This window comes from Bacteroides togonis (assembly GCF_900130135.1).
Taxonomy (GTDB): domain Bacteria; phylum Bacteroidota; class Bacteroidia; order Bacteroidales; family Bacteroidaceae; genus Bacteroides; species Bacteroides pullorum.
Genome location: NZ_LT670820.1, coordinates 2036540 through 2094210 on the forward strand (window position 1 = coordinate 2036540; position 57671 = coordinate 2094210).

Sequence of the window (57671 nt, forward strand, 5' to 3'; positions counted from 1 at the left end):
CGAAGGCAAAGTCTGTGTCTACGTCTTCATCCCCAACCCCTCGAAGCAAGTCTACGACTACGAGAACATGGACGAAGAAGCATTGCGCTGCCTGGCCGCCCTGAAGGACATCCGCCTGACGTGGACGGACACCACACTGGTGGACGAGGCACGCCAACGACTGGCCGCCGTGACCGAAAATGACAAGCAGGTGAAAAAGCCCGCCCGCGACTTCGAATTCATCGTCAACGACGACCATACCTATTACCAGACCACAGACTTCCGCTCGCCTCAGGCCAAAGCCCTGTTCGACCAATACCGCCAGCTGGAGCAGAGCTTCCGCCAGCAACGGGAGCAGCTGGACAAGGCACGCCAAGCCTATGCCGACGCCGACCGCACGGAGCAGGCACGCATGGCACCCGCCATCCTCGACCTGGAGAAGCATGTACAGAAACTGGCCAGAGAAGCAGAGCAGGCCGCCAAAGCCGTCCGCAAAGCCGAACTGGAAGCCATCGGAATCCACTAACCCTTTATACGCTAAGCATATGGACATTGCCATCATCGCCGTGCTGCTCATAGCGGCCATCATCCTGTTTCTGGTAGAACTCTTTGTCATCCCCGGCATCAGCATTGCGGGCATTCTGGCAGGAGGTTGCTACCTCTTTGCCAACTACTACGCCTTCACCCGACTGGGCATGACGGGCGGCTTCGTCACGCTGGGCATCTCGGCCGTGGCGTGTGTGGGGTCGCTCATATGGTTCATGCGCTCCAAGACGCTGGACAGCATTTCGCTCAAAACCGACATCCCTGGCTCGGTAGATCGCTCGGCCGAACAGAGTGTGCAGGTGGGTGATACTGGCATCACACAGACCCGCCTGGCCCTCGTAGGTCAAGCCAACATCGCCGGCCATCTGGTAGAAGTGACATCGGCCGACGGCTTTCTGGACGAAAAGACACCTGTCGTAGTAGTACGCATCACAGGCGGCACCATCTTTGTCAGCCGAAACGCGTAATTGTGATTTGTGATTTGTGATATTCGAAACTCAATTTGTCAACCTCTAAATAAGACTGAAAATGGACACAAGCTCTTTGTACCTGACCGCCTTCCTCGTCGTGGGAGGCATCATCTTTCTGATTCTGTTTTTCCATTATGTGCCCTTCTTCCTCTGGCTCTCGGCCAAGGTGTCGGGCGTCAACATCTCGCTGGTGCAACTCTTCCTGATGCGCATCCGTAACGTGCCTCCCTACGTCATCGTGCCAGGGCTCATCGAAGCCCACAAGGCAGGCCTGAGCAACATCACACGCGACGGCCTCGAAGCCCACTATCTGGCAGGCGGACACGTCGAAAAGGTGGTACACGCCCTCGTGTCGGCCGCCAAGGCAAACATCGACCTGCCCTTCCAGATGGCCACCGCCATCGACCTGGCAGGGCGCGACGTCTTCGAAGCCGTACAGATGTCGGTCAACCCCAAGGTCATCGACACTCCGCCCGTGACCGCCGTAGCCAAGGACGGCATCCAGCTCATCGCCAAGGCGCGCGTGACGGTTCGTGCCAACATCCGCCAGCTGGTGGGTGGTGCAGGCGAAGACACGGTGCTGGCTCGTGTAGGCGAAGGCATCGTTTCGTCCATCGGCTCGAGCGAAAGCCACAAGTCCGTGCTCGAAAACCCCGACTCCATCTCGAAGCTCGTGCTCCGCAAGGGGCTTGACGCAGGTACGGCCTTCGAAATTCTCTCCATCGACATCGCCGACATCGACATAGGCAAGAACATCGGTGCTGCCCTCCAGATGGATCAGGCCAATGCCGACAAGAACATCGCCCAAGCCAAGGCCGAAGAGCGTCGTGCCATGGCCGTGGCCAGCGAGCAGGAAATGAAGGCCAAAGCACAAGAAGCCCGCGCCAAGGTTATCGAAGCCGAAGCCGAAGTGCCCAAAGCCATGGCCGAAGCCTTCCGCAACGGCAACCTGGGCATCATGGATTACTATCGCATGAAGAACATCCAAGCCGATACGGACATGCGCGAAACCATTGCCCGCCCCACTACGGGTGGAAGCAATACGCCGCTGAACAAATGAGATAAAAATAACAAGTAACCCATTTTTAAACCCATTCCGAATATGAAAAAATACTTTCCTTCTTCCGAACTGATCATCAACGAAGACGGCTCCGTCTTCCACCTGCATGTGAAACCCGAATGGCTGGCCGACAAAGTGATCCTCGTGGGCGACCCCGGTCGTGTGGCCCTCGTGGCATCCCACTTCGAGAGCCGCGAGTGCGAGGTAGAGAGCCGTGAGTTCCGCACCATTACAGGTACCTACCAGGGCAAGCGCATCACGGTGGTGTCAACAGGCATCGGATGCGACAACATCGACATCGTGATGAACGAGCTCGACGCCCTGGCCAACATAGACTTCCAGACGCGCGAAGTGAAGCCCCAGCTCCGCCAGCTCCAGGTGGTGCGCATCGGCACGTGCGGCGGCCTCCAGCCCAACACACCCGTAGGCACCTTCATCTGCTCGGCCAAGTCCATCGGCTTCGACGGCCTGCTCAACTTCTACGCAGGGCGAAACGCCGTGTGCGACCTCGCCATGGAACGCGCCTTCCTGAACCACATGGGATGGACGGGCAACCTCTGCGCCCCCGCCCCCTACGTCATCGATGCCGATGCCGAACTCGTCGAACGCATCGCCCGCCAAGACATGGTGCGTGGCGTCACCATCGCCGCAGGAGGTTTCTTCGGTCCTCAAGGACGCGAACTCCGCATCCCCTTGGCCGACCCGCGACAGAACGAGAAGATTGAGCAATTCGAATACCAGGGCATGCACATCACCAACTTCGAGATGGAGAGCTCGGCCCTCGCCGGTCTGTCACGATTGCTGGGACACAAGGCCACAACCGTCTGCATGGTCATCGCCAACCGCCTCATCAAAGAGGCCAACACGGGTTACAAAAACACCATCGACACGCTCATCCAGACGGTGCTCGACCGCATCTGAGAACAGAATACATCGTCAACAAAGAGAAAATGAACCAAGATACCATCTGCGCCATCGCCACCGCCCCAGGCGGAGCCATCGGCATCATCCGCGTGTCGGGCCCCGACGCCATAGCCATCACCGACCGCCTCTTCACACCTGCCTCGGGCAACCCCCTGGCAGAACGGGCCGCCTACACCCTGACCTTCGGCCAAATCCTCTCGCCCGCAGGCGAAGTGGTGGACGAAGTACTGGTCAGCCTCTTCCGCGCGCCCCATTCGTACACGGGCGAGGACTCGGTGGAAATTTCCTGCCACGGCTCGGCCTACATCCTCCAGCAGGTGATGCAACTGCTCATCGGCCAGGGGTGCCGTGCCGCAGGGCCAGGCGAATACACCCAGCGCGCCTTCCTCAACGGCAAGATGGACTTGAGCCAGGCCGAAGCCGTGGCCGACCTCATCGCCTCGACCTCGGCCGCCACTCATCGCATGGCCATGAACCAGATGCGCGGAGGCTTTAGCCGCGAGCTGGCCCTGCTTCGCGACCAGCTCCTGCATCTTACCTCGCTCATGGAGCTGGAACTGGACTTCAGCGACCACGAAGACCTGGAGTTTGCCGACCGCTCGGAGCTCGAGGCCATCGCCGCCCGTGTGGAGCAGGTCATCGCCCGCCTGGCCGACACATTCAGCGTGGGCAACGCCCTGAAGAACGGCGTCCCCGTGGCCATCGTGGGCGAGACGAACGCGGGCAAGTCCACCCTGCTCAACGCCCTGCTGAACGAAGAACGCGCCATCGTGAGCGACATCCACGGCACCACACGCGACGTCATCGAAGACACCTTGAGCCTGGGCGGCATCACCTTCCGCTTCATCGACACGGCCGGCATCCGCCAGACCACCGACACCATCGAGAGCCTGGGCATCGAGCGGAGCTTCCAGAAACTGGAGCAGGCGGACATCGTCCTGTGGGTCATCGACGCCACCCGCGCCCACGAGCAATACCGCCAGCTGCGTGCCGACATCCTGCCCCGATGCGAGGGCAAGCACCTCGTGCTGGTGCTCAACAAGGCCGACCTCCTGCCCTCGACCGACGCCCCTACGCCTGCGTTCGACGACCTGCCCGACAACGCCTTCGTCATGTCCCTCTCCGCCAAGCAGAAAGACGGGCTGGCCGACCTCCAAAAGCGGCTGGTGGACTTCGCCTCCCTGCCGGACCTGTCGCAAACGGACGTGGTGGTGAGCAACGTGCGCCACTACGAAGCGCTGACCCACGCCCTCACGGCCATCCACCGCGTACAGGACGGGCTGGCTTCGGGCCTCTCGGGCGACTTCGTGAGCCAAGACTTGCGTGAGTGCCTCCACCACCTGGGCGAGATTGTGGGCGGCACCATCGAGACGGACGAGGTGCTGGGAAACATCTTCAAGCACTTTTGCATCGGCAAATAACTATCTGATTATCAATGAGTTAAATTGATTATAATCGATTGATATGGCGCTCTTTACGGGGCGCCTTTTTTGTTGCTCAAGTATCGTTGATAATCGTTGCTAAGCCTTTTTACGCCATTTTTTGTACCTCCTGTGTACCTCACAAGCCAAAAACAAGGTTTACTGCTTGCCAGATAGTGGATAACCTGGAACGCCTTGGAACGCTGTGGTACGCAATGAAACAGATTTGGCGAACTAAAAAGATAATTAGAATGGCTAGTAACATTGAAATTCAAAAGAAATGCGAGTGGTGTGGCACTATTTTTACCGCCCACAAGATCACTACCGCATACTGTTCACACAGGTGCGCAAACCTCGCATACAAAGATCGAGTTAGAAAAAAACGGATTCAAGAATTCCACTTGAAACACGATGCAGAATTAAAACCTAATTCTGAAAAAGAGTTCTTAACCCCTACTGAAGTTGCCGCATTTTTAGGTGTAGGCCGTACCTCAGTTTATCGGTATATCAAAAATGCGAAAATCAAAGCGGTCAGATTTGATGGGAAAACTCTTGTACGGCGTTCGGATATTGATAAGATGTTCGACTACATTACTGCTTCCAATAATGAGAATAAGCCCAAAGAGAAAACTCCAATATCAGATTTCTACACCACAGCTGAAGTCAAGGAAAAGTATGGCGTAAAGGATTCCTGGATATTTCATATCGCTAAGGAACATAATATTCCACGAACCTTTCACCGTGGAAAAACCTATTGGAGCAAAAAGCATATTGATGATTACTTTGCAAAGAAAGCTCCCGATCCTGAAATCAAGGAATGGTACAGCACACAAGACATGCAGGAGAAGTTCGGCATGACACTAACGGCCATCTATTCTTTTGTATCAAAGAATGCCATTCCCAAAAAGAAAGTCGGCATCATGGTGTACTACTCCAAGAAGCATGTGGACATTGCCAAAGGTCTCATAGCTCCCGAAGAGCCCAAATACTACACCATTGCCGAAGCAATGGAGCGATTCAATCTGACACGGGACCAACTCTACCATTATGTGAAATACCATAATATTCCCCGTATCAAGGTCGGTAAATATACCAAGATCCTGCGGGCAGAGCTGGACAAGTTCTTTGAGCCTCCAAAGATAGAATGAGCCGAAAGTTATTTTCCGGTGATAAATACCACCATTAGAACACCTATTTTATTTGCAACAAAAACAAGTATTAATCAAAAAACAATATAGCTATGACACTTACATGCACCAACGTAACTTTGAGACAAAAGCCATTGCGTAACGACCGCATATCTCTTTATCTGGATTATTATCCGGCAATCCGCAATCCTTATACGATGAAGATGAGTCGCCGGGAATTCCTCGGTATCTACATCTATGCCAAGCCTAAGAACGAGCAGCAAAGAATGTTCAATCAGGATATGCTGAACAAGGCAGAGGCAATCCGCTGTATCCGTGTCCAGTCGCTTATCAATGAAGAATTCGGGTTCTTGGACAAGAACAAGCAAAAGGTAGATTTCCTCGCCTACTTCCGGACAAAGGCACGGGAAAAATATGAGAAATGGGATTGCGTTTACAACCACTTTGAGAAATTTGTCGGCGGTAAATGCACATTCGGAGACGTTACCGTAGAACTTTGCGAGAAGTTCAGGGATTACCTGCTCAAATGCAAACAAATCAATCATCCCAATGCTTATATCTCACGCAATTCGGCAGCCGGCTATTATTCGACTTTCCGTGCCTTATTGAAAATAGCCTATAAAGAGAAGATGTTGCGCGAGAACTTGAACGACTTTCTGGAAAAGATAGAATGGAAAGAGGTCAAGAAAGAGTATCTGACACTTGATGAAGTCAAGAAACTGGCAGCTACACCCTGCAAGATTCCTGTCTTAAAACAGGCCTCCCTGTTTGCCTGCATGACCGGTCTCCGTATCAGTGATATTCTGAAACTGGACTGGCGTGATTTTGAAGTCGGTCCGGATCAAGGCTATTACATCCGTATCTGCACCGAAAAGACAGAAACCGAGGCCACCCTCCCTATCAGTCAGGAAGCACTGGAGTTGTGCGGTGAATGGGGCACTGGAAAAGTATTCAAAGGCTTAACCCGCTCCATGACCCATCATCCCCTGAAACAATGGATTTCCGAAGCCGGAATCAGAAAGCACATAACCTTCCACTGCTTTAGGCAGCGCATCTTTTCTTATTCATTGAAAATAAGAAACTTACAAGCTCTATTTTTTAGACAGGTAACGATTTAGAAACGAGTAGACTTCTTCAAGTTGCCAGATTTTGCATAAATGAAAGAACGTTTACTTTAGGTTTCAAAGATATGAAATTTCTCAATCATAAAAAATAGTATGAAGAGAAAAATTTCATGAAGGAATAATGCAATCTCCATTTTATTTGCGTTATTCTATTGTTATAAAAATATTTGAAGTTGTATTTTGTATTCAAATTACGTAATTTTACTACGAAAATACGTACTATAATTTCATATATTGATTTTTATTTCTATCTTTGCATCATATGACAGATAAATTCAACGAATATGATAGCAGAATTCACCATTGAAAATTTTTTCTCGATAAAGTCTCCACAAAAGATAAGCTTTGAACCTTCATCAGATAACTTTATGTCTGACGAATATTCGTATGAAGTTAAGGATGGGGTAAGATTGTTGAAATTGGGCATCATCTATGGTGCAAATGCTTCCGGAAAAACCAATATCTTGAATGCTGTGGAATTTTTCAGAATGCTTGTTCTTAGGATGCCCAAAGACCGAAATGAGAAAACCGGGGTCGTTCCTTTTATGCTGGATGACACATCAAGGAATGAAAGGACGAAGATGTCTATGGTATTCTATATTAATAAGTCGAAGTATATCCTTACTTTTGAATTGGACGCAAAATATATCTATTCTGAGACATTGGTTGTTTACGATTCCATCCGTCCTACCAAATTGTACAGTCGTAGTTATGATGCAACTACAGATTCCACAACAATAGATTTCGGCGTAAATCTGAAAATGCCACGGAAGAGTCAGGATGTGATTTCCGGCAACACGATCAATAATTGCAGTGTACTTGCCGCATTTGGCAAAAGTAATGTGGAGCGTACCAGGTTGAACGATGTGTACGATTACTTTGCCAAACAGGTAAAAGATGTTTTGGCTCCCGGTATGCTGCTTTCGGGATATGTAAAATCACGATTGGATAAAGATGAAACAGGCGATTTGAAGAAGTTCATTTTAAATTTCTTGAAAGCATCTGATTTTAACATAGAAGATGTCGTATTGCATGAAGAGGAAGAATTGATTACCCCTGAATTGGAGCAATTGATTCAAAATGCCCCTATTGATAATGAGGCAAAAGCTGAAATGCTTAGAAAAGGAAAAATCACAAATGCAGAATTGACATTCAAGCATAAGGTTGGCGACAAACTATACGATTTGTCTGAAGAATATGAATCCAATGGTACGATGAGATTTTTGGGGATGGCAGTAATTCTGAATTTCTTGTTGAAGACCAACCGGTTTGTGCTTATTGACGAAGTCGAGACAAGCATCCACTATGAACTGCTGGCTTATTTTATAAAAGTATTTTTAGCGAACAGTGAAGGAACATCCCAAATGTTGTTGACAACACACGACATCAATCTTCTCAACGAAGAATTCATTCGCCGTGACACAATATGGTTTACGGATAAAGACGAATATGGAGAGACTAAAATAGTTCGTCTTTCATCTTTAGGCTTACACAAGAATCTTTCCCCGTATAATGCTTACAAACAGGGTAAATTAGTTAAGCTTCCGTTCCTTGGCAGTCAATACATTAACCTAAATGACTAATGATATGGGGCGGACAGTAACAAAAAGCATCGCCATCATAGGCGAGGGAGAAACCGAGTGGTTCTATTTTGATTCATTGAGGGTGGCATGTCGTTATCCTTTCAAGGTCGCTCCGGATTTTCCGCAGCATAGCGACATCAATCATATTCTAAAATTGGTAGAATCCTACTTGAACAAGCAATATGACTTTATCGTATGCCTTTTTGATATGGACAGGCTGTATCAATATCCTTCTGAAATGCAATTGTATCAACGAGCAAAGAAAAAGTATAGCGCAAAGAAATACGCTGGCAAAGTGATGTTTGTAGAAACGAATCCATGTACGGAATTTTGGTTCTTGCTCCACTTTCTACCCAATGTAGTTTGTCGGCGATATGAAAGTTACGACCAACTGCTTCCTGAATTGCAGAAATACATGCCGGGATATGAAAAGACAAAGCGATATTTCATACGTACCAACCTCTATAAATACCTGACAGAGAATGGAGATTTGGAACGCGCGATGTTAAATTCGGAAAAATTATGTCAATTGTGTAAAGAATCACCGGAAGATTTGAAGGCATACTCGGAAGTGCATAAGGTGATAAGATTACTCAATGATATAGAGTTATACATTTAATATAAGCAACACATGAAAATACAATCAGTTCATATTAGGAATTACCGAAAATTGAAAAATTGTCACATAGATTTTGGGGAAAAGGAAACAGTTTTAGTTGGTGCTAATAATAGTGGCAAGACTTCAGCTATTAGTGCTATTGTTGGATTTCTAAAGAATACAGATAGATTCACTCTAAAAGAGTTCACTGCAACAAATTGGGCATTAATTAATGAAATTGGTGAGAAATGGCTGGAAAATGATTCTGTAGATGAAGCATTATTGAGCTCTCATCAATGGGATACCATTGTGCCATCTATGGATGTTTGGATAAATGTGGAAGATGGAGAACAATATCGAGTGAATCACTTGATACCGTCACTTAGTACATGGGATGGTAAAAAGGTGGGTGTCCGTGGACAATATGGCCCCAAGGATGTAAAAAAACTTTATACTGCTTACAAGGAAGCCAAGACAAAGGCAAACATTTTAGAAAGTACTGAAGAATGGAAGAAGGCTGGCTCTCCTGAATTATATCCCAAAAATTTATGCGATTTTTTAGGTAAAGGGTTAAACCTTAAAGAGTATTTCAACGTGAAATATTACATCATAGATCCAGCTCTTGATCCTATCGAAGAAGACAAAGTGCAGGAGACTCCTGATCACGAACTTGATAGCAATCCTTTTGAAAGTCTGATCAGAGTAGATACGATATTGGCATCAAGAGACTTTTCTGATCCAGGAGGGCAATCCGATAGTGATATAGATACATTGTCAAAACAATTTCAACAGTACTATAAGAGTTGTGGACTAGAAGATGAAGAATTAACTTCAGAAGGTTTGAATCTCCTTGGAGGTATCGCAATAGCCAATAAAACATATGATGAAAAATTAAGAAAGACTTTTGAGATGCCTGTAGGCGAATTGAAGAATATTAATTATCCTGGATTCCAAAATCCAGAGATAAAAATACGAAGTAAAATTCAGATTGAAGAAGCTATAAAACATGACTCAGCAGTTCAGTTCGCTATTCAGGGCATGGAGCAACTAATGCTTCCGGAGAAATATAACGGTCTTGGTTATCGAAATCTTATCTCCATTTATATGAAGCTGATAGACTTTAGAGAAAAATGGCTGAGGACATTTAGTGATGGAGAAAATATTGAACCTATTCATATAGTATTTGTAGAAGAACCTGAAGCGCACCTACATGCTCAGGCACAACAAGTGTTTGTAAGGAAAGCATTTGAGGCTCTGTGCAACAATGAGCTGATAAAGGAACATCCTTGGCTAAATACACAACTTGTACTAAGTACACATTCAAATCATATTGTAAACGAACTTGATTTAAACTGTATGCGTTATTTCAGGCGAGTAATAGGTGATAGTAAAATACCCATCTCAAAAGTCGTGAACTTATCAAGTACATTTGGAAAAGATGAAGAAGAAACAAAACAGTTTGTGACGAGATATATACGTTTGACTCACTGCGATATATTTTTTTCGGATGCTGTTATTTTGGTTGAAGGTCCTGCGGAAAAGATACTTGTTCCTAACTTTCTCACAAAAGCAGGATTAGATTCTTACTATATTTCTGTTATAGAGATAAATGGGCGCCATGCACATAGTTTTCGTAAACTTATTGAAAAAATTGGAATAGCCACTTTGATTATAACGGATATAGATGCAGCTGAGACTAAAATAGGAAAAGATGGGAAAAAACATCTTTCGTCCGTGATAACATCTAAAGGAAAGGGTTATAAGACAAGTAATCCTTCTATTAAAAACTGGCTTCCTGAGAAAGAAAAAATAGATGATTTGTTGGTATTGGATGAAAAAGAAAAGATAATTGGTAATGTAAAAATCGCATTCCAAACTTCAATAAACGTCAAGTGGGATAAGGATACAAAGGATTTGGTGGAAATATGTCCCTATACTTTTGAGGATGCGTTAATATTTACAAATCTCGAATTATTCAGACAAGATGGACTCAAGAAAATGGGCGGCATTACCACGATATTGAATCTGTTGAGGAAAAGTGATTCAGCTAATGAATTACAACGATGTATATTTGAAAAGCTGGAAAGCAAAAGTGATTTTAAAAAGGCTGATTTTGCAGTTTCTTTGCTTTATAAAAATGATTTTATCGACTTAGAAGCTCCCGCATATATTAAGGAAGGACTAAACTGGATGAAGTTATATTTAGACTCTAATGGAAACAAGGATGAAAAATAATATAGATAGTCAAGTAGATGAAACACTAGAGAAGTGTATTCTTTCAACACCACGTAAAAGTTTTTTTCTTTTTGCTGGAGCTGGTTCAGGTAAAACTCATTCTTTGGTTCTTCTTTTGAAAAAAATTCGCAATAGTATCGGTAAAGACCTATTATTGCAAGGAAAAAATGTAGCCGTTATTACTTTTACAAATGCAGCTACAGATGAAATAATCAATCGTTTGGATTATAGTCCTATTTTTCACATATCAACGATTCATAGCTTTGTATGGGATATTATCAGATACTATCAAACAGATATAAAGAGACTATATTGTCAGTATATTATTGAAGATGCGGAAGTGTTGGAAAAAAAGTTAGATGCAACACAAAACAAGGCTACAAAAACTTATTTTTCCAATGTAGAAAAGCTTGAATATCTAAAAGAGCGATTAATAAAAGCACAGACGATAGATAAGTTTGTATACAATCCCAATGGCAGTAATCCTGAGCATAATGCATTGAAACATGCTGAGGTTATTAAAATCGCAGCACGAATGATTATTGAAAACAAAGTATTGCAGCAAATCATAGCGCAGCGGTATCCGATACTCTTGATTGATGAGAGCCAAGACACAAAGAAAGAATTGATTGACGCCTTCTTTGAAATACAAAGAAACTTTGCTGATATTTTTACTTTAGGTTTGCTTGGCGATCAGAAGCAGCGAATTTATGCAGATGGGAAAGAGAATATTGAAAGCATTATACCTGCCGAGTGGGAGAAGCCAATAAAGAGGATGAACTATCGTTGTGCTAAACGAATAATCCAATTAGCTAATACTATTGGTAAGGCTATAGATATTCATGCAGAACAAAGTCCGCGTGAAGATGCTAATGATGGTTTTGTTAGACTTTTCGTGATAAGACAACATGATGGCATAAATAAAGATGAAGTTGAGCAAACCGTAATGAAGATAATGAGTGAGTATACCCGAGACAAAAAATGGATGGGAGTAGATGCTGATGTGAAAATCCTGACACTTGAACATATGATGGCTGCACGGAGATTAGGATTTGATAGTTTTTTTGCTCCATTTAGTAAAGTTTCAAAATATCAAATGACATTCCTTCAAGGAACTGTATCAGAAATTGAATTTTTTACAAAAGAAGTGCTTCCCATTGCAGAATCAATGAAAGGGAATGGACGGGTCGCACTAGAAATTTTGAAAGAAAATTCGCCATTATTAAGTAAACAAAATAAAGAAAAGCCGTATGAATTATATTTGAAATGCAGAGACGAAGCTATGAAAATTGCTCACATTATAAATAAAAACGGGACTATTCGTGTTATCGTAGAGGAAATCCTAAAATCTCAACTATTGACAGTTCCGGATATTATACGGCAAGCGTATTCTTTTAAGCCATCGGATGTAGAAGATTCCATAGAAGAAGAACTGCGTGCTTGGATAGAAGTTATGGATTTGCCGATTGATATGATAAACAGTTATGATAACTATGTTAATCACCGTTCACGATTTGATACACATCAAGGGGTTAAGGGGCTTGAATTTGAGCGTGTGATGGTTATTATAGATGATTCTGAGGCGAAAGGATTTCTATTTAGTTATGACAAGCTATTCGGTATAAAAGGCTTATCAGACACTGATAAGAAAAACTTAAGCGAAGGCAAGGAAACTTCTATAGAACGAACTCAAAGATTATTTTATGTTACATGTACAAGAGCAAAGAGTTCGTTAGCAGTTGTAATGTATGCAAATAATCCAGAAGGAGTAAAAACTGAAGCTATCAAAAAAAGATGGTTTGAAGAAGATGAAATTATTATAATGTAATTTATTGATATTTAGATAATACAAATCAGGAGGTCATGTTGTAGAAACGATGACCTCCATTTCTGTAAATTACTCTTTTGAGGCAAGTATCTCACGAATGTACTGTTGGTTCTTATAGTCAATGCAAAACAACCTATAAATTTGAATATTTAAGTCGCCATCGTAATCAATAATACCATTATTATCAGAATAATCCAATAAATCAGGAACTTTTTTTGCCAAAGAAGTCAAAGATTCGTCTGTAAGCAAAAATGCAAAGCGAATAATTTCACTCGTAGCATATCTGAAAAAATTTTGAGCTTCTTTTTCTGTCTCGAAAGTTTTTAATGCCGTTGATGTAGGTTTCCACCATATACTCAAAGATGTTGTCCACCTCGTAAAATCTGCATTGCTGCGCTGCTGTCCTGCTGTATCGTCTTGCCATATCCTTATTTGTTAGATTGTTAATAACCAAATGAAAAAGCCAATTGCCGCCATTACTGAAAATAGGGAGATTAGGATGCCGAACATGATGCTCAACATGCCGAATAGGATTTCTCCTATGATACCTACTACCAAACTGCCAGCACAAAAGGCTATGTTTGATGTTGTCGTTACTACTGCGGATAATGCTTTCCACAATACCTTTCCGATGTCACTCAATATCATTCTCATATTTTCCGATTTTAGATTGTTGATTACCTTGTTCGGATTTGGAGTGGGCGGTTTCTTTTTCTTTTCGCCTCTCTGTATGTCCGATGTTTTCTTGTGACGTCTTCCGACCGCATTGGTCGTTTTCGTTTCGGGGGCTTCTCAAAGGTTAGGGAGTAGGATTAGCAAATTTTTTAGACAAAATACTACCCCTGAAAGGGCGTGGAGATTTTTCGACAAAAAATTTGAGTTCCTAATCCCGTCTTTACCTTTGCCCCATGCAACGAAAATGACACCTGATGCCGTCCTGGATGGCGGCATGGAAACAGAGGCATACGCATAGAGAGGCGGAAAGGAAAAGGGACAGATATATTGGCGTGCAGCGCCATGTGGATAGATTAAGGGCGGTGCTACAAATAAGGGGAAAGTTGGCTTTCCGACCGCCGTGTGGAAGTCCTGTAACCGTCATTGTCATGCGTGCATGGCTTGCGGTTACTGGTGTTCCTCCGGTGGTACATTGTCGTAAAACGGGATTGTCTGCCGTTGCTTTGTCTGCAATGGAAGGCAAACTGGTTTTACGACACGGGGCTTTGTAGCCGAAAATGGTCACAAGAACAGATCCACGCTTGGCGTGTCCTGTAGAAGTGGCATTTTCGGCTACTTGTATATGGATGAAATAATGACTATAAGAACGGTTTTACCGTTTTAGTACAAGCATATAAAAGAAGTGCCCACGGCGATGGCAGTGTCATTTATGACATTGTGGTCGCTGTGGGCTTTTCTTTTGCTTGTACTGTTTCTGAAATCGGCTTTTGCGCATCAGGCAGAAGTGGTTTTCAGAAGGGATTATAGAACGATGTAAAAAACATAAAAAGGAGACTACAATTTGGAATTATAAACAGGAAAATGTACCTTTGTAATGTAATGATAAAGCTTAGACAAGCGAAAGTCTATGAGTGACACAAAAAGACAGTTTTCAGTTACTAAATCGTTACACTTGAAAAATTGAACTGAATTAAAATGTTGATTCATAAGGATTTTGGAGAGAAAGGTTCATAATCCTCTCTCTCCGCAAACTATTAAAAATCAAACATTTACAAGAACGTCCGATTATAATATATAGTCGGACGTTTTTCATTTTCATTCAGTATTCTACATCATTCCATCCTTCCATACTTCATTTCTTCTCCATTTTTATCATACTGCTTACGCTTACCAGTAGGAAGGCCAGTCAGCGTTATGCGAACCACAGCTGTACGATGAATACTTCTCTTGACTGCATCGTCGAAAGCCTCCATGTGCTTGGGCAGAAAACGCTGACTTATCAGCTTGAGAGCATGTATCTTTTCATCGTCATCTGTCACAAGTTCCGCTTTCCCAAAGGCTATTGCAGAACGATACTGAAGCGTAAAAGTACCATCTTTAGGCCCAACCGTAGGTTGGCATTTCGTGACAGCCGAAAGGCATACCTCTGGATGTACAGCCAGTGCATCGAGCTTGTCACCTTCAGGCGCACAATGAAAATACCACACATTGTCGCTAGCACAAGCCAGCGAGAGCGGCACACCATAGGCCGTGCCATCCGCCCTTGTAAAACTTACAGTAATGTACGGAGCCTTGCGCATTATTTCCAACGCCCAATCGCTACTCATTTCTCTGCTTACTTTTCTCATATTCTTTTTAGTATTTAGAAAATCATCCTTTCATTCCACTTTTACGGCTTACAAAAATACAACCGACACGCCAATAAACATATAAAAAAGATGTCCATTTCCACGAGTAATGCGGATAACCTCACAAAGCAATGCTTTCCTATCCCCAAAACAGTGCTTTCGCCCATCGATAACAATGCTTTTCTCCCAAAGAGGCACTTGGCACATAATTAAATTATCTTCATGCAAAAAATCTGCATAGTTAATATTTAACTTTGTATCAAAAACAAATCTAGTCTAGAATTCTAAATTGATTAAGTGTATGAAAGAGTTAAAATGCCCCAATTGCGGAAGTGTATTTTCAGTAGATGAAGCAGACTATGCCTCCATTGTTAACCAAGTGAAAACACTGGAATTTGATGCTGAAGTTGAATCTCGCCTCAAAGAGATAATGAAACAAAACAAAATCCAGCAAGAAGCAGATTCGATGAAAATCAGTCAGAAATATCAGGAACAATTAAATTCAAAAGAAATCGAATTATCGAAAAAAGAGAACGAGATCGTTAAACTTCAAGCTCGCTTAGACAGCTTCAACCAAGCTAAGCAACTGGAATTGGAAACAGAGCGTGCAAAAACCAATGAGGAAATTGTACGATTGAAATCGATTATTAAACAAAATGAAAGCAACATACAGGTTGCTATTCTTGAAGAGCGCAATAAAGTAAAAGACCTCATTCAAACAAAAGAAAATTCTTTAATTGAGTTGAGGAGTCAATTTGATTTAAAACAAAAGGAAGCTACCATCCGGGAAGCCAGCATTAAAGAAGATTACGAGCGGCAACTCAAGCAAAAACAGGAACTCGTAGATTACTATAAAGACCTGAAAGCGAAACTATCGACAAAGATGATAGGCGAATCACTTGAAGTTCATTGCAGTAATGAATTCAATCGTGTGCGTACAAGTATGTACCCCAATGCATACTTTGATAAGGACAACGATGCCAGCCATGGAAGCAAAGGAGATTTTATTTTCCGCGATTATATAGATAATATTGAATATATCTCAATGATGTTTGAAATGAAGAATGAGATGGACGAAACAGCTACCAAGCACAAGAACGAGGATTTTTTTGCCAAACTGGATAAAGACCGGAGAGATAAAGGCTGCGAATACGCCATTCTTGTTTCACTGTTGGAACCCGACAATGATTTGTACAATGAAGGTATTGTAGACGTATCCTATCGCTATCCTAAAATGTTTGTCATCCGTCCACAATTCTTTATGCCGATTATATCCTTACTTACCCAAGCTTCCAGAAAGAGTATAGAATACCAAAAGGAACTTATCATCGCTCGCCAACAGTCTGTAGATGTGACAAATTTCGAAAACAAGCTGAATGACTTCAGAGACAAATTCGGCTACCACTACCAACATGCAAGCGCAAAGTTCAACAAAGCGATTGAAGATATTGACAAAGCGATCATATCTCTTCAAAAAATGAAAGAAGATCTTATGAGCTCTGCAAATTATCTCAGACTTGCCAACAATGACACTGAAGCCCTTTCGATCAAAAGACTTACACGCGGCAATCCAACGATGAAAAAAATGTTTGATGATGCAAGAACGGTTGGAAGTGACAACCCATCCGACGATAACTAAATTAAGGTTAGTTACTCAAGTTTCGCAAATGCGAAACTTGAGCCTTAAGCACACTTCTTAATTTATTAATAAAATAGTCAACAACTTATTTGCATATACTGAAAAAAATTACGATTATTGCATGTACATTTTGTATATAATATCAATTTATTATAAAAGAAGATCTAATATATTAAATATCAATAATATACAAAACGTCAAGCATTTATTTTTTTCTTTGAGTACCTCAATAAAGTTATTTTTAAATTAAGAATTATGCCTATCAATAAGCATTTATATAAAAGATATAAAATTATAGACTGTTGTCTTCGCGATGTAAACAGAGAATATACGTACGAGACTTTACTTGAAACAGTAAATGCCCGTTTGAGAGATATTGACTGTGACACCATACAGCTTAGACAATTAAAAGCTGATTTGGCTGAATTTAACAGCAAAGAAGATTTTGTTAATATCAAACTGGGAAGAAGAAAGATTTTGAGATATGAAAATGTCCTTTGTCCCTTTCCGTTCGATTATTTTAATGATTGGATAATGACTTCTATTGACAATATATTGAAATTACTTTCTGAACCGGAATTTTCAGAAAAACCTATTTTTAAGTCTATGCGTATGCTCATATCGCATATTCCTGTATTTCTATCATCTAAAATAGATTCCAATTTCTTGGAGTTTGAAGATAATCCATTTTTAAAAGGGGTAGAACACTTTGATCAAATTCTGTATTCTATTTTAAATAAAGTTGTTTTAAATATAGAATATGAACCCTACGGTAAATCTTCCATTCAGTTTGTCGCTCATCCTTATTCTATCAAGCAATTTAACAACAGATGGTTTTTGATATGCAGCACGGATTCTTTTCCCAACAACCTTACTAATTTGGCAATTGATAGAATAAAGTCTCTACAAATAAACGAGAGCATCCAGTTTCGCGATAGTCCTGTTAATATAGATGAATACTTTGAAGACATTGTCGGCGTAACAGTGAGCCATAATGAGATTGTAAAGATCAAGCTTAAAGTATCGGAGAAAAGATACCCATATATTGAATCCAAACCTATCCATTCTTCACAAACTGAGCTGAAGTCTGAAAGAACAGATGGATATAGAATCATTACCATTAAAGTCAAACCCAATAAAGAGCTAACGAACTTATTGCTTTCATACGCTGATGACATTGAAATCCTCGAACCTGAATACCTCAGAGAAGAAATGAGGAAGAAGGTCGAAAATATGTATATGAAGTACACGCAAAAATAGCACCGTTAATCTTTTATACTCATTTCACATTGTATTATGAATGACACTATTACCATAAAAGCAACCAAAAAATCTCTTAGCACCGCAATAAAGGCATTATTTGCAGGATATAAGAAACATGCAAAGTACTCGGACGCTTACAAACTATCTTTAAGCGTCGCAACTCCGGGTCTTGTCACAGCGAGAGTCCTTGGAGGAGAATACTCGTTTGAAGCCGAAACAGAGGGTACTGGCAGTTTCTCCGTTTCCTACAGGTGGTTCAGATTGTTTGTAAAGGACTGCAAAATGAAGCAAATCTGTATGGCGGTCAATGGCGGATCCTTATGTTTGAACAATACCGCTACCATTAAAGTAGAATATACAACCGCCGACATAAATGTCCCCTTGTCACTGTTCTATACACCAGGCGAGATAACGAGGATTGACTGGCCTAACATCAACGAACAGATTATAGATTATTGGGGACTTAAACCTCAAATTGAAGAAGCGGAAAATCGCATTAAGGATGTGATCAATACCGTATATATCAAGTTGGCCGACTACTTACCGCCAAATTCAACAGAAAGCAAAATAAAAGAGAAGATTCGGGAAATTATAGCAGGAAAATCGATGTGTTAACCAAATAGCGAATGATGATAACGAAAGAAGATTTATACAGTATAGCCGGCGTTTCAAGTACAATGCTTGACAATGGTATGGAGTGTGTTACCCTGAATGGTGATGTTACAGATAGTTTGCCATCTCAACTCAAAGTATATGGACTGACTTTAAAAGGTTGCTTTTCACTTAAATCATTACCTGAGGATCTGGACATCAAATATCTTTCCATACAGCAATGCCCCAACATAGTCCATTTGCCGGAATCGCTTCAACTGGAGCAATTATATCTATTCCAGTCGGAAATAGACACTTTACCCGTTCATTCATCTTGCTGGAAAGAATTAGTATTGATAGATTGTCCCAATATAAAGAAAATTCCAGATGCCTGTACGGTCTTTGCAGGAGATTTATTCCTGGAGGGCTGTAAGAATCTTGAATCACTTCCCGACATTAAGTCCGTTTATGGCAATCTGAATATAGCAAAGACAGCCATACGTCAATTGCCGGAAAACATCATCATAGGAAATGATTTGGAAGCATATTGCAGCTACATAGAAACGTTGCCGAAAAATATCCGCATTGGCGGAAATATATATTTATCCAATTGTAAGAATCTGAAATCTTTGCCTGATGGTCTGGTCGTCAATGGAGATCTGGACTTGAGTGAGTCGGGCCTGACAGAACTTCCTGACAGATTGATCGTTGGCGGAAATATAGATATCAGGTCCACCCCTATTCAAGAACTTCCCGACAACTTGATTGTAGGAGGAAAGATAATGATGGATGAAAATCAGGCAAACGCTTCGAATATAAGAACAGAGCTTCCGGCCGACCTGCACCATCTAATTTGGAAGGACAGCGGATACATGTATGTCAAGGACAATTTGTATAAAGTGATTGAGCAGCACGACGATTATTGGATTGTTATTGCCCCCATCCTCGACGTGTATCGGGAGATAACTGACTCTGATAGCATAGATAGTGAATACCGATTTTATGTAGTGAAAAAAGGTACTCATTATGGCATTGGAAATAGTTTGAAAGAGGCACAAGAAGATTTGAGTTATTCTTTGTAGAATCTGTAGCGTTAAAACAGTGAACTTCCAATAATAAGAGTAATATTGATTAAATAATATCATGCTAATTTATTATTAAAAAAGACTGATAGATATTATAACTGTTTTGTAATTCTTGATTAGTCACAAAATAAATACAATATGATAAATATCCACATTAAGAGTTTTGCTAAAGATACTACCCTTCTTTCACAAGAGGATGAAGCCGCAAACCAATTGAAGAACAAACTCCAAGAGGATTTAGCTCAATATCCTAATGCGAAGGGTACAATATATATCATGACAAGCATACGTATTTTCGGCCAGAAACGGAATGACATAGATATACTTGTTATGGGATTTATAGAAAATCTAACCCTAAAGAACATCAATACCAAGAATTATAGCGTAGTAAAGGAGTTGGACATTAAAAGTTTCATTTGTAACATAGAACTTAAATCGCACTCTGCAAATTGCGTAAAACGTGAAGGCACAGATTATATAGTCTATTATTCCGGTATTCCTCATAATGCCTCCCAACAATGTTGTGAAGCGAAGTTTTCATTGTTCAACCATCTAAATGACCAATTGAATATCAAACCGTTTATTTGCGATGTACTTTGGTTCAATGGATTGTCAAAGACAGATTTGTCATACATGAGAGGCTGCACAATTGACAACGCATTGCACAGAGGATTCAAATTCAGAGATCTTGTTAACGTAATTCTCCAACAAGCCAATGTTATCAAAACCGAGATGTCAAGATACTGTTTGGATAGCTTTAATGATGGTGCAAAGGAGTATAAGTCTATTGTTGACCTGTTTACAGTAGAGAGAAAGCCACAAGGTCTGACCAAACAAAAATTCGAATTGTTAAGTCAAAAAAATACAGAAGTTGAAAAGCTTTTGTCAGACGTTGGCAATAAACTTACTATTGTCACTGGAAGAGCAGGGACAGGGAAAACTGTTCAGTTACTGCAATTAGCATTTCTTCTTGCGAATGAAAATTATGCAAAACGTTGCTTGATTCTTACTTACAACAACGCCTTGGTGAGTGACATCAAACGTTTGATAGACTATACCCCAATGCCATCGAAAGTTGACGGACGTACAGTATCAATCAAGACTATACATTCTTTCTTCCAAACATTGATGAAAGAGATTGGCGTTGATGTCAATCATCTGAACCCACTGAAAATAACCTATGATAATGACTATAATCTTGCATTAGAACAACTTTATGATTTTGTAGTAAAAACATGCAAGAAAGAAGATATTGATGCTCTGAAGGATATGGCAGAAAACACAGTCGATTGGGACTATATCCTGATAGACGAAGCGCAAGACTTCTCGGATTTAGAGAAAAAAATTCTTTTCAAGATTTATGGCGCAAACAGATTGGTGGTTGCTGATGGCGTGGATCAATTTATGAGAACAGGCAACCGTCAAAATTGGGAGAAAGGAGTTGATAAGTCTCTTGTACATAAACCTAAAGCCATGGAATTGGAGCGAAGACAGAAAGCCAATCTTGTATCATTTGTTAATGCTTTTGCTCGTTTAGCCACTCTTGATTGGAAAGTCAAACCGAATGATGAATTGCCAGGTGGCGAGATTAAAATCTACTCAAAATTCATGAAATCAACATACGACATGCTCAAAGCTAATTGCGAGAGGAATAACTGTGAGAGCTACGACATACTTATCCTTGAACCTCCAACTTTGGTTAAAACAGATGATAAAGGTAATAAATCCTTTTCTAAAGCAGAAACATACACCCTGGCCGGCATACCTATATTTGATGGCATTAACAACAAGAATAGAACTACCTACCCGACAAAAGATCAATGCCGTGTGTTTCAATATGATTCATGCAGAGGGCTTGAGGGATGGTGTGTTGTATGTGCCAACTTTGATGAACTCATTCAATATAAATTAAATACATACAAGCCTACTGAAGATGAATTATGTTTTGATCCGGAGGTGGCTAAGAAACGAAAAGTACTGTTATGGGCGCTTATGCCATTGACACGACCGATAGACACATTGGTAATAACATTGTCTGATACGAATTCGGAGATTGGAAAAATGCTTAAGCAACTTGCTGATACATATCCAGACTTCATTGAATGGAATATTATTTAAATTAAATCAGATATGGACAGATTCTTTTATAAGTATTATTATGAGTACTTTCTTTGGAATAATGGTCTGATTGAGCACTTCTTTAAGAAAGGAAAGAGCGAGATTTTACTCCACATAGACAAACAACTCTTGGAAGAAATTGGTAAAAGCAAAGGTATTGAGGCAGATGACTATCAGAACGAATTTATTTCAAGTGTAAAGAATTTCTGTGCTTATTACAATAGATTTATTTGCAGGAAATATACTTTAGACCTCCAAAAAGGCTGTAAATTTTCTGATGATAGCAAAAAATGCTCCGATATTTTTTGTCAGAAGAATTATAAGGATTGTAATGTATTGGAAGTTGCCAACCATATTTATTCTAACGAAATAAAATATTACGATAAATATGAAGATAAAAATGGTAATAGAACGATTCGTTTCTCAGAAAATGAAAAGCCATTAGTCCATGATATGCCATTTTTTGCCATAGTAATCTATGTTATCTTGAAATTCGATAATGGCAAAACGCAAGAATGGGACAATGTCGGGAAAGACATTTCTCCTAAATCGAGAGCTTTCATTCCTATATTGTGGAAAGCGATAAATGATTTTGATAGAAGATTCGACAAAGATGCCAGCAAATATAATCGTGATAATCCGGATTATGGAGACTATGCTGGAAGAATCTTATATCATCTACCGCTTTCTGCATCTACACGTAACAAGATACAGGATGCCATATATAAGTCGAGTATCTGGAAATTAGTTGACTCAAAATCATTCGTTGATATCATTGGCCTTATAATAAATTCTCTAAAAGATATTAAAGCTAATGAGGAACTAAAAAATATCTTGTTAAGTTGTTACTCGTCAAACGATTATAAAGGAATATCAGCCCGTAAGATTCAGTCCGTAATAGACGATTTTGATATTGATGTTTATGAAAGCAATTTAGCTCAACGGAAGGAGACGAAAGATTACAAAGAAACTATAGTAAACGGTGAGTTTGCATTGGGTGTATATATTCCAGATGATGAAGAACAAACGAACTCAATCGTCTTACTCACTACTGTACAGCAATATGTGAATGAAGGTGGTTTCTGCATAAATGAAGGGAAATCAGGAACACTGGCTGGTTATAATACATCATTTGTAAAATTGCAAAACCAATCAGAAGAAATAGAACTGAAGGATTATGCTTTAAAGAAAAACTGTTATCATATCACACCATTGCCTACTGAAAATGTAATCTTTTTTTATGAGTATGATGATAGCTTATTTATTCAAACTAGAACGATTAAACCTGCAAAATCTTATATCATAGCTGTCCGTAATGGTTCTGAGTCTGTTTTTAACCAATGGTGTATAGATAATAGGAACACGCTGGTGCAATGGCCCAATGAAGATACAAGAGATTTGTTTGGAGAGAACTGGACTATCTTCTATACAGAGAATAAGTTGAATGGCCAATACTATCAAAACGTAGCTACTAACTCAGAACGGCAAGAGTCATCAACCATAATTATGAAGGGAGGCATTAAGAAGAGCAATGGCTGCTATTTCATTAATGCACTTCCTTACTTTGAAATTCCAACTATTTATAATCCTGAAGACATAAAAGTCTTTATGAATCTTAATGGGGGCGATAGGGAAGACATATTTACTTATAAAGTGATAGATAATAGAATTATTTTGGATATCAAGGAAATGCCTATCGGAAGTTCTGAAATTGCTTACATGGATATCCGTCTTGAGCACAATGGTAACACAAATTATTGTTACAGTATAGATGTCTGCGGTCAAAGTATAATTTACGATCCGTCATATGCATACAGATTTGACCAATTCGGCACTAAGACAGAAAATGACCATACTTACTATGGCAATCATGTTGATATCAAATATCAATCAGCGAATGTCAGAGGCTTGTTTCAAATCAACAAAGAAGATTTCAACTCTATTTCGGATGACCTATATTTCACAAATTTGCTCGCCGCATGTTGTTACGATTCAAAGTACTCTGAAATAGCACATGCAAAGTTCAGAAAGTGTATTAGCTATGCAGCAACCCGTTTGAACATTAATATACAACAAAAAGAATTCATAAGTAATACACCTTAATTCCGCAACACTATTATAAATATAACTTTTTAAGTACCTGAGCAACAAAAAGTTGCCCAGGATTTTGCCGTGTCAGATTTTTCACTTATCTTAGTGTTGCAATTAGAAAACAAGCGAAAATCGTAACAAGGCATGGCAAAGGTACAAATAAAATCTGAGAAACTCACACCTTTTGGAGGAATTTTTTCAATCATGGAGAAATTTGACTCCATGCTTTCACCCGTTATCGACTCAACACTGGGTCAGAGATGCCGCAGTATCATCGGATATCAGTTCAGCGAGATAGTCCGTTCGCTGATGAGCGTTTATTTCTGTGGCGGCTCATGCGTGGAAGACGTAACGTCACAACTGATGCGCCATCTCTCGTATCATCCTACCCTTCGTACATGCAGCTCTGATACCATCCTCAGAGCCATCAAGGAACTGACACAGGAAAACATCTCCTATACTTCCGACCAAGGCAAGACCTATGATTTCAATACTGCAGACAAACTCAACACATTGCTTATAAACGCTTTGGTTTCTACAGGCGAGTTGAAGGAAATTGAGGAATACGATGTTGACTTTGACCATCAGTTTCTTGAAACGGAGAAGTATGATGCAAAACCGACCTACAAAAAGTTCCTCGGCTACAGGCCTGGCGTATATGTTATCGGTGACAAGATAGTCTATATCGAGAACAGCGATGGCAACACGAATGTGCGTTTTCATCAGGCAGACACCCATAAGAGATTCTTCGCTCTTCTGGAATCCCAGAACATCCGTGTAAATCGCTTCAGGGCAGACTGCGGTTCCTGCTCGAAGGAAATCGTCAGTGAGATAGAGAAGCATTGCAAACATTTCTACATCCGTGCCAACCGATGCAGTTCGCTCTACAATGACATCTTTGCTCTGAGAGGATGGAAGACGGAGGAGATTAACGGCATCCAGTTCGAACTCAATTCCATTCTCGTTGAGAAATGGGAAGGCAAGTGCTATCGTCTTGTCATCCAGAGACAAAGACGCAACAGTGGCGACCTTGACCTATGGGAAGGCGAATACACTTACCGTTGTATTCTGACCAACGATTACAAGTCATCGACAAGGGACATTGTTGAATTCTACAATCTGCGTGGCGGCAAGGAACGTATCTTTGACGACATGAACAACGGATTCGGTTGGAGCAGGCTCCCCAAGTCATTCATGGCGGAGAATACTGTCTTTCTTCTGCTTACTGCATTGATACACAATTTCTACAAGACCATCATGAGCAGGCTTGACACCAAGGCTTTTGGGCTCAAGAAAACGAGTCGCATAAAGGCTTTTGTCTTCAGATTCATCTCCGTACCTGCCAAGTGGATCATGACTGCAAGGCAATACGTGCTGAATATCTACACAGAGAACCGCGCTTATGCAAAACCCTTCAAAACAGAATTCGGATAAGAATCCTTTCTTTCCGGTTAGAATCTGCGTATTTCCTCAAGTCGCATCGTGGGGTAAGGGGATGTTGGCTACATATTGATGTTGTGCTGTTGCTTTTTACTGAAAGCTACTACTAACGACTCATAAATCTACCCTTAATCGTGTATTGGATGATAGTTGCGGATTTTAGGATACAAAGAGAATTCTCAGTAAGGCAGGTTTGTTACACATTGACTATTCTACCGGCAAATGTCAAGCTATAGTACCTTCATTTATGCGAGTGCCATTTTCACTGTATCAGACCCAAGGATCTCAATTACTGATGTTGGGAGGTTGTTACACACGGGCATTTGTTGCAGATCTAATTAAGTATTGTGACGGCCATCAGGTAAACATGTTTTGTATCAAGAATAAGAGCCAAAAAGATGAAGAAAAACTGTTGCCACCAATTATACTTCTTGGCCCCAATTTCTCTCCAAGTGAGTTTAGCAAAGAGTCTGGACAGCAGTGTGATGTGCTTGATAACCACGATTTTGCTTTGTCGTTACTCAATATAATACCTTCATATTCATATAACGATATCTACTCTAAATTCCAATTTAACGTTGGTTCGTCCAATTTTATTTCTCAACTCGAACCAGCCACAACTGTTGCTATACCAAGAATAAGGTCAATGAGAAGCACTGGCACACATAAAACCTGGTACATTGAAAAAGCAAATAATAAGTTTGCCAAAATTGAGCAAGGTATGTTACCGTGGGCATCAATCATTTGCCACCATGAGATGAATGCACCTATGGTAATTAAACAAAAAGATTATTCTGTCTATCTTCCAGCTACATTGTTGCTGCCTAGTTATGTTGAAAGAGCTTTATATTTAATGAATTTAGGGTTGCCTGAAATAAAAAAAGTTTTTGTATGTGGAAATTCAAGTAATACATATTACACATTAATGAACCAATATAAACTTCATAATGAAACAAGATGTGATGTGTTTGCCTCAAAAATATCCGGAAGCGATAATAAAAGTAATCTTGTAAGAGATGTTGTCAGAACTACCCACAGAATGGAGTTCTATAAATCCAATTTCAATGGAAGCAAATATCGGGATATGTATATGATATTAAAAGATTGCAATGGCTCCGATGATATTTTGGCTGTAGCCCATAAACATAAAATATACTTAAATCGTCAAGGGAAATTTTACAGATTAGATACAAGAACCGTTAACGAGGCGATGTCATTCCTCATCCAAAACAAAAACAGATGGAAGTTTGAACCAAAAGGGGCATCGATTGGATATACAAAAAATGGCGGACTAACGTTTGAATCCGTTTTCACTTTGACCGATGAAGTAATTGAAGTGCCAAACTTATCACAATTTCATAAAGAAGATATTCAAATTATATAAGTTACTATGAAGAAATTTGAACATTTATTCTCACAAGATCCAATTGGAGCTTTTGAAAAGATAGAAGAAGACTATAGACGTTATTTCAAAGCAGCGTATAAAATCAGCAATGAAAGGCTGGATGAAGAACGAATGGAAGCATTAGGCAACAACCTCAGCAAGGAACCTTATTTAGAAGTACTTCCTGAATATGCCCCTGCTACAAAGTTATCTACAATGGATGACCTGATAAATCGCTTCTCCGACTTTTTAGGCGGGAGAGAACACGCTAAAGAATTCTTCGAAGACTTCATCTCAAAAGGATTGATGCAAGGCCTGATGGATAGGTATATCCCTTACGGCCATCAGATAGGAATGCTGGAGAAAGCATTTGCTGGAATAGACGAAAATGGCAAAACACTTAAATACAAAAACACAGTCATCACTTCAGGCACAGGTTCAGGAAAGACAGAATCATTCCTGCTACCGCTGTTAGCAGATATATACAAAGAGTATATTAACAACAATTGGGGACAAGCCACTTCACACACCAATTGGTATGAAGGTGTTGTAGAAGGGCGAACCAATATAAGACGATATACACCTAATCAACGGTCAGGCGATCCGCGACGTGCAGCCATCAGAGCCCTTGTGCTCTATCCGATGAATGCCTTGGTCGAGGATCAGATGGCACGTCTTAGGGAAGCACTCGACAGTGATGATGTACGTAATTTTATGCAAGAAAATATGAATGGAAACCGCATCTATTTCGGCAGGTACAACGGTGCGACTATTGCTCCGAAAAGTTATGATTTACTCGAAGATCCTGATCACCTGAATACTTTTAACAGAAAGAGACAAGAAGTAGCAGAACAGTTGAAAGAGATTCATGATAATTTTGAATTTATCAATAATTACGTAAACAATCATCCGGATAAAAGAGATGCTCTGTACATTGAACCGAGACTTGGAGGAGATTTGACTACCAGCGAGATGATAACCCGTTGGGATATGCAGTATTGGGTACCTGATATTATGATTACCAATACTTCGATGCTCAGCATTATGCTTATGCGACGGGCAGAAAGCCAAATGTTTGAAGATACCAGACGTTGGCTGGCAGCAGAAGACCTTCCTAAAGAACAGCGCGAAGAAGCTAAAAAGAATAGAGTTTTTCACATCATTGTCGATGAACTCCACCTGTACCGGGGAACTGCGGGTAGCGAGGTGGCTTGTCTGTTGCGTATGTTGTATAATGCCATTGGTCTTGAACCTGTAGTAGATGATGGTCATGGAAACAAAATTCCGAATCCCCAGATCAAAATACTTGCTTCATCCGCTTCTTTAGGGGACGAGACTACAACACAAAAATTCATGGAAGAATTCTTTGGTATATACAGTACCATTGAAGGAGAAACGGTATTCAATGTTCAGGCTGGTTCCAATTACACAGGAAGCGAACAAAATATTACTATTGATTATACACTGTTTTCTGAGTTTAATCATGAAAACTTCATTGCGATTGAACTCGAAACAAATAATGCAGGTAATGTAGAAGATATACGCACGAATAAAGTAAAACGATTTATAAAGGAAAAATTCAATTGTGATTCCATAGCAGAATTCTGTGAAAAGTATGAAGAGCAGATCTTTAATGACTTTTTCAATTGCCTGCCTTCAAATAAAGATAGATCAAAAAGACCGATTGCCCAATCTGAACTAATTAAATCTTTATTTAAAGGTAATAAGGAAGCTTATCGCGGATTCCTTATCTTTAGAGGTTATATAGATACTCTTTACAGAAATCATAAATTGCCAAGATTCCGTTTTCATAAGTTCTTTAAGTATATCGAAGGGCTATGGGGTGAATTGAACCCTTCTTTATCTGATGAAGTTCCACCTGTAAAGAATCTCAGCTACAATGCAAAGGAAGTAGGAGCAAGAAAGGTACTTGAACTGCTCCGTTGTGAAAATTGTGGTCAACTGTTTATAGGGGGGAATAGAAAAATGGAAGATAACGGTAGCATTTCACTTACATTAAACTTCCCTAATCTGGAGCAAATACCTAATTTCAATCCGACACCGATGGTTCAGAATAAGAACTATCTGGAGTATGCGATTTTCTGGCCAAAAGATTTGGATACACAAATCCAATTGACTAATGGAAATGCTCAAGCAGGGGCAAATAATCATGTAGTGGAAATTTCATCCGGTAACAATATTTATGATTTAGGCAAAGCTCAATGGGTTCCAGGTTACTTGGATTCCTTAACAGGGAGGTTTATCCCAAAAGATAGATCCATTTCGCCTGAGACAGGAGAACTCTACCCCACTATTCAAGAAAACGGCATTCAAGGATTCCTTTATCAAGTTGTGAATAACAATGATCAAGAGATTGATAGTACAAGAGCTTCCAGAATTTATGCAGCTCCATGTACTTGTCCGCATTGTTTACAGGATTATACTTTACGCAAATATACACATTCACCTATTCGTAGTTTCCGAACTGGTATCGATCGTAGTAATCAGATCCTCAGCAAGGAATTATTGTATCAATTAGATGATAAATCCGCAAAGCTTATTGGTTTTTCCGACAGCAGAGAAGATGCCGCCAAACAGGCACTGGGTATTGAGAAGGAACAATATCGAGACATGATTCGTATGCTATTTGTTGAGTGTGTCAATGAAGTTGGCATTGATGATATTGTTGATTTTGTTAGACAGAGACTAGCAGCTGGTGAACAATGGGACACAATCAATGAAGAAGTTATGGCTAGATGGTTGCGTCCAGACATTCTTGCAATAATGTATGCTATCATGATTGCAGTTACGACTAACAATTACACAGGTTTAGCCAGATTCTCTCCAAATAATATTCCTTTATCCGACCTCATCAGCAGACATGCTAATAGTTTTGATGGAACTTTAGTAAGAAAATTACTGCAAAGAGGTATTAATCCGGCAGGAGAGGCTTACAAGTTTCAGTGGTACAGAAGAGATAATGCACCAGGTTTGTACCATTGGAGCACAGCTTACGACTTCAATACTTTTTCATTAGTAAGCAATCCTCACTTTTTTGATAGCGCATACACCCGACAAATCAGGAATCAACTTGAAAATGCAGTATTTGCCAACTCGTTTGGCAAATACATGGGTGTAAGCGTATTAGATGCAGGTATTGGTTATATCAGTGGACCACAGTCAGCTGATATTGAAAGATCACAAGAGTATCAAGCGTTAAGAAATCTATTGCCAGCAAATATCAATGTTTATGAATTCGTTGACGCATTCATCCGTGTAATGGGTGACAACTATCTCTATCCAAGCGTAGAAGGTGGAAATTCTTATACAGATTACGCAAATCTTAAAGCCTCTGTAAAACGCCCTATTGGAAAATTCTGTACTGAAAATAATATCGATGAAAACCAATTGGGCAATGCTCTTGTTGCTTACTTGAAAATAAATTGTACTGACAATGAAATTCTTTCTCTTGAACTTGAAAAATTGTATTTCACCAAAATGACAAAGGACAGGTATCTGAAATGTCCTAGATGTGGTCGAGTGCATCCCAATATGGGATTCGGTTTCTGCACCAATACATGCTGCATGACAACATTAGATCCTCGTATTACAATTGATACCGATTCTTTGCACAATCATTATATCTCATTTGACATTTTAAAAGAGAAAAAAGCACCAAGAAGGCTTCATACAGAAGAATTATCAGGACAGACTGATGATATCCAAGCACGTTTACGGGAATTCAAGGATCTAATCCTGATAAATGACGATGACCCAACAAAACGTGGTAAAGAAATGACAATGCCTATTGATATGCTTTGTGTTACTACTACCATGGAGGTCGGTGTTGATATTGGTAGCTTGCAAGCCATATTCCAAGGTAACATGCCACCGACACGTTACAATTACCAACAGCGTGTCGGTCGTGGTGGTCGTCGTGGTCAAGCGTATTCTACCGCATTCACGTTCTGCCGCGGAAGGAGTCATGATGTGTACTATTATGAAAAAGCTACCGACGAAATGGTAGGTGGAATACCCGCAACTCCGACATTGTCTTTGGCTCCATATCGAGACTCTGATGGCCAAATGCGAATGAAAAAAGCTATAATGAAACGTGTTGTCGTGAAAGAAATACTCCATCAGGCTTTCATAGGACTTCGCTATCAATATGACCTTCAAGATACGGCAGGTGAATTTGGACGAATAAGTGAATGGAATAATACCAATAAGGCAACATTACAAAACTGGCTTACAAATAACGAGGTAGCTGTTAATGCGATAGTACATCGATACTTTGATCAATTCAACACAAATGGTCAAATTCAAAATGATATAAAGGATATTATAAACTGGATATCGAATGATATGATTAGCCAGATTGATAATGCCGTTCACAAAGCAACTAATCCTGACATGGGATTGGCTGCTTATTTGTCTGAAGCCGGATTCCTGCCTATGTATGGAATGCCTTCTGATGTGCGCAACTTTTACCATGGCTATGATAATGTATTTAATAGGATAAAGAGTATTGACCGTTCCAGTGAGATTGCAATTACTGAGTTTGCACCTGGATCAGAAAAGACGAAGGACAAGGGTAAGTATAGAGTTGAGGGAGTAACAATTCCAATCATGGAAGAAGCTAATAACGGACGAATCAATTTCTACAATCCTAATGGAGATGCGTTGTCTGATAGATATATACTATCGTACATCAAAAACATAGGTGAGAATGATAATAACATAATAGAGATCACAGAGGCTCCACATAATACTCCATCCAATCAAATAAACTTGACTGACAATCAACGTCTTATTGTGATTCCTCAAGCCTATCGCTCTTTAGATATAGTAGGAAATACTGGTACTCCCGTAGAAAACAATGACAAAGGAAGTAGTTTTACTCAAAGCCAGATCTTTGCGCGAGACAATAGCTCTATACAAACAGGATCTAACAAGAAAACGGTCTGCAATGTGGACATTTCGATGTATGAAATGGGATTAAATGAAGATCCTACCGTATGGCATGTGAATAGCAATAATAACAGATTCTATACAGGTGCTTATTCTGCAAACCTACTGGGACAGCCTAATGACAATACTGCGAACTTTATGTTCTATGACAAAATTAATGTAAATGGCAAAGAAGAGATAGTAAGAAAAGGACAAGGTCAAAATACAATCGACATTGCATTGGGATCGAAGAAAGTCACAGAAATGATTAAATTGGAACTGAAATCATATCCTGCTGTCCTTGATTTGTCATTAGAAACTGGTAATAAATCTGCTATCAGAGCCGCATTCTATTCAGCCGCTTTCTTATTGCAACGAGCGTTGGCAGACAAACTTGATGTCCAACCCGATGAAATAGAAATATGCGAAAAAATTAATGAGAATTTTGCATATCCTACGCTATATCTGAGTGATGCGTTACCTAATGGTGCTGGCATTGTAAGCTACTTATATCAAGACGGAAAATTAGAAGAACTGATTAGGCGTATCATCGATTTCGATTCTTTTGATGTAACAAAAACGCCCAAAGACAAGAGTTTTATGCAATCCCTAATCTCCCAAGAGCATAGATGCAACTGTTTGACCTCATGTCAGAAGTGCCTCTTAACATACAATAACAGAGGATTTCATCATGTGCTTGATTGGCGACTCGGAGTGGGTATATTGCGTTTAATGTTAGATGAAAATTATGATTTCGGATTTGACACGAATACGCGCGCTAATTATGAGGAGCTTCAGGATTGGAATCACATTGTACATGAATGTGCAAAGAAATTCAATCTTGAAGCGCAAACAGAAGAGCAGCATTATTGGATTAATAGGAATGGAATCTGTTCAATATTCTATCATCCATTATGGAATAGAACAAAGGTAATAGAGATGATTACTGAAGAATATATAGGTTTAAAAATGTTCAATACCTTCAAAATTCTACGGTCTGATCTGACAGAGGATAGGGTTGACAATTTGGATGCTCAGATACAACAACAAGGTGCGAATTGGCTAAATAGAATAAGACGAAACAATCAGCCTATACCTCCTGCTGGAACTGATGTCGAACTACAATGAACTGCATAAACATTCAGTAAACTACAGGCACTAACCTCTACAATATAATAGCGACTGTTACTACAAGAACCTAATAGTAGCAGTCGCTATTTGTTGTATTGTACCTATACATTGTAGTCACAGTAATTATGCAAACTCTCTTTAACCTTAAAACAATTCATAATTCACAGAAATTTGTAATCAGCCCCAAAACGTGAAAGCAAACAAAACACATGTTTCACCATAACAAACTATATTCCAACGTTTTGAAATGAAGTGAAGGCGTGAAGGATAAAACAAAAACATAATTTTCACAAGAAGACGATGCTTTCTTCCCTTTAAAACATTGCTTTCACACCCGAAAAGCACTGCTTTCTACCATGAGGCACTTGGCTTCCGTAAAGTCCCTCTTTAGCACGCTAAAGTGGCACTTTACGACGCTAATGTAGGCAGTTGGAAACGCCAAGCAGCCACTGTTTTTTCTCCAGTTGGGAAAAAAGTTTTTCTCAACTGGAGAAAAATAGAACCAGTCTTTCATTAGTATATTCCACAGAAAATCCGTAAGTTTGCCCGAACGTAAATTGCAAGTGTATGCCAAACTATGATTTAATCGCCATACTGGGTCCTACAGCTTCGGGAAAGACACCTTTTGCAGCAGCTCTGGCAGCTGAATTGAAAACGGAAATCATCAGTGCCGACTCCCGACAGGTGTACCGTGGCATGGATCTGGGTACAGGGAAGGACCTGGCCGACTACAACGTAAACGGACAAGCCATCCCCTACCACCTTATAGACATCGCCGAGCCGGGCTACAAGTACAACGTCTTCGAGTACCAGCGCGACTTCCTGACGGCTTACGAAGATATCCGCCACAGGGGTATGATACCCATCGCCTGCGGAGGGACGGGACTCTATCTAGAGGCAGTGCTGAAAGGCTACCGTCTGCTGCCCGTACCCGAGAACCCTGAGCTGCGCGCCCGCCTGGCAGACAAATCGCTGGAAGAACTGACTGAACTGCTGAAAACCTACAAGACCTTGCACAACACAACGGACGTGGACACAGCCAAACGAGCCATCCGCGCCATCGAAATAGAAGAATACTACCTGCACACCCCCGTGGACGAGCGTTCGTTTCCCCAGCTGAAAAGCCTCATCATCGGCGTGGACATCGACCGCGACCTGCGCCGCGAAAAGATAACCCGCCGCCTGAAGCAGCGACTGGACGAAGGTATGGTGGACGAAGTGCGCCGCTTGCTAGAACGAGGTATCGCAGCAGAAGACCTCATCTATTACGGACTGGAATACAAATACCTGACCCTCTACGTCACCGGCCAGCTGACTTACGACGAGATGTTCCACGGACTGGAAACCGCCATCCATCAGTTTGCCAAGCGGCAGATGACATGGTTCAGAGGCATGGAACGGCGCGGCTTTACCATACACTGGATGGACGCACGCCTGCCCATGGAAGAAAAGATTGCGTTTGTCAAAGGAAAACTCACAGAGAATTTGTAAATTTGCAAGTGACAACGGCAGGAAAGAGGCTTCCTTCCTCTCCTACTGCCAAACAATAAGGACAAAGAAGCTATGACGAAATCACCCGAAAAATGGGGGGTGATATACAACCCCAAAGCCGGCACACGCAAAGTGCAGAAACGGTGGAAAGAAATCAAGGAATACATGGACAGCCGGAACGTGGCTTATGACTACGTACAATCCGAAGGGTTCGGCTCGGTGGAACGTTTGGCCGGCATTCTGGCCAACAACGGTTACCATACTATCGTCATCGTGGGTGGCGACGGCGCCCTGAACGATGCTATCAACGGCATCATGAACTCCGATGCTCCTGACAAGGAAAACATCAGCCTGGGCATCATCCCCAACGGCATCGGCAATGACTTTGCCAACTACTGGGACATGAGCGATGACTATAAAGAGGCTGTAGACTGCATCATTCACGGGCGGCGCAGACGTATCGACGTAGGCACATGCTACTATTACGACGGACAGAAACACCTGACACGCTATTTCCTGAACGCCATCAACATCGGCCTGGGAGCACGCATCGTAAAGGTAACCGACCAGTGCAAACGATTCTGGGGCGTAAAGCCATTGTCATATTTCATGGCCTTGCTGTCGCTCATTTTCGAACGCAAGCTTCATCGCATGCACCTGAAGATAAACGGCGAACACATCCGCGGACGTATCATGACGGTTTGTATCGGCAGTGCACGTGGTTATGGACAAGTGCCGAGTGCCGTCCCCTACAACGGTTGGCTGGACGTTTCTGTCATCTACCGTCCCGAACTTCGCCAGCTGCTCAGTGGCCTGTGGATGCTGATACAAGGACGTATCCTGAACCACAAGGTAGTTCACCCCTATCGTACTCAACACGTCAAAGTGCTTCGTGCGCAGAATGCGGAAGTCGACCTGGACGGACGTATTCTTGACCGCCACTTCCCGCTGGAAATCGGTATCCTGCACGAAGCCATTACGCTGATTATACCCGAATAAGAGACGAATTACAAGCCGATAATCACTAAAAAAATCTCTCTGGCGTGTGACTTTCGGCCACCGCCTTCGACTGATACATACAGAAAAACTTAAAAATTGAGTTATGAGACATTTATTCAAGAAAACCATCCTGGCCGCAGTCATCGTCTGCGGTAACATGGGAATCCTTTTCGCCCAGCAGATGCCACCCGTCCCCATGGACGCACAGGTACGCGTGGGCAAGTTGAACAACGGACTGACCTATTACATCCGTCACAACGAAAAACCCGAAAACCGTGTTGAATTTCATATCGCACAGAAAGTAGGTTCCATCCTCGAAGAGCCACAACAACGCGGACTGGCACACTTCCTGGAGCACATGGCCTTCAACGGTACGAAAAACTTCCCCGGCGACGAACGCGGCCTGGGTATCGTACAATGGTGCGAAACGAAAGGTATTAAATTCGGTGTGAACCTCAACGCCTATACCTCGGTGGATGAAACTGTTTACCGCATCAGCAACGTCCCCAGTACAGATGCATCCGTAGTAGACTCCTGCCTGCTCATCCTGCACGACTGGAGCAACGCCATCCTGCTGGCCGACAAGGAGATAGACAAGGAACGCGGCGTCATCCGCGAAGAGTGGCGCAGCCGCAACAGTGGCATGCTCCGCCTCTACACCGAAGCGCAACCCGTCATTTACCCCGACTCCAAGTACAGCGACTGTATGCCCATCGGCAGCATCGACGTCATCAACAACTTCCCCTATCAGGACATCCGCGACTACTACGCCAAGTGGTATCGTCCCGATCTGCAGGGTATCATCATCGTGGGCGACATTGATGTAGACCAGATGGAAGCCAAAATCAAGTCGGTATTTGCAGACGTGAAGAAGCCCGTCAACCCAGCCGAACGTGTCTACTATCCCGTACCCGATAATGCCGAACCCCTTATATATATAGGTAAGGACAAGGAGATAGACAGTCCGAGCATCGACATCTACTTCAAGCACGATGCCACGCCCGACTCCATCAAGGGTACTATGGCCTACCTGGTGCAGGACTACCTGATGAGCACCATCACCATGATGCTGAATGAGCGTCTGAGCGAACTGGCACAGAGCGCCAACCCGCCCTATGTAAATGCCGGCAGTTATTATGGCAACTTCTTCCTGTCCAAAACCAAAGAAGCCTTCAACATCTCTGGTACAGCCAAAGACAACGGTCTGAAGGAAACTTTGACCGCTCTGCTGACAGAAGTAGAACGCATGCGCCGCTATGGATTCACGGAATCGGAATATGCACGTGCCCGTGCAAACATCCTGCAACGCATTGAGTCTTCCTATAACGAACGTGCCAACACGAAGAATGATTCGTACGTAAACGAGTGCATCCAGCACTTCCTCGACGCTGAGCCTATGCCAGGCATCGAATACGAATATACTGTCTTCAACCAAATAGCCCCCAACATTCCTGTGGCTCTGGTAAACCAGATTGTACAAAGCGAACTGATTCCTGACAACAACGAGGTGGTCATCATCTCCGCCCCCGACAAAGAAGGAGAAGTAATCCCCACTAAGGAAGAAGTGCTGGCACAGCTGAACGGCATGAAACAACTCGACGTAAAACCCTACGAAGACAAGGTAAGCAACGAACCGCTGATGAAGGAAGCTCCCAAAGGCGGCAAGATCGTATCGGAAAAGACTGACGCCATCTATGGCACAACGGAACTGACCCTGTCGAACGGTGTGAAGGTTTACGTGAAGAAGACAGACTTCAAGGCTGACGAAATCCGCATGAGCGCTTTCAGTCTGGGTGGAACAAGTCTGCTGCCCGACAGTGACAAGCTGAACTTCAACCAAGGCATTCTGAACGGCGTAATCTCTGCCGGCGGACTGGGTGACTTCAGCAACGTGGAACTGACGAAGATGCTGGCCGGCAAGAAAGTATCGGTAGACGCAGGTGTAGGCGGTACACAAGAATACGTACACGGCAACTGCTCACCCAAAGATTTTGAAACGATGATGCAGCTCACTTACCTGAGCTTCACAGCTCCACGCAAGGATATGGAAGCTTTTGCCTCTTTCAAGACACGTCTGAAAGCACAGCTGGAAAATGCAGCAGCCAACCCGCTGTCGAGCATCAACGACACCATCACCTCGATGATGTACGGCAACCATCCGCGCTATCTCTCGCTGAAGCCCGAACTGATCGACCAGATCGACTACGACCGCGTTCTGCAAATCTACAAGGAACGTTTCGCCAATGCAGGCGACTTCACCTTCTTCCTCGTTGGTAACATCGATCTGGAACAAATGAAGCCGCTCATCGAGCAATACCTCGGCGCTCTGCCCTCTACAGGTGCTAAAGAAACCGTACGCGACAACCACATGGACATCGCCAAGGGCATTCTGAACAAGACATATGCCAAGGAACAGCAAACACCGATGGCCACTGTCTTCATGCTCTACAGCGGCGACTGCAAATATGACCTGAAGAACAATCTGCTGATGAGCTTCCTGACACAGGCACTCGACATGGTTTACACGGAGGAAATCCGCGAAAAAGAAGGCGGTACATACGGCGTCAGCTGCTACGGAGGGCTGAACAAATACCCGACGGAAGACATGATGATGCAGATTGTATATCAGACAGACCCTGACAAATTCGAAAAGCTGAATTCCATCATCGATCGTGAAATGAAAGAAATGGCTACCGAAGGTCCGAGCGACGAACACATGCAGAAAATCAAGGAGTATATGCTGAAAAAGTATAACGACAACCAGAAAGAAAACAGCTACTGGGTAAACAATCTGAAAGAATATTTCTGCAACGGTGTGGACAATACCAAAGACTACGTAGAAACGATCAATGCCATCAGCAAAGCAGACGTACAAAAGTTTGCTGCCGACCTGCAAAAACAGGGCAACAAGATTACAGTGGTGATGACCGTACCCGACAAGAAGTAATACTAAAAGGAAAGCCCTACATAAAATAACAGGCACGGATGACACGGAAAGACAACGGAATGGCATAGCAAATCCGTAAAATCCGAGTTATCCGTGCCTTTTTTCATACCAAACATTTACATGCAATCATGAACTTGTTTCTCGAACTACGCCGACATGGCAAGCTGGCCGACAAACGCCATCCCATGTACGACAAAAACAAATTCGGCCGTTTTTGGATGTACCTCATGGCCGCCTTCTGGGCCGGGTATCTGATATTCTTCGGCACAACTTTTGCTTTTGCCCTGAGTGAAGAGTCGCGCGAGCCCTACCAGATCATCAACGGGGGACTCATCATCATCCTGGCGCTCGACTTCCTCATCCGTTTTCCTTTCCAAAAAACACCTACGCAGGAAATGAAACCCTACCTGTTGCTTCCCATTAAACGCAACAGGCTGATAGATTGTCTTCTACTTCGTTCTGGGCTGAGTACGTTCAACCTCTTCTGGCTGTTCTTCTTTGTACCGTTGGCTATCATCACCGTAACGCGTTTCTATGGCGTGACAGGCGTTGTTACCTACAGTATCGGCATCTGGCTGATGATGGTGATGAACAACTATTGGTTCCTACTGTGCCGCACACTGATGAACGAACGCATCTGGTGGACTTTCCTTCCGCTTTCCGTTTATGGCGCTATCGGCTGTGCCCTGTTCATTCCTGACGACAGCCCCTTGTTCGACTGGGCCGTAACATTAGGCGAAGGCTTCATTACAGGCAATGTATTCAGCTTTCTCAGCGTGATAGTCGTCATCATTGCTCTATGGTTCGTTAACCGCAAAGTGATGCAGGGATTGGTGTACAGCGAACTAAACAAAGTAGAAGATACAACTGTGAAGGTGCGCAGCGTGTCGGAATACCGCTTCCTGGACCGCTACGGCGAAATAGGAGAATACATGCGCCTGGAGCTGAAGCTGCTGCTACGCAACAAAGTATGCAAAGCCTCACTACGTTCCATTGTTATCATCGTACTGATGTTCAGCGGTATCCTCAGCTTTTCGGATATCTACGACTCTGACGGCATGAAAAACTTCATCATGGTGTACAACTACGTCATCTTCGGCATCATGTTCCTGCTCAGTATCATGAGTTACGAAGGTAACTACATTGATGGACTGATGAGCCGTAAGGAGTCCATCTACTCGCTGCTGCGTGCCAAGTACATCCTTTATAGCGTAGCTATTCTGATTCCCTTCCTGCTGATGACACCTGCTATGGTGACAGGCAAGCTGACCGTTGTCAGTTGCCTGGCTTGGGCACTGTTTACTGCCGGAGCCATCTATTTCTGCCTGTTCCAGTTGGCCGTATACAACAACCGCACGCTGGATTTGAACACCAAACTGACCAATCGCCAGAATATGGGAACAGGACTGCAGAATCTCATTTCGTTTGCAGCCTTCGGTTTACCTTTGTTGCTAAATTTCGTTCTCAAAATATGGCTGGGCGAAAATACCACTAATATCATCCTGATTGTCGTAGGACTGGGCTTCATCCTCACCTCGCGCTTCTGGTTGAAAAATATCTATCATCGCTTCATGAAACGACGTTATAAAAACCTGGAAGGATTTCGTGACAGCCGGCAGCGATAAAAGACAAATATCAGAAATATAAAATATCAATTACTAAATATTGAACTTACATTGTTCTTGACTATGATACAGATTAACTCATTACAGAAATTATTCGGTGAAAAGAAAGCCGTCGACATAGAAAACTATACAATCAACCAGGGCGAAATGCTCGGACTTGTGGGCAACAACGGCGCAGGAAAGACTACTCTCTTCCGCCTTATTCTGGACTTGCTGCAAGCCGACCGCGGCAACGTCTGCATTGACGGAACTGACGTCAGCAAGAGTGAAGACTGGAAAACCTTTACAGGTGCCTTCATCGACGACGGCTTCCTCATTGACTACCTGACACCCGAAGAATACTTCTACTTCATCGGCCGTATGTACGGGCTGAAAAAGGAAGAGGTAGACGAACGCCTCCTGCCCTTCGAACGTTTCATGAACGGCGAAGTAATGGGACAGAAGAAATTTATCCGCAACTACTCCATGGGCAACAAGCAGAAAATAGGCATCATCTCGGCTATACTTCCCCATCCACGCCTACTCATTTTGGACGAACCGTTCAATTTCCTGGATCCCTCATCACAAGCCATCATCAAGCACTTGCTAAAACGCTACAATGAAGAGCATAACGCTACTGTTCTTATCTCAAGCCACAACCTGAACCACACGGTAGACATCTGCCCCCGCATCGCCCTGCTGGAACACGGCATCATCATCCGTGACATTGACAATGCCAACGGTTCAGCAGAAAAGGAACTGGAAGATTACTTCAACGTAGGTGTCAAAGAAGAAGAACTGGCCGAAGAAGAGGAGGCACAACCATTATCAACAACTGACGAACCGGAAGTACAAGAAGTACAAAAAGACGAGGAGGCGAAAGCATAATGAAATGCCTGTACAGACTATTACTCCCTGCAATACTGCTGCTCTGTCTAAGTGCCTGCCATACATCGACTCCTCGACTAGACTATCGGGCCTTAGCTCGTGCCTCAGTAAAGCTGGGTATAGACATCGGCCCCAAGGATAACCATCACCTGTATCTCACCGCCGCCGAATGGATAGGGACCCCCTACCGTAGCGGCGGGCACACTCAAAAAGGAACAGATTGCTCGGGTATGACTGGAGAAATCTATCGGAAAGTATACCATATGCGTCTTCCACGCAGCACCAGTGAGCAAATGAAAGCCTGCCGAAAAGTCTCGCGTCGGGAATTGAAAGAAGGTGATCTCGTATTCTTCCACAATGGAAAATCACGAAAAAAAGTTACCCACGTAGGCATCTATCTGAAAGACGGATACTTTGTACATGCTAGTACCAGCCGGGGAGTCATTGTCAGCCACCTTGACGAAGCCTATTACCGCCGCTGCTGGCTACGCGGCGGACGCCCCTGAATCATTTGCATTTCTTAAAATCAGCAATCAATCCCTCACGCATCCAGTTGGCCAGTGCCTGACGGTTGTCACTGATGACAAAACGGCGCTGGTCAAAGCTATTCTGAATATTTCCCAACTCTACAAATAATGCAGGAGGAGTAGAATTAAGCAATACATAGAGATTACGACTGCTCACCGTCCCTTCGAAACCACGATTGGGTTGATGGCGGTCATACTTACGCTCGAACGTATTCTTCATGCCACGAGCCAATTGCTCGCCATATTTGCTACCTGGAGCATGATAAAAGAATACATCGGTCTGGGCCCGCTTACTACGGCTATCCACATGGAGAAATACCGAACGACAATACTTGTATTTCTGTCGGTCTTTGCGATAGAGTTCATTGATTTTCACACAACGTTGTTTCAGACGTTCGACCTGATTGAGTGGAATAGGATCGCCCATACATGTCTCCCGTTTGCTATTCTTCAGATAATTATCATTACGGATACCGTCTTTCTTATCTTGGATGATAATATGTACTTCGGCACCTTCCTGCATCAGATTACGCGCCAAGCGCAGGGCTACATCATAGGCATACTCATCTTCATGCAACTCATGGCCATTCAGACGCCCTATAGCCCCTGGATCGGGACCACCATGTCCACTGACGATGTAAAAGCAAGCACCGTCCAAGCTACTGCCCGTCACATCGACATGCGAAAGCTTCTTGCCGAACAAGGGTTCCTTAATTTGCCGCTTTTTAGCAGTAACAGACTGTTCTCCTCCCTCTTTCAACGGAGGAAGCACATAACGTACTCCCAATATCAGTTCTTTCTTGCCTTTCAGTTTCTTTTCATTCAGCCGCAGGAATTCACGGTAATAAGCCTGTCCGGAACGATGATTACGCTGCAAAAATGAAGAGATTCCCTCGCCTCTGCGAGGAGTATCGGTGGTCTGCTGGGCCACTGCAGAAAGGGTGAATAGGGCCAATATCAAAGGAAGTAAAATATGTCTCATTCTATTAAATCCACTAAAAATCCGGTTTCAGCCGACAAATTTACAGTATTTTCCGTACTTTTGCGAGAAATAAGTGCATATAAATAACCCAAAACTATACAATTATTCGATTATGACCAAGCGATTCAAACCCGAAACCCTGTGCGTACAGGCCGGCTGGTCTCCCAAAAAAGGAGAACCCCGCGTACTCCCCATCTATCAGAGTACAACTTTCAAATACGATACCAGCGAACAGATGGCTCGCCTCTTCGACCTGGAAGACAGCGGATACTTTTATACCCGCCTTCAAAACCCTACAAATGATGCAGTAGCTGCTAAAATCGCAGCATTGGAAGGTGGAGTAGCTGCCATGCTGACTTCAAGTGGACAAGCTGCCAACTTCTATGCCGTCTTCAACATTTGCCAGGCAGGCGACCACTTTGTATGCTCATCATGTATTTATGGTGGGACATTCAATCTTTTCGGTGTAACAATGAAAAAGCTGGGCATTGACGTGACTTTCATCAATCCCGATGCATCGGAAGAAGAGATCTCTGCCGCTTTCCGCCCCAACACCAAGGCACTGTTTGGCGAAACCATTTCGAATCCCACACTCGAGGTTCTTGACATCGAAAAGTTTGCCCGCATTGCTCATAAACATGGAGTTCCTCTGATTGTAGACAACACCTTCCCTACCCCTATTAATTGCCGTCCGTTTGAATGGGGAGCCGACATCGTAGTACACTCCACAACGAAGTACATGGACGGACATGCCACAAGCGTAGGCGGATGTATCGTAGACAGCGGTAACTTCGACTGGGATGCCCACGCCGACAAATTCCCCGGTCTCTGCACTCCTGATGAATCATACCATGGACTGACCTATACAAAAGCTTTCGGTAAAATGGCCTACATAACCAAAGCTACAGCCCAATTAATGCGTGATTTAGGCAGCATCCAATCACCGCAGAACGCCTTTCTGCTAAACCTCGGACTGGAAACACTGCACCTGCGCATGCCGCAACATTGCAAAAATGCACAAGCCGTAGCCGAATACCTGTCTAAGAATGACAAAGTAGCGTGGGTAAACTACAGCGGCCTACCAGGTGATAAATATTATTCACTGGCACAAAAATACATGCCAAACGGATCATGCGGTGTGGTAACTTTTGGATTAAAAGGCGGACGCGACGTTGCTATCAAATTTATGGACTCACTAAAATTGGCAGCCATCGTTACCCATGTAGCCGACGCCCGCACTTGCGTACTCCATCCAGCCAGCCATACACACCGTCAATTAACAGACGAGCAACTGATGGAAGCCGGTGTACGTCCAGACCTTATCCGATTCTCTGTCGGTATCGAAAATGCCGAAGATATTATTGCTGACATCGAGCAAGCATTAAACGCATAGAATCATAGAACAAATACTAAAAACGAATATGGGAAAGATTACGAAAGAAGCCGCTTTGCTCTATCATTCAATGGGCAAACCGGGAAAAATTGAAGTGGTGCCCACCAAGCCTTATACCACACAAACCGACCTCTCGCTGGCTTATTCACCCGGCGTAGCCGAACCCTGTCTGGAAATAGAGAAAAATCCGCAGGATGCCTACAAATACACAGCCAAAGGAAATCTGGTAGCCGTTATTTCTAACGGTACTGCCGTACTCGGGCTGGGAGACATCGGCGCCCTGAGCGGTAAACCTGTAATGGAAGGCAAAGGATTGCTCTTCAAAATCTATGCAGGTATTGATGTATTCGACATCGAAGTAAATGAAAAGGACCCCGAGAAATTCATCCAAGCCGTAAAGGCTATTGCCCCTACTTTTGGAGGAATCAATCTGGAAGATATCAAGGCACCTGAATGCTTCGAAATAGAACGCCGACTGAAAGAAGAATTGGATATTCCCGTAATGCATGATGACCAGCACGGAACAGCCATCATCTCAAGTGCAGGACTGTTGAATGCACTCGAAGTAGCTGGCAAACGGATTGAAGACGTACGCATCGTAGTAAACGGTGCCGGAGCATCAGCCATTTCGTGCACCAAACTGTATGTTTCGTTAGGCGCCCGCCGCGAAAACATCCTGATGCTGGACAGCAAAGGAGTCATTACAAGCGATCGTGAAAATCTGACTGAACAAAAACGCTTCTTTGCTACGGACCGCCGCGATGTACACACACTGGAAGAAGCCATTAAAGGAGCCGACGTTTTCCTCGGTTTGTCCAAAGGCAACGTGCTGACACAGGACATGGTACGCTCGATGGCAGACCATCCTATCGTCTTCGCCCTGGCCAACCCCACACCGGAAATCTCTTACGAAGACGCTATGGCTGCCCGGCCTGATGTGCTGATGTCGACTGGCCGCTCAGACTATCCCAACCAGATCAACAACGTCATCGGCTTCCCCTACATTTTCCGTGGTGCATTGGACACACACGCCAGTGCTATCAACGAAGAAATGAAAATTGCTGCCGTACACGCTATTGCCGACCTGGCCAAGCAACCCGTACCCGACGTAGTAAACGAAGCCTACCATGTGAATAATTTCACTTTTGGTCCCGAATACTTCATCCCGAAACCCGTCGACCCACGTCTCATTACAGAAGTGTCGTGCGCCGTGGCCCGTGCCGCCATGGAGAGTGGAGTAGCCCGCAAGAATATCGAAGACTGGGATGCCTACTGCCTGCAGTTGCGTGAACTGATGGGTTACGAAAGTAAACTCACCCGCCAGCTCTACGACACGGCACGCCGCAATCCACAACGCGTAGTTTTTGCAGAAGGTATCCACCCCAATATGTTGAAAGCTGCTGTTGAAGCTAAAGCCGAAGGTATCTGTCATCCTATTCTGCTGGGCAATGACGAAGCCATCATGAAATTGGCCAAGGAACTGGATCTCAGCCTAGAAGGTATTGAAATTGTCAACCTGCGTCACCCCGATGAAGCTCCGCGCCGTGAACGTTATGCCCGCATCCTGTCTGAAAAGCGTGCACGCGAAGGTGCGACCTACGAGGAAGCTAACGATAAAATGTTCGAACGCAACTACTTCGGCATGATGATGGTCGAAACAGGTGAGGCAGATGCTTTCATCACCGGACTCTACACCAAATACAGCAACACCATCAAGGTAGCTAAGGAAGTAATCGGCATCCGTCCCGAATACAAACATTTCGGTACCATGCACATCCTCAATTCCAAGAAGGGTACCTACTTCCTGGCCGACACGCTCATTAACCGTCATCCCGACACGGATACGCTGATTGACATCGCCAAGTTGTCGGAACACACTGTGCGTTTCTTCAACCATACTCCGGTGATGGCCATGCTGAGCTACTCCAACTTCGGTGCCGACACGGAAGGAAGTCCTGTCAAGGTACACGAGGCCGTAGACTACATGCAACAGCACTATCCCGAACTGGCTATCGATGGCGAAATGCAGGTGAACTTTGCCATGAATCGCGAAATGCGTGACAAAAAGTATCCTTTTACCCGTCTCTTTGGCAAGGATGTCAATACGTTGGTATTCCCCAACTTGAGTTCAGCTAATTCAGCTTACAAACTACTGCAGGCAATGGATACAGACGCCGAACTCATCGGTCCGATACAAATGGGTCTGAACAAGCCTATCCACTTTACAGACTTCGAAAGTTCGGTACGTGACATTGTGAACATTACTGCCGTGGCTGTCATCGACGCCATTGTCGACAAAAAGAAAGCGAAACAATGAGAAAACCGCTTTCTAAATCACAAATAGTTTGCATCACGCTTCTTTGGGCGTTACTTTGCTACTATGTATTAGTATACAGCGAACGAATTGACGGTCCTGTCATCCTAATGATACTCATTTCGGCAGCATTGGTGTTCATTCCTGTCATCCAGTCACTGAAGAAGCGGTAAAAACATATCGTTTTTCTACTAAAAGCGAGATAAAACAAAAAAAATGACGTTTTATCTCGCTTTTTATTTATAAATTGTTTGCACTTATCATTTTTATATATACATTTGCAACCGCAAGTAATAAAACAACTAATAAAACAAAGATTATGAATGCAGCTAAGGTATTAGAAGATTTAAAAAGACGGTTTCCCAATGAACCTGAGTATCATCAAGCCGTAGAAGAGGTATTAGGTACAATCGAAGAAGAGTACAACAAACACCCCGAATTCGACAAAGCTAACCTGATTGAACGTCTGTGTATTCCTGATCGTGTATACCAGTTCCGCGTCACTTGGGTTGATGATAAAGGCAATGTACAAACCAATATGGGTTACCGTGTACAACATAACAATGCCATCGGCCCGTACAAAGGTGGTATCCGTTTCCACTCATCTGTAAACCTGGGCATTCTGAAGTTCCTGGCTTTCGAGCAGACCTTCAAAAACTCACTGACTACCCTTCCGATGGGTGGTGGAAAAGGTGGTTCAGATTTCTCTCCGCGTGGCAAGAGCAATGCTGAAGTGATGCGTTTCTGCCAGGCTTTCATGCTGGAACTGTGGCGCCACATTGGTCCGGATGTAGATGTACCTGCTGGTGATATAGGTGTAGGTGGCCGTGAGGTTGGTTTTATGTTCGGCATGTATAAGAAGCTGACCCGCGAATTCAGTGGCGTGTTGACCGGTAAAGGCCGTGAATTTGGTGGTTCACTAATCCGTCCCGAAGCTACGGGTTATGGTAATGTATACTTCCTGATGGAAATGCTGAAGACCAAAGGAATGGATCTGAAAGGTAAGACAGTACTTATCTCAGGATCAGGTAACGTAGCCCAATATACAGCTGAAAAGGTATTGCAACTGGGCGGTAAGGTATTGACCATGTCCGACTCCGACGGTTACGTTTACGACCCCGAAGGTATCGACCGCGAAAAACTGGACTACATCATGGAACTGAAAAATCTGTACCGTGGTCGTATCCGTGAATATGCAGAACAATATCCTGGCGTGAAATACGTAGAAGGAGCTCGTCCTTGGGGTGAGAAAGCAGATATTGCACTTCCATCTGCCACACAGAATGAAATCAACGGAGACGATGCCAAGAAGTTGATCGCCAATGGTGTGATTGCAGTATCCGAAGGAGCCAACATGCCTTCTACACCGGAAGCAATCCGCGTTTTCCAAGAAGCCAAGATCCTCTACGCTCCGGGTAAGGCTGCCAATGCAGGTGGTGTATCGGTATCGGGTCTCGAAATGACTCAGAACTCTGAACGCCTGTCATGGAGTGCTGAAGAGGTAGATGCAAAACTGCATTACATCATGGAAAACATCCACGAAAACTGCGTGAAGTATGGTACGGAACCCGACGGATACGTAAATTATGTAAAGGGTGCCAACATTGCCGGTTTCATGAAAGTGGCCAATGCCATGATGGCTCAAGGAATTGTATGATGCGAAATAAACAAGCCATAGTTACAACATACAACTTAAACAAGGAGAAAAGAAAGTGTGTCAAAAAGCACACCTTCTTTGTTTAGCACAAAGCCCCGACTTTCACAAGCTGGGGCTTTGTTATTACCTAAAGATTTTGTATCTTTAAGCCTAAAGATTTATACATATGGCAAAGATACATTTTCGTCCCTACACTCCCAACCAAACGGTACTATTTCCGCAAAGAATCGATGAAGATATTGCAGAAAACGATCCTATACGCATGGTTGACGCTTTGGTTGAAAGCCTGAATCTTGAAGGTTTCAGGAAGTTATACAAAGAATGCGGCCGTAGTCCTTACCATCCCAAGATGATGCTAAAGGTTATCTTGTATGCCTATATGAACAATATATACTCCTGCCGGAAAATAGAAAAGCTCCTTCGTCGTGATATCCATTACATTTGGTTAGCCGGTTATGAGAAACCGGACTTTATTACTATCAACCGTTTCCGTAATCGGGTGAAGAAGGAGATCAACGAAGTGTTTACCCAAACCGTACTTCTGCTTTCATCCAAAGGTTTCATCAGTCTGAATGTGGAATATATTGACGGAACAAAGATTGAGTCCAAGGCCAACAAATATACTTTTGTATGGCGGAAGAGCGTTGAGCGAAACCGTGAACGACTGATGAAGAAAATCAGTGTTTTGTTAAGCCAAATAGATGACGTCATCGCTCAGGAAAAAGCTTCGGAAAACAACGAGGAAATTGAGTTTACTCCTTCCATGCTGACAGAAATGGCGGGAGAATTACGCACTGCTCTTGAACAGACTTCAGAACCATCCACGAAAGAGCAGAAATCTGCGCTGGGAAAGAAACGCAAGCAGCTGAAAGAACTGGAAGCACATAGAGATAAGCTTCAGGAATACAATAACCATCTGGACAATCTTCAGGACCGCAACTCTTATTCCAAGACAGACAAAGAGGCCACTTTTATGAGAATGAAGGAGGATGCCATGCACAACGGTCAGACAAAACCAGGATATAATCTTCAGATTGCTACGGAAAATCAATTCATTATCGATTATTCTCTTTTTCCGAATCCGACTGACACCTTGACGATGATTCCCTTTCTGAAGTCCTTTGCCGACAGATACGGCCGTTTGGCTCATACGGTGGTTGCTGATTCCGGTTACGGATCAGAAGAGAATTACCACTTTATGTCGGAAAACGGGATGGAAGCATACGTCAAATACAATTGTTTCCACATGGAGCAGCGGCCAAGATTTAAACCGAATCCTTTTAAAGCCGAAAACTTTTTCTACAATGAAGAACAGGACTACTGCGTCTGTCCAATGGGACAAAAGATGCAGAGGGCAGGTACCAGGCATACGAAAACCGAATCCGGATATGTAGTCGAATATGCCAGGTATAGGGCTGTCAGATGCGAAGGGTGTCCGTTAAGATGTCTGTGTTTTAAAGCTAAAGGAAACAGGACGATAGAACTGAATCACCGACTCAGGATATACAAACAGAAAGCCCGGGAACTTCTCTGTTCCGAAGAAGGACTGAAACACAGAGGGCAAAGGTGTATAGAACCGGAAGCTGTATTTGGACAGATAAAATTCAACATGAACTACAAGCGCTTCCGTCATTTTGGAAAGGACAAGGTCCTTATGGACTTTTCCTTCCTGGCCATCGCCTTCAATATAAAAAAGATGTGTACCAAGATGAATAAAGAGGGGATAAATTGGCCAATTAAACACCTTTACGGCCTTATTACCACTCATTTAAGCTATTGGGAACAAAATATCGAGATTATCTTCAGAATATCGCTGCTTGAAAAAGTTAACAACGCTCTTATCGTTGATAAAGAAAAGAGGGTGAATCGCGTATTACGACACACCCTCTTTTTCTTTATACAATATTCCATCCTATTGTACTTATTTCCATTTGCTCAAACCTCGGAAGGACGTAACTTAGCCGCATAAATAATCAAGATTAGACCTACAATGAAAAACAAACTGTTACTGCTGCTACTATTTTTATGGACAGCAACCATCCAAGCTCAAACCCTCCCCCCTCTGCAACTTCCAGAAGGAGCAGGAACCTTACGTTTGGGAATGGTCTGCGGTGAGGAAAGCCGATGGCTGGACCAATGCAAAGTGAAAAACAAAGGAAACCATTACACGGTAAAAGACAAACTGTGGAAAGGAGGTAAAGTAGAACTAACCATCTGTTCACTGACCGACACACAAGGAATCATTCTGAAGGCCACAGCCGAAAATCTACCATCTGACGCTCGCCTGTGCTGGGCTTTCGGTGCTTGTGATGACAAAGTTGTAAAGACGGAACAAAACAATGCAATCCCCACAGACGCCTGTCACGACAATGTGTTCTGTACCGAAGGAAATGCATTTACCGTCTACTACGGTGAGGTGATGAGACTGAGAACTGTACACGGTGTGATGCCCGACGGTCCCGAACCCATCCTCTGCGATGCCCATCAGCAGAACAATCCCCTGACACTCTACCGTTCAGGCAAAAAGACAGATGCTCCCGTAATCGCTGCCCTACGCACCTGGCAAGAAGGAGAGACTCTCTACTTTTGCCTGTACAAACAAAACGCCAAAGCCGACTATAACCACTTTATGTTACCAGCCCTTTTTGACAAAGAAATCAAAAACAACCCATGATGAAACATTTGTATCTTTCCCTGTTCCTGCTGCTGACGTATCTGCCAGCCAACGCGCAGGATTACAAAGTCTACCAGTTTGCAGCCGATGAAGTCCCCGTCCTGGACGGTGATACCCGTGACTGGTCCTGTGTACCCGACAGCTATACCATAACTGAAGCCGCAATGAAAGAAGACGAAGGTAAGCATGCCGCTCCAAACACCGAAACCTTGCAGGTCAGCGTAAAGGTAGGTTGGTGTGCCGAAACCCAGAAATTGTATTTTCTCTACGAAGCCTGGGACAACTACTGGCGCTTCAATGAAAACTCGCTGAATACGGACATTTTCGAAGTAGTAGTGGACGGTGACTGCTCAGGAGGCCCGTTCATCGACCGCTTCCACCCGACTGCTCCTAAAGATGTCTGGCAGGCTTGGTTCAAGTTTCACGGCTGCCACGCACAGAACTACCACATCTTCACACCACCCCACGGACGCGACTGGTGCATGCTTTGGGGACCACAAGTGTGGCTGAAGCAGAAGCCCTACGCCGACTATGCCTACCACTATGACTTTCGTGAAGGCGAAGCCGGCAAACTGACGCTGGAGTTCTACATCACTCCCTTCGACCATGCCGATGCCGACGGGCCGGAATTCTCCCGTCCAACCGTCCTCAAAGAAGGCAATGAAATAGGTCTCTGCTGGGCTGTAATCGACTGGGATGCCAACCCCACTTCGAAAGACGGTTTCTGGAATCTGTCCGACGAGCATACCATGTACGGAAATGCCTCTTACTTGAAACGATTTACCTTAATGCCCCTACAATGATGAAAAAGATATTGTTCCTGCTGCTCTGCCTCTGCACGGCAGCAATCCAAGCCGACGTATATAATGTAAAAGACTACGGTGCCAAAGCCGACGGAAAGACTATAGACAGCCCCGCTATCAACCGTGCCATCCAGGAAGCAGCCGCCAATGGCTGAGGTACCGTCTACTTGCCCGCCGGCAACTATGCCTGCTACTCCATCCGACTGGCCAGCCACGTCCATTTGCTGATGGAACAAGGCACCGTGATTACAGCCGCCTTCCCCACAGCTACCGAAGGCTATGACGAAGCCGACGGACAGCGTACGCCGCCCGAACAGGAGAAAGTATATCCCGAACCATGGATGTTCGGCACCATTCCTGCCAAAGGCTTCTACATCCGCCATGCCCGCAACATCCGTCTGGACAATGTACACTTCCACTACGAGCAGCCCGACGGCCGGCCACTGATGGTCACGAACGACGCTACCGGCATCACCTACCGCAACATCACGTCGGACAGAAAAGTCTACAAGCCCTGAGCCAACCGACCTCCACACGGAAAACGTCAAGCTGAGGGTTAGCGAACCCAAGCTGACGTTTAAGTCGCTGAAGCTGACGTCTATCCATTTTGTTACATTCCTTATCAAAAATGTTTCATGTAACCCTGATGACAGGGAATGAAACATTTTTTTTATCCTTCCTGCGAACGACTGCATACATTTGCACAGGCCTTCAGGCAAAACGCCCGATGACCGAAAAGCGAAACTTCAATTATTAACTTATTAAATAACGTACCATGAAAACAGGTATGAAAAGACATGCAGTATGCTATCGCGCCGCAGCAGCTTTTTTGTTGCTCGGATTGACTTGTGGAAACATTTCCGCACAAGAAGAAAAGAAATCATCGGAACAGCCACAAACGGAAAGCTCCAGTAAAGAGGAGGAAAACCGTAACGTGATGCTGAACGCCGCCAGTGCCAACGGTCCACGTGAAATCCAGATCGGACTACCCTCGGCCGACGTCAATGTATTGGAAAACGGCATCCCCGTCACTTACGCTACCAATCCTCATTCAGTCAACTCCCTTTGGCGTGCCGACGCCAGCCTGAACCACGTGGGACTGCTGAAAATTTCGGAGACAGCCATCACTACCGGAAACATCGGATACGCCGTCAACTCCTTCACCCAGCTGGGGCAGAAAGGCTTTCACGGCACCCTGAACTACAAGAGCAACCACTTCGGCATGCAGGAGTTCTCGCTCAACGTGAACGGCGACATCGCCCGTGACTGGTATTACAGCGGAAGCATCTACCAGGACTTCGACCCGGGAACGTTCAAAATCAAATCGACTCCCTTCCAGGACCGCACGCAGATCTATAAATTCGCCCTGACGAAGAAATACAACGATAACCGTGGCGAACTGACCGCCATCTATCACTACAGCAACAGCCATCCAGTCTACATGTATGCCACACAATCAGCCCCGTTCGTCTACGTGGGCGACGGAAGCGTGAAAGAGTTCGGCCAGTTCGCCCTCGGAACTACTTCTTACCTGCCGATGGACAACGAAATGATGTATCGCGACATGCGCACGGGCGAAGTAAAGAAGACTAACCTCTACGACGCCGTGCAGAACAAGGGCAGCGAGTTCACCCTGATGAACAACTACACTTGGGACAACGGACTGAACTGGCGCACCATCATGAAATATGACCACTCCACCGGCTCGTGCGTTTACCAGACCCCGATGTCGCTCGACCAGAACGAAGCCGGCATCAACTACCTCTACGAAGCCGCCGACGGCAGCATGAAGCCTTACACGGGCGAATACGTGCAGAGCCGCATGTCGTGCCTCAACCGCGGATTTATCGATTCGTTCATGTTCACCACCGAACTGTCGCGCCACACAGGCAACAGCACCTGGCGCCTTGGCCTGAACGAATGGTACTATGATATCGACTACGCATCGGCCACCACCATGTACGACCAGTCCGTTCCCACCGACGGCAGTTACCCCGTGCGCCTCTACAACGCAGACTACGCCACCTATGCCGGACGCACCTACGCCGGGAACGGATACTACTATGACTTCAACAAGAACGCTTCGGAATACTACAAGGGACACGAGAACAAGCTGGCCCTCTACTTCACCCACGACTGGGACGTAACCGACAAGCTGAACCTCTACTACGGTGCCCGCCTGGAATACCAAGCCCTGCGCGGCGACAACGCAGCCGTAAAGAACGCCAACGGCGAATACGTAGGCCGCTTTGCCAACTACTACCTGGGCGCTACAGCTCCCGACGGCACTCAGATTGCCCCCACTGCAATGAGCTACGACTGGCTGAACTACGCTCTGACTGCCGCCGCCACCTACAAGCTGACCAAGTCATTCGGCTTCACCGGCGACTTCACCTACATCACCCAGCATCCGAAAATCGAAAACTTCGCTCCTGCCACCCTGCCCAATACGGACAAGATCTCCGTACCCCTGGGACGTGCCGGGATCTACTACAACAACGAATGGTTGAGCCTGACCTCGCTCTTCTCCTATATCTCGAAGACGAACAACAACTCTACCCTGAACCTGCAGCACAAGACCGCTGCCGGACAGACAGAAATCATGGCCGCCCCGCTGACCTACGACATCCAGACGCTGGGTTGGACCACCGACGTCGTTACCCGCCCCTTCAAGGGCTTCGACCTGCACTTCCTCTTCACCTACCAGAAGCCGACTTACAAGAAGTATGAGACCTCTGTCACCTTCTCCGACGGATACGTGGGCGAAATCAACGCCACGGGCAACATCGTAGCCGAAATCCCGCAGGTCATCGTCGAAATAGACCCCAGCTACATGATCACCAGAGACCTGAAGATCTGGACCAGCTTCCGCTACTTCAGCAAGACCTACGCCAACATCAACGACGCCTACTACTTCAACGGCCGCTGGGAGACCTTCGGCGGACTGAACTGGCAGGTGAACAAGAAACTTGCCCTGGGCTGCACCGTCGTGAACTTCCTGAACCAGACAGGCGCCAAAGGCAGCATCGCCGGTGCCGAACTGATCGAAAAGGAAGACGCCGGACAGTATGCCGGACACGTCATGGCGGGTAGCTACATCCGTCCGTTCACCGTCGAATTCAGCGCCAGCCTGAAATTCTGATCCTCTCGGCCGGCCACACCGGTGAGGCACGACGCCGAAGCCCTGCGGAAACCTGCCACACCGGTGAGGCTCGTCGCCGAAGCCCGTCGGAAGCCCGCCACACCGGTGAGGCACACTGCCGAAGTCCGTCGGAGACCCGCCACACCGGTGAGGCACACTGCCGAAGCCCGTCGGAGACCCGCCACACCGGTGAGGCACGGCGGCGAAGCCCTGCGGAAACCCGCCACACCGGTGAGGCTAATTCAAAAATAATCTGTACATTTAAACGCTAAAAACAATAGAACCATGAAAAGGATTTTCAATCACCTGACAATGACTTTGGCAACAGCTGCCGCACTGACAGCCTGCCAGCCGCAGAGCAACGGCATCCGCCTGGAACACCAAGGCGACACGCTCACCATCGTTCACATCACAAACCCAACCCGATACCTCATCCTCCCCATCCAGGAGTCTTGCAACGAAGGCAAGGTAAAACTCATCACGGGCAGCCCCGCCGACATGGCCATGGACGTACGTCTGGCAGTCGATAGCGTAGAATATTACGTGCCCTTCGCCCTGCCGCAGGGAGCCAAAGAAGCCACGGTGACCATCGGCCGCGTGGCTGCTAACGCCATCTGCTGGGACAGCATCCGCCTGGCCGACACCTTCGACACCACCAATACCGACTATTACCGCCCCGTCTATCACCACACGCCGCTCTACGGCTGGATGAACGACGCCAACGGTCTGGTCTACAAAGACGGCGAATATCACCTGTATTTCCAGTACAACCCCTACGGATCGAAGTGGGGCAACATGCACTGGGGACACTCCGTCAGCCGCGACCTTATCCACTGGGAACACCTTGATCCGGCTATCGCCCGCGACACACTGGGACACATTTTCTCGGGTAGTTCCGTTGTCGACAAGAACAACAGCGCCGGCTACGGCAAGGACGCCATGATTGCTTTCTACACCTCGGCCAGCGACGAGCACGGACAGATACAGTGCATGGCCTACAGCAACGATAACGGCCGCACCTATACCAAATACGAAAAGAACCCCATCCTGACGCCGTTCGACGGACTGAAGGACTTCCGCGACCCGAAAGTCTTCTGGTACGAACCCGCACAGAAGTGGTACATGATTGTTTCCGCCGACAAGAACATGCGTTTCTACTCGTCTACCGACATGAAGAACTGGGAATACCTCAGCCAGTTTGGCGAAGGCTACGGCGTACAGCCCAACCAGTTTGAGTGTCCCGACTTTGTACAGCTGCCTGTCGACGGCAACAAGGACAACATGAAGTGGGTGATGATTGTCAATATCAACCCCGGCTGCCCCTTCGGCGGTAGTGCTACGGAATATTTCGTAGGCGAGTTCGACGGCAAGGAATTCAAGTGCGACACGGACAAGAGCGTTACCAAGTGGCTCGACTTCGGTAAGGACCACTACGCCACAGTCTGCTTCTCGAATACCGGCGACCGCACCATCGCAGTTCCCTGGATGAGCAACTGGCAGTATGCCAACGTAACCCCCATCCGCCAGTACCGAGGTGCCAACGCCCTGCCTCGCGAGCTTTCACTCTACACCAAGAACGGTGAAATCTACATGGCCGCCAATGCCGTGAAGGAGACCGAAGGCCTGCGCAAAGGCACTACCCCCGTCAACGACTTCACCCTGGCCGACGAACATCTGGTCAGCCCGCTGGCTACCGGTGTCGAAGGTGCTTGCGAACTGGAAATGGACATCACCCCGGGCAAAGCACAAACCACAGGCTTCCAACTGCTAAACGATAAAGGCGAAAAGGTAGACATCTACCTCGACATAAAGGCCGGCCGCCTCGTCATGGATCGTACTCAGAGCGGATTGACCGCTTTCGGCGAGAAAGCAGAACCTCATGCCAAAGAGACCGACGACCACCGCAAGACCGAATCAGTGAACTACATCAACGATTTCGCTCTGGGCACCTGGGCACCGCTCTCTCTGTGCGAAGGCAAGACATATCACCTCGATGTGTTCGTAGACAAGTGCTCTGTTGAAATCTTCGTAGACGGTGGCCGCATCGCCATGACCAACCTCGTGTTCCCCACCCAGCCCTACAACGCTCTGCGTTTCTATACCCAGGGAGGTGAGGCCGAAGTGAAGAACCTGAAAGTACATCAGTTAGGATTGTAACACTAAAAGCCCTTATATCCCATGAAACACCTCATCGCAACGGCGGCACTTACACTGCTCGCCACCACTACACTGAATGCCAGTGACATGAAACAGATACGCATTTCCACTGACCGCACCGACCTGGTGCTGCAGGTGGGCGACAACGGCCGCCTCTACCAGAGCTACTTTGGTGAACGGCTGCTGAATGAGTCCGACCTGAAAGAACTGGGTTGGAGTGTGCACCCCGCCTCGGACGGCAGTGTCAGCCGCCGCGGATGGGAGGTGTACAGCGGTTCGGGCAACGAAGACTTCTTCGAACCCGCCCTGGCCGTCACCCACAACGACGGAAATCCTTCCACATGGCTCTACTACGTTTCTTCCTCCTCGCACCCCGTGGAGGGAGGCGTGCAGACCGACATCCAGCTGCGCGACGACAAGTATCCCGTCGACGTGACGCTGCACTACGTGGCCTATCCGAAGGAGAACGTCATCAAGACGTGGAGCGAAATCCGCCATCAGGAGAAGAAGCCCGTTACTTTGTCGGCTTATGCCTCAACCATGCTTTACTTCAGCCGTCCGGCCTACTACCTGACGGAGTTCAGCAGCGACTGGGCCAAGGAAGCGCAGATGAGCACGCAGCCCCTGCTTTTCGGCAAGAAAGTGATCGACACCAAGCTGGGCAGCCGCGCCGCCATGCACACGCATCCCTTCTTCATCGTGGGAATGGACCAGCCCGCCCAGGAACAGCAGGGCGAAGTGCTGATGGGCACACTGGCGTGGACAGGCAATTTCCGTTTCACCTTCGAGGTGGACAATGTGGGCAACCTGCGCATCATTCCCGGCATCAATCCGTATGCGTCGGCCTATCGGTTGAATCGCGATGAGGTCTTCACTACCCCCGAATTCATCTTTACACTGAGCACTGAAGGTACCGGCCAGGGCAGCCGCAACCTGCAGGCCTGGGCACGCAACTATCAGCTGAAGGACGGCAAAGGTACACGCCTGACCCTGCTCAACAACTGGGAAAACACCGCCTTCGACTTCGATCAGGACATCCTGGCCGAACTGATGAAGGAAGCCAAGGACCTGGGTGTGGACATGTTCCTGCTGGACGACGGATGGTTTGGCAACAAATATCCGCGCAAAGACGACCGTGCGGGACTGGGCGACTGGGAAGTGACGCACGACAAGCTGCCCGGC

42 protein-coding genes (2 of these 42 running past the window's edge) are annotated in these 57671 nt (G+C 44.6%); 39 read left to right on the top strand and 3 right to left on the bottom strand.

Annotated features, from left to right (window positions below):
• The 11 genes from BQ8005_RS08785 to BQ8005_RS08835 all read left to right on the top strand — a co-directional run.
• On the top strand, positions 1-505 hold the end of the coding sequence (locus tag BQ8005_RS08785; protein ID WP_083610533.1) for a tetratricopeptide repeat protein. It extends 950 nt beyond the left edge of the window; only the last 505 of its 1455 coding nucleotides appear in the window; the start codon falls outside the window, past its left edge; the stop codon is at positions 503-505.
• 19 nt (positions 506-524) lie between these two features.
• Positions 525-992 carry an NfeD family protein gene (locus BQ8005_RS08790; protein ID WP_021847278.1) on the top strand — a complete coding sequence of 156 codons (468 nt, stop codon included), beginning with the start codon at positions 525-527 and terminating at the stop codon, positions 990-992.
• A gap of 61 nt (positions 993-1053) precedes the next feature.
• Positions 1054-2055, top strand: a complete 1002-nt coding sequence (gene floA / locus BQ8005_RS08795) for a flotillin-like protein FloA (protein WP_075317789.1) — start codon at positions 1054-1056, stop codon at positions 2053-2055.
• 42 nt (positions 2056-2097) lie between these two features.
• On the top strand, positions 2098-2976 hold the full coding sequence (locus tag BQ8005_RS08800; protein WP_021847280.1) for a nucleoside phosphorylase: 879 nt from the start codon (positions 2098-2100) through the stop codon (positions 2974-2976).
• Positions 2977-3005: 29 nt separating this feature from the next.
• Positions 3006-4400, top strand: a complete 1395-nt coding sequence (gene mnmE, locus BQ8005_RS08805) for a tRNA uridine-5-carboxymethylaminomethyl(34) synthesis GTPase MnmE (protein ID WP_075317790.1) — start codon at positions 3006-3008, stop codon at positions 4398-4400.
• 251 nt (positions 4401-4651) lie between these two features.
• Positions 4652-5548 (top strand): helix-turn-helix domain-containing protein, encoded by an 897-nt coding sequence (locus BQ8005_RS08810; protein WP_075319066.1) that lies wholly within the window; start codon positions 4652-4654, stop codon positions 5546-5548.
• Positions 5549-5640: 92 nt separating this feature from the next.
• Complete coding sequence (locus BQ8005_RS08815) at positions 5641-6666, top strand: site-specific integrase (RefSeq protein WP_075317791.1); 1026 nt, start codon at positions 5641-5643, stop codon at positions 6664-6666.
• Between the two features lie 290 nt (positions 6667-6956).
• Positions 6957-8255, top strand: a complete 1299-nt coding sequence (locus BQ8005_RS08820; protein ID WP_075317792.1) for an AAA family ATPase — start codon at positions 6957-6959, stop codon at positions 8253-8255.
• A 4-nt stretch (positions 8256-8259) separates the two neighbouring features.
• The gene (locus BQ8005_RS08825) at positions 8260-8874 is read left to right on the top strand and encodes an RloB family protein (RefSeq protein WP_075319067.1); all 615 of its coding nucleotides are present in this window, start codon (positions 8260-8262) and stop codon (positions 8872-8874) included.
• Positions 8875-8886: 12 nt separating this feature from the next.
• Positions 8887-11088, top strand: a complete 2202-nt coding sequence (locus tag BQ8005_RS08830) for an ATP-dependent endonuclease (protein ID WP_075317793.1) — start codon at positions 8887-8889, stop codon at positions 11086-11088.
• Positions 11078-12916 carry a UvrD-helicase domain-containing protein gene (locus BQ8005_RS08835; protein WP_083610534.1) on the top strand — a complete coding sequence of 613 codons (1839 nt, stop codon included), beginning with the start codon at positions 11078-11080 and terminating at the stop codon, positions 12914-12916. Before BQ8005_RS08830 ends, BQ8005_RS08835 begins: the two co-directional genes overlap by 11 nt.
• A gap of 69 nt (positions 12917-12985) precedes the next feature.
• Here the strand turns inward: BQ8005_RS08835 and BQ8005_RS08840 are convergent, their stop codons facing one another.
• Positions 12986-13276: a hypothetical protein gene (locus BQ8005_RS08840; RefSeq protein WP_234984023.1), complete on the bottom strand. Its 291-nt coding sequence runs from the start codon at positions 13274-13276 to the stop codon at positions 12986-12988.
• A gap of 94 nt (positions 13277-13370) precedes the next feature.
• On the opposite strand from BQ8005_RS08840, the gene BQ8005_RS08850 reads away from it, so the two are divergent.
• Positions 13371-13667 (top strand): hypothetical protein, encoded by a 297-nt coding sequence (locus BQ8005_RS08850; RefSeq protein ID WP_075317796.1) that lies wholly within the window; start codon positions 13371-13373, stop codon positions 13665-13667.
• A gap of 1036 nt (positions 13668-14703) precedes the next feature.
• On the opposite strand, the gene BQ8005_RS08860 is transcribed toward BQ8005_RS08850, so the two are convergent.
• The gene (locus BQ8005_RS08860; protein WP_075317797.1) at positions 14704-15219 is read right to left on the bottom strand and encodes a pyridoxamine 5'-phosphate oxidase family protein; all 516 of its coding nucleotides are present in this window, start codon (positions 15217-15219) and stop codon (positions 14704-14706) included.
• A 301-nt stretch (positions 15220-15520) separates the two neighbouring features.
• Here BQ8005_RS08860 and BQ8005_RS08865 point away from each other — a divergent pair, with 301 nt between their 5' ends.
• The 15 genes from BQ8005_RS08865 (at position 15521) to BQ8005_RS08935 (ending at position 41346) form a co-directional block, all read left to right on the top strand.
• Positions 15521-16858 (top strand): DUF2130 domain-containing protein, encoded by a 1338-nt coding sequence (locus BQ8005_RS08865; protein ID WP_075319069.1) that lies wholly within the window; start codon positions 15521-15523, stop codon positions 16856-16858.
• Positions 16859-17113: 255 nt separating this feature from the next.
• A complete protein-coding gene (locus BQ8005_RS08870; RefSeq protein WP_075317798.1) occupies positions 17114-18118 on the top strand; it encodes a WYL domain-containing protein in 1005 nt (334 codons plus the stop codon).
• Positions 18119-18154: 36 nt separating this feature from the next.
• Entirely contained in the window at positions 18155-18736 is a 582-nt protein-coding gene (locus tag BQ8005_RS08875) for a hypothetical protein (protein WP_075317799.1), read from the top strand.
• Positions 18737-18747: 11 nt separating this feature from the next.
• A complete protein-coding gene (locus BQ8005_RS08880) occupies positions 18748-19794 on the top strand; it encodes a hypothetical protein (protein ID WP_075317800.1) in 1047 nt (348 codons plus the stop codon).
• 141 nt (positions 19795-19935) lie between these two features.
• Complete coding sequence (locus BQ8005_RS08885; RefSeq protein ID WP_075317801.1) at positions 19936-21915, top strand: UvrD-helicase domain-containing protein; 1980 nt, start codon at positions 19936-19938, stop codon at positions 21913-21915.
• Positions 21916-21927: 12 nt separating this feature from the next.
• Positions 21928-24018: a hypothetical protein gene (locus tag BQ8005_RS08890; RefSeq protein ID WP_075317802.1), complete on the top strand. Its 2091-nt coding sequence runs from the start codon at positions 21928-21930 to the stop codon at positions 24016-24018.
• 132 nt (positions 24019-24150) lie between these two features.
• Positions 24151-25440 (top strand): IS1380-like element IS612 family transposase, encoded by a 1290-nt coding sequence (locus BQ8005_RS08895; protein ID WP_005815306.1) that lies wholly within the window; start codon positions 24151-24153, stop codon positions 25438-25440.
• A 373-nt stretch (positions 25441-25813) separates the two neighbouring features.
• Positions 25814-26830, top strand: a complete 1017-nt coding sequence (locus tag BQ8005_RS08900) for a hypothetical protein (RefSeq protein WP_159436231.1) — start codon at positions 25814-25816, stop codon at positions 26828-26830.
• 6 nt (positions 26831-26836) lie between these two features.
• On the top strand, positions 26837-32908 hold the full coding sequence (locus BQ8005_RS08905) for a DEAD/DEAH box helicase (protein WP_075317804.1): 6072 nt from the start codon (positions 26837-26839) through the stop codon (positions 32906-32908).
• Positions 32909-33478: 570 nt separating this feature from the next.
• A complete protein-coding gene (gene miaA, locus BQ8005_RS08910) occupies positions 33479-34402 on the top strand; it encodes a tRNA (adenosine(37)-N6)-dimethylallyltransferase MiaA (RefSeq protein ID WP_075317805.1) in 924 nt (307 codons plus the stop codon).
• A gap of 72 nt (positions 34403-34474) precedes the next feature.
• Complete coding sequence (locus BQ8005_RS08915; RefSeq protein ID WP_021846541.1) at positions 34475-35401, top strand: diacylglycerol/lipid kinase family protein; 927 nt, start codon at positions 34475-34477, stop codon at positions 35399-35401.
• Positions 35402-35504: 103 nt separating this feature from the next.
• Positions 35505-38348 (top strand): M16 family metallopeptidase, encoded by a 2844-nt coding sequence (locus tag BQ8005_RS08920; protein WP_075317806.1) that lies wholly within the window; start codon positions 35505-35507, stop codon positions 38346-38348.
• 128 nt (positions 38349-38476) lie between these two features.
• A complete protein-coding gene (locus BQ8005_RS08925; protein ID WP_075317807.1) occupies positions 38477-39973 on the top strand; it encodes a DUF5687 family protein in 1497 nt (498 codons plus the stop codon).
• 63 nt (positions 39974-40036) lie between these two features.
• Positions 40037-40840, top strand: a complete 804-nt coding sequence (locus BQ8005_RS08930; protein ID WP_075317808.1) for an ABC transporter ATP-binding protein — start codon at positions 40037-40039, stop codon at positions 40838-40840.
• A complete protein-coding gene (locus BQ8005_RS08935; protein WP_394334098.1) occupies positions 40840-41346 on the top strand; it encodes a C40 family peptidase in 507 nt (168 codons plus the stop codon). Before BQ8005_RS08930 ends, BQ8005_RS08935 begins: the two co-directional genes overlap by 1 nt.
• Before the next feature lies 1 nt (position 41347).
• Here the strand turns inward: BQ8005_RS08935 and BQ8005_RS08940 are convergent, their stop codons facing one another.
• Entirely contained in the window at positions 41348-42349 is a 1002-nt protein-coding gene (locus BQ8005_RS08940) for an N-acetylmuramoyl-L-alanine amidase family protein (protein WP_075317810.1), read from the bottom strand.
• 112 nt (positions 42350-42461) lie between these two features.
• Here BQ8005_RS08940 and BQ8005_RS08945 point away from each other — a divergent pair, with 112 nt between their 5' ends.
• The 12 genes from BQ8005_RS08945 to BQ8005_RS08995 form a co-directional block, all read left to right on the top strand.
• Positions 42462-43742, top strand: a complete 1281-nt coding sequence (locus tag BQ8005_RS08945) for an O-acetylhomoserine aminocarboxypropyltransferase/cysteine synthase family protein (RefSeq protein WP_075317811.1) — start codon at positions 42462-42464, stop codon at positions 43740-43742.
• A 28-nt stretch (positions 43743-43770) separates the two neighbouring features.
• Complete coding sequence (locus BQ8005_RS08950; protein ID WP_075317812.1) at positions 43771-46059, top strand: NADP-dependent malic enzyme; 2289 nt, start codon at positions 43771-43773, stop codon at positions 46057-46059.
• Complete coding sequence (locus tag BQ8005_RS17195) at positions 46056-46229, top strand: hypothetical protein (RefSeq protein WP_111936063.1); 174 nt, start codon at positions 46056-46058, stop codon at positions 46227-46229. The genes BQ8005_RS08950 and BQ8005_RS17195 overlap by 4 nt, the downstream gene beginning before the upstream one ends.
• A gap of 146 nt (positions 46230-46375) precedes the next feature.
• Positions 46376-47713 carry an NADP-specific glutamate dehydrogenase gene (locus tag BQ8005_RS08955; protein ID WP_021846532.1) on the top strand — a complete coding sequence of 446 codons (1338 nt, stop codon included), beginning with the start codon at positions 46376-46378 and terminating at the stop codon, positions 47711-47713.
• Positions 47714-47879: 166 nt separating this feature from the next.
• Entirely contained in the window at positions 47880-49682 is a 1803-nt protein-coding gene (locus BQ8005_RS08960) for an IS1182 family transposase (RefSeq protein ID WP_075317813.1), read from the top strand.
• A gap of 21 nt (positions 49683-49703) precedes the next feature.
• Positions 49704-50387 carry a DUF4450 domain-containing protein gene (locus BQ8005_RS08965; protein ID WP_075317814.1) on the top strand — a complete coding sequence of 228 codons (684 nt, stop codon included), beginning with the start codon at positions 49704-49706 and terminating at the stop codon, positions 50385-50387.
• Positions 50387-51190, top strand: a complete 804-nt coding sequence (locus BQ8005_RS08970; protein ID WP_075319071.1) for a hypothetical protein — start codon at positions 50387-50389, stop codon at positions 51188-51190. Before BQ8005_RS08965 ends, BQ8005_RS08970 begins: the two co-directional genes overlap by 1 nt.
• Positions 51187-51345 carry a glycosyl hydrolase family 28-related protein gene (locus tag BQ8005_RS17935; RefSeq protein ID WP_394334099.1) on the top strand — a complete coding sequence of 53 codons (159 nt, stop codon included), beginning with the start codon at positions 51187-51189 and terminating at the stop codon, positions 51343-51345. The genes BQ8005_RS08970 and BQ8005_RS17935 overlap by 4 nt, the downstream gene beginning before the upstream one ends.
• 12 nt (positions 51346-51357) lie before the next feature.
• Positions 51358-51708: a glycoside hydrolase family protein gene (locus BQ8005_RS17055; protein ID WP_394334100.1), complete on the top strand. Its 351-nt coding sequence runs from the start codon at positions 51358-51360 to the stop codon at positions 51706-51708.
• A gap of 269 nt (positions 51709-51977) precedes the next feature.
• Complete coding sequence (locus BQ8005_RS08985) at positions 51978-54332, top strand: 2,6-beta-D-fructofuranosidase (protein WP_075319075.1); 2355 nt, start codon at positions 51978-51980, stop codon at positions 54330-54332.
• 285 nt (positions 54333-54617) lie between these two features.
• On the top strand, positions 54618-56489 hold the full coding sequence (locus tag BQ8005_RS08990; protein WP_075317816.1) for a glycoside hydrolase family 32 protein: 1872 nt from the start codon (positions 54618-54620) through the stop codon (positions 56487-56489).
• Positions 56490-56510: 21 nt separating this feature from the next.
• Positions 56511-57671, top strand: the 5' portion of a protein-coding gene (locus BQ8005_RS08995) for an alpha-galactosidase (RefSeq protein WP_075317817.1). It continues 1035 nt past the right edge of the window; only the first 1161 of its 2196 coding nucleotides appear in the window; the start codon lies at positions 56511-56513; its stop codon lies beyond the right edge, outside the window.

Coding starts and splice junctions, on each gene's coding strand:
- BQ8005_RS17195 (WP_111936063.1), top strand. CDS start 46,056: ATGAGAAAACCGCTTTCTAAATCACAAATAGTTTGCATCACGCTTCTT.
- BQ8005_RS08905 (WP_075317804.1), top strand. CDS start 26,837: ATGAAGAAATTTGAACATTTATTCTCACAAGATCCAATTGGAGCTTTT.
- BQ8005_RS08985 (WP_075319075.1), top strand. CDS start 51,978: ATGAAAAGACATGCAGTATGCTATCGCGCCGCAGCAGCTTTTTTGTTG.
- BQ8005_RS08920 (WP_075317806.1), top strand. CDS start 35,505: ATGAGACATTTATTCAAGAAAACCATCCTGGCCGCAGTCATCGTCTGC.
- BQ8005_RS08875 (WP_075317799.1), top strand. CDS start 18,155: ATGAATGACACTATTACCATAAAAGCAACCAAAAAATCTCTTAGCACC.
- BQ8005_RS08790 (WP_021847278.1), top strand. CDS start 525: ATGGACATTGCCATCATCGCCGTGCTGCTCATAGCGGCCATCATCCTG.
- BQ8005_RS08990 (WP_075317816.1), top strand. CDS start 54,618: ATGAAAAGGATTTTCAATCACCTGACAATGACTTTGGCAACAGCTGCC.
- BQ8005_RS08935 (WP_394334098.1), top strand. CDS start 40,840: ATGAAATGCCTGTACAGACTATTACTCCCTGCAATACTGCTGCTCTGT.
- BQ8005_RS08955 (WP_021846532.1), top strand. CDS start 46,376: ATGAATGCAGCTAAGGTATTAGAAGATTTAAAAAGACGGTTTCCCAAT.
- BQ8005_RS08960 (WP_075317813.1), top strand. CDS start 47,880: ATGGCAAAGATACATTTTCGTCCCTACACTCCCAACCAAACGGTACTA.
- BQ8005_RS08820 (WP_075317792.1), top strand. CDS start 6,957: ATGATAGCAGAATTCACCATTGAAAATTTTTTCTCGATAAAGTCTCCA.
- BQ8005_RS08965 (WP_075317814.1), top strand. CDS start 49,704: ATGAAAAACAAACTGTTACTGCTGCTACTATTTTTATGGACAGCAACC.
- BQ8005_RS08800 (WP_021847280.1), top strand. CDS start 2,098: ATGAAAAAATACTTTCCTTCTTCCGAACTGATCATCAACGAAGACGGC.
- BQ8005_RS08815 (WP_075317791.1), top strand. CDS start 5,641: ATGACACTTACATGCACCAACGTAACTTTGAGACAAAAGCCATTGCGT.
- BQ8005_RS08970 (WP_075319071.1), top strand. CDS start 50,387: ATGAAACATTTGTATCTTTCCCTGTTCCTGCTGCTGACGTATCTGCCA.
- BQ8005_RS08925 (WP_075317807.1), top strand. CDS start 38,477: ATGAACTTGTTTCTCGAACTACGCCGACATGGCAAGCTGGCCGACAAA.
- BQ8005_RS08885 (WP_075317801.1), top strand. CDS start 19,936: ATGATAAATATCCACATTAAGAGTTTTGCTAAAGATACTACCCTTCTT.
- BQ8005_RS08860 (WP_075317797.1), bottom strand. CDS start 15,219: ATGAGAAAAGTAAGCAGAGAAATGAGTAGCGATTGGGCGTTGGAAATA.
- BQ8005_RS17935 (WP_394334099.1), top strand. CDS start 51,187: ATGATGAAAAAGATATTGTTCCTGCTGCTCTGCCTCTGCACGGCAGCA.
- floA (WP_075317789.1), top strand. CDS start 1,054: ATGGACACAAGCTCTTTGTACCTGACCGCCTTCCTCGTCGTGGGAGGC.
- miaA (WP_075317805.1), top strand. CDS start 33,479: ATGCCAAACTATGATTTAATCGCCATACTGGGTCCTACAGCTTCGGGA.
- BQ8005_RS08940 (WP_075317810.1), bottom strand. CDS start 42,349: ATGAGACATATTTTACTTCCTTTGATATTGGCCCTATTCACCCTTTCT.
- BQ8005_RS08850 (WP_075317796.1), top strand. CDS start 13,371: ATGAAAAAGCCAATTGCCGCCATTACTGAAAATAGGGAGATTAGGATG.
- mnmE (WP_075317790.1), top strand. CDS start 3,006: ATGAACCAAGATACCATCTGCGCCATCGCCACCGCCCCAGGCGGAGCC.
- BQ8005_RS08810 (WP_075319066.1), top strand. CDS start 4,652: ATGGCTAGTAACATTGAAATTCAAAAGAAATGCGAGTGGTGTGGCACT.
- BQ8005_RS08890 (WP_075317802.1), top strand. CDS start 21,928: ATGGACAGATTCTTTTATAAGTATTATTATGAGTACTTTCTTTGGAAT.
- BQ8005_RS08915 (WP_021846541.1), top strand. CDS start 34,475: ATGACGAAATCACCCGAAAAATGGGGGGTGATATACAACCCCAAAGCC.
- BQ8005_RS08945 (WP_075317811.1), top strand. CDS start 42,462: ATGACCAAGCGATTCAAACCCGAAACCCTGTGCGTACAGGCCGGCTGG.
- BQ8005_RS08870 (WP_075317798.1), top strand. CDS start 17,114: ATGCCTATCAATAAGCATTTATATAAAAGATATAAAATTATAGACTGT.
- BQ8005_RS08895 (WP_005815306.1), top strand. CDS start 24,151: ATGGCAAAGGTACAAATAAAATCTGAGAAACTCACACCTTTTGGAGGA.
- BQ8005_RS08900 (WP_159436231.1), top strand. CDS start 25,814: ATGTTTTGTATCAAGAATAAGAGCCAAAAAGATGAAGAAAAACTGTTG.
- BQ8005_RS08825 (WP_075319067.1), top strand. CDS start 8,260: ATGGGGCGGACAGTAACAAAAAGCATCGCCATCATAGGCGAGGGAGAA.
- BQ8005_RS08880 (WP_075317800.1), top strand. CDS start 18,748: ATGATGATAACGAAAGAAGATTTATACAGTATAGCCGGCGTTTCAAGT.
- BQ8005_RS08950 (WP_075317812.1), top strand. CDS start 43,771: ATGGGAAAGATTACGAAAGAAGCCGCTTTGCTCTATCATTCAATGGGC.
- BQ8005_RS08865 (WP_075319069.1), top strand. CDS start 15,521: ATGAAAGAGTTAAAATGCCCCAATTGCGGAAGTGTATTTTCAGTAGAT.
- BQ8005_RS08930 (WP_075317808.1), top strand. CDS start 40,037: ATGATACAGATTAACTCATTACAGAAATTATTCGGTGAAAAGAAAGCC.
- BQ8005_RS08830 (WP_075317793.1), top strand. CDS start 8,887: ATGAAAATACAATCAGTTCATATTAGGAATTACCGAAAATTGAAAAAT.
- BQ8005_RS08835 (WP_083610534.1), top strand. CDS start 11,078: ATGAAAAATAATATAGATAGTCAAGTAGATGAAACACTAGAGAAGTGT.